The following is a 57,671-nucleotide window of genomic DNA, read 5'->3' as shown; positions in this document are numbered from 1 at the left end:
GCCGTGACCGGCACGGCCAGTTCCGTCATCTGCCCTTCCCCGCTGGCCCCGGTGCGGCCCCGGACATAGATGTTCGAATCAATCTGCGGGGCAAGCGTTTCGCGCAGGTAGGCGATCTGCCGGTCGGTCGCCTGTATGGCCGTATCATCGAACATGATCTGATAGCCCGCAGGCAGCGGGACGACACCCGGCCCGTTACGCTCGATGTGCATTTGTGGCCAGACATAGTCCGGCACAAAGGTATCGCGCGGTGGGCATTTTTTGGTCAGGCGGCCAGAGCACAGCAGTTCACGCACATGTTCCAGATCCGCAAGCTGGATGCGGGCATGGCCTTCGGCGCGGGCAATGTCCGACCGCGCTTCCCATGTCGGCGCGGCTTCAGGTGCGACATCCATCAGCCGCTTCATGTAGGCATGGGCGGATGCCATGACGTCCGCCCCCACCGAATCATCCACCGCCGCCGTCAGGGCCGACGGATTGTCCGGATGCGCATTCAGCACCGTCACGTCTTCATCCAGCGCGCGGCGCGGTTTGTCTTCCCTTGCATATACGCGCCCCAGCGCCAGATGCGCGGCGGCAGAGGAAGGATTGCCCATCACCAGTGGCAGCATCAGCTTTTCCGCCAGAGCCGTCCGGCCTTTCTGGTCCAGCCGGTCCGACTGCATGATGGTCAGGCCAATCTCGATCTGGTGGCGGACATCGCGCTGCTCTGCGGTGATGATATCGGGACTGTCCGTGGCGATGCGATCGAATTCCGTAAGATACGCCCGCGCATCCCGCAACGAACCGATACGCAATGATGTCCCGGCATAGGACAGTTTCTGGTTCGGCTCGGGATTGAACGTGATTGCGTTCTCGTGCTGCAGCACCCTGCGGGCCGAACGGGGATCGTCACGGTCCATAAAGGCGATGGCGACGATCATGCCCCGCATGCCGTCCGGGTCGGGCGTGTTCGCCAGCGCCATAAGCTGGTCCGTATAATCCGCCACACCGGGGTCAATGGCCCGCACTTCATGCGTCAGGCGCAGTTCACGCCCGGCCCGCACCATGTTGGGGGTCTGGCGCGCAGACGGCGGCAGACGGGCATAAAGTGCTGTTGCCGTGTCAATTTCGCCATGCGCGATCATATACAGGATCGCCACCTCGATATTCACCGCGGGCACCTGCGCCCCGCTGGTAAGCTGCCGGATAAGGGCGGCGGCCTGTTCCGTATCCTCATGGACATACAGCGCATTTGCCAGTTCCAGATGCACCCATGGATCGTCAGGCGTGTACTCCAGAACTTTCTTCAGCAGGGCGATGCGCTGATCCCCGTCAGTCGCGTGGTCTGCTTCGTAATGCAACTGCATGGCGCGCAGGGTGGGGATACGCGCGGGCTGCCTGCTTTCCACCATGCGCATCAGTTCATTCACCTGTTCGCCCTGCCCCTTCCCCTGCTGGAGCAGGACATAGGCAAGGTTATAGGCGGCATCGGCATTATGGGGCGCAAGACGCAGGATTTCCCGATACGCCTGCGCCGCGTCATCCAGCCGCCCCAGCTTGCGGTCCAGTGCCGCCTGCAGGAACAGCGCCATGTCGGCGGCATTCGCATGCCTGCGCAAGCGGTTGATGTCATCCTGCGCTGCGGCATACCGTCCGGCGTCGATGGCCGAGCGGGCATTGGCGATCAGCGGATCGGGCGCCGCGCCGACATAAACTTTCTGCAACGCCGTGCGCCAGTGGCTGTCCGGCGTGGCATCCGCCGCGATCGCCTGCATGAAATAGGCCTTGGCCTCGTCCGGGTGCTGCTGCGCCTGTGCCGCGATCCCCAGCCCGCCAAGGGAATCCGGATCGTTGGGGCTGAGCGTCAGGGCCTGCTGGAACTGGCTGGCAGCTTCGGCGTATTTCTTTTCTGACAGCAGCTTATACCCGGCCATCCGGGCAGTGGCGGCATCAATGCTGGCCTGTGTCAGTTGCGCCTTCTGCATGAGCTTGCGGATTTCCACATCATCGGGATGGCTGGCCAGCCATTCCTGATAGAGCGGGATGCTTGAACCCGTTACCGGCTCCCATGGCAGGGCTTCCCGCCAGGAAGCCAGTGCCCGATGGCGGATATGGGTGGAATCGGCATCGCGCGCCATCCGCTTCAGATCCGCCAACCCCTCCGCACGGCTTGCGATGCGGTAGGTCAGTATGCGGTCATATTCCAGACGTGCATCCATGTCTTCCGGATTACGGGCGACATAGTCACCCAGTTTCGTCCGCGCTTCCTGATAGCCCAGAATGGTGGCCCCGAGTACGCGGTAGTATTCCAGCGCCAGATCGGGCGGTGGATCACCATCCCTGAACAGGGCTTTGTACTTGAACATCGCCGGCATCATCTTGCCGGTTTCAGCCAGATGCCGTGCCTCCGCCAGTGCCCTGGGGTCGATCGCACTGTATTTGATCTGCGCGTTCAGCATATCGGCATAGGACGCGCCATCACGGCGCGCCACCAGTTGCTTCGCCGTTGCGTGGGCAGCAGCCATCTCGCCCGTGCCGATCTGGATGCGCCCCTGAAAATACAGGATACGACTGTCATCAGGGGCGATGCTCTGCGCTTCGCGCACGACCTCAATCGCCTTGTCGTACTGCTGCTGCCCGATCCAGTACTGGGCCTTGCGCAGGAGCAGACCCAATTCGGGATTATCAGGCGATGGAACCGTATTTCCGGCCACAACACCCTGCACCGCGACCGATTGGGAACTGAGCGCAGGACCATCATCCGCACGCGCCATGCCAAAAGGGATGCACAACGTGACACCACATAGCAGCGTCATATTGTACATGCCCTTTGGCATGGACGCGCGGATGCGTCGGGGCACCCCCGCGCCGCGTGGGTCAGGTGCCTTAATGCACACGTGACACGGACGATATGTAGAACAGAATCATCGCCAGCCCCCCACAGGCACCGACCAGCGCCAGCGCGCCGTAATTACGTGCAGTAGGTGTCAGGCGGCCTTCGTAATCAAGGAAAACACGCTCCACAAACACATAACTCAGCAGGCTTGCAATCAGGGCCGCCAGCAGCACGCCCCCCATCACCATGCCATGGACCTGGAACTGCAGCAGGTAATTGGCAACCACGATGGCGGGCCAGTGCCATAGGTACACCGAATAGGAAACAACCCCCAGCGGCGACAGGGGAACCAGCGCCACGCGGGCCACATCGTGCTGCGGGCACATGATGATGGCCATGACCGCCAGACAGGGCACGATAATCATATAGGACGGACAGGCGTACTGCAGCGTGTAGAAAAACATCACGCCCACAAGAAGGGCGATCGCCACGCCACACACGATATTGGACACGGCCCGCCCCGGTTGTGGACGCGGCAGTATCCAGATCATCGCACCAAGGGAGAACTCCCACAGGCGGTCGAGAATATTATAATAACCCTGCGTATCGCCGGTAAAATGGCTGTACAGGTCATATCCCAGCGACAGGACAAAAATACCGATCACCACCATATGCCGCAGCGGCGCCAGCCTGACCGCGAGCGCCACGGCAAGGATGACCAGATAGAACTGCATCTCCAGCGAGAGCGACCAGGTATGCAGGAAGGGGTAGGCAATGCTCTGCCCCTCGAAATACCCGACATGGCCCGATGCCCATATATTGGACAGATAGACCAGCGCATACGCCCCGTTGATGGCGATATCCGCACGGTCGCTTTGCAGTACCCACCACAGCATTCCGGCGGATATGGCGGCAATCATGCACAAAAGTGCGGGCAACAGGCGGTACAGCCGGCGGCAGATGAACCGCATGGGCTGGAACGGCTGCGTCACCAGTGCGGAATGTCCGATGAAATAACCGGAAATGACAATAAAGATGTCGACGCCAATAAAGCCGCCCTGCAGCCACCCGGCATGGAAAAGCATGACGGACAGCACGGCCAGCCCCCGCAGGCCGTCGATATCGCGCCGACGGCTTGTGGGAAAGAACTCGTTCTGAAGTATGCGTCGCCAGGTATTGTGGGCAGCATTGACCGCCTGACTCTGGATCATGATCCGCAATCCATGAAATACACCACCCTTCGGCCCGCGCCCCCTGTCGGGGCAGACACGGGGTTACTGCGCCGAAGCGGGTGATTCCGCCCTGATCTTCTCCAGCATGGGCAGCGTTGTCTGGATGATCGCGTTACCCCAGACCTGATAACTTGCGCCCGTGGCGTGAATACCATCGATGGTGTTGACCGAACCGGGTTTCATGAGCTGCGTGCCGTCAACATAGGCGCAGGGCGAAACCTCGCTTTTCAGCAGTTCCGCCATTTCGGCCGCGCGCTTGTCGGTCTTGCCGTAGCGCGGGCTGTACTGCCCCCATGTGGGACCAATCCAGATGCACGCGGTCTTGCCGATGGTATAGGTCAGGGTCTTGACCTGTTCATCCACCCAGTCCTTCGACACCGTGTTCTGGCCATAGGCTGCCATGGTGTCGCCCAGCACGACCATGATGACATCCGGATGCCATTTTTCCATCAGCGCGGAAATGGGCGGTGGGGAAGCGGGTTTCATGTTGGGGGCGCCGATCGGCGCATCGCCAATGCGCTCGGCCGCGCCACAGCCGTTATTGGGATTGGGCACGACCCAGTCCGCCGCCGTGGATGAGCACACCCCGTATGTCACGACTTTCGCGCCCTGCTTCGTATATTCATCAGGGAGAATGGAGAGCAGGGAATCCTTGAATGTTACATGGCTGTCGCCAATGATCAGAAGCGTGAGACCAGCCAGCAACGCATTCACAATCCATTACTCCACAAGTTTTTTACGAATGTTAAGCGCATAGCAGAAAAAAAAATATCGAACCAGAGCCACAGCCACCGTGCGCGCGATGGCGGCCGCATCGGCCTTTATCAGCCATCTGCGCTTCTATTATTATGATTTTAATCGTTTTTATTTCCATTTTCACGCTGGCGGACCGATACGAAAACCGGACAGAAAGTTAGACTGGCACATCTACGTGCCTGACAAATTCATGAAAAAAACAGGCCCGGCCCCAAAAATAGAGGCCGACAGTCCGGTATTCTTTCTGCCTGTCGCCCCGCGAATATCACAAAAATATATTTTTTAAAAAATTGTCATGAAAAATTATGGAATAAAGTCAGAAAATATCCATCAAACCCCCGGCGAAAACCAGATCGTTTCGATCTGTTGATCACCACATGCCATGATATGTTTTTACAAACCGTAAAGTGCCGCAACAGCAGTCCTGCTTTCCAGAACAGCATTCCGCCGGCACCTGCACGAACTGCATTATATTTACAAAAGCAGACAGAAATCCCGCACAGGACTTCAGATGCGCACAAGTGGGCGCATCCACATGCCACGCCGCTATTGCCCGCATAAGCAGGATGGGCAATATCATTTGCGATATGAAGAATTGGCGTCCCGTACGGGATTCGAACCCGTGTTGTCGCCGTGAGAGGGCGATGTCCTAGGCCTCTAGACGAACGGGACCAGGGCCGAGGCCGCTTCTATGTGATCCCGCATTCCAATGCAAGAGGCAAGAATGCTGCCGCCCCGCTTTTCCGGCTTTCAGCGCCCGATCAGCAGCCGCGCCACAATCCGCCTGCCCGCCGGGTCCCATATGATGATGCGTTCAGCACTTCCTCCACCCGACAGGGCGGCGGCGATCATGCCATCGGGGCGCGTGGTCAGCGATTCAACATGGGTGCCTGCCGGTTCATCCAGCATCAGCGCCTCATATCCCCCCTGCGCTGGCAGCGTCGGCACGGACGCCGAAACCGCCGGACGGGTAGCGGCAATGGACGGATGCATCATCCGGTGCACCAGCACGCCCACCAGCACGAGGGAGCCGACAAACAGCAGAACCCCCATACCGATCACCGCCGCCAGCAGCGCGCGCGATCCCTGTTTTTCCATTATGTGCTTTCCGTTCCCGTATGCCGTTTTTTCCGATAGACACATGCCATGACCGACACCGCCCCCCCTGCCCCCGTCATCGCCACCGCCGATGACGCAGGCCAGCGTACCGACCGCTTCATTGCCAGTGCGGTCACCACGCTGTCACGCTCACGCATCAAGTCCCTTATGGAAAGTGGCCACCTGTTACGCAATGGCAGCCCGCTTCGTGACCCGGCGGAACCCGTGCGCGCGGGCATGTGTTATGAAATTCATCTGCCCCCCGCAATCCCCGCAACACCGCAGGGGCAGGATATCGGTCTGGACGTACTCTATGAAGACCGCGACCTGATCGTACTCGACAAACCGGCGGGCATGGTCGTCCATCCCGCGCCGGGCAACGAGGACGGCACATTGGTCAACGCCCTGCTGGCCCATTGTGGCGAGGGGCTGACCGGAATCGGTGGCGAAAAAAGACCCGGCATCGTCCACCGTCTGGACAAGGATACGTCGGGCGTCATGGTCGCGGCCAAAACGGAAATGGCCCATCAGGCGCTTTCCCTCGCCTTTGCCGAACGCAGGATCGACCGTGCCTATCAGGCCATATGCTGGGGCATTCCCACGCCCGCCAGCGGATCGTTTGACGGTGCGATCGGGCGCGACCGCCGCGACCGCAAACGCATGGCGGTGATCGCCAATGGCGGCGGCAAGGCGGCCCTGACGCATTACCGGATTCTGGACACCTTCCATGGCGGGCTGTCCCATGTGGAATGCAGGCTCGCCACCGGGCGCACGCACCAGATCCGGGTCCATTTCGCCCATGCGGGTCACGCGCTGGTGGGCGATCCTGTCTACCTGCGCCGCATTCCCGCAGCCGCCCGCGGCCTGCCCCCCGATGCGAAGCATGCCGCGCTGGATTTTGCCCGTCAGGCGCTGCATGCCCGCAGGCTGGGATTCATCCATCCGCGCAGCGGCGAACAGATGCTGTTCGAGACCGCGCCCCCCGAAGACTTCCGCCAGCTTCTGGACAGCATCGCCTGACCTGCTGGCATATTTATTGACATAACGGGGAAAAATCCCTACATTCCATGATTGTTTGCCGGGGCCGACGCCCCCAGGCTAACTGGACGTCCTGTATGAAACTGCCCATGACGGGGGTTTGATATGGGGACGTGAGAAGTCCAGTCGTGCGTCTAGCAGAGTGATGATGCAACCCTTCCGGTCACAATTACGTTGAACCGGATTACCGCTGCCCATCCCTGCAACAGGAGTCCGTTACAATGGCCTCTTCTGCTCTCATTTCCGGTCCCGAAAACAACCTGTCCAAATACCTTCGGGACATCCGCAAATTCCCCATGCTCTCCCCCGAGGAGGAGCTTCGCCTGTCGCACCGGTGGAAAGACAAGGGCGACACCGAAGCCGCGCATAAACTCGTAACATCCCACCTGCGGCTGGTGGCCAAGATCGCCATGGGCTATCGCGGCTACGGCCTGCCGGTGGGCGAACTGATCAGCGAAGGCAATATCGGGATGATGCAGGCCGTGCGCCGCTTCGACCCTGATCGTGGCTTCCGTCTGGCCACCTACGCCATGTGGTGGATCAGGGCCGCAATACAGGAGTACATCCTGCATAGCTGGTCACTGGTCAAGATCGGCACAACCGCCGCCCAGAAAAAACTTTTCTTCAACCTGCGCCGCCTCAAGGGGCAGATGCAGGCGATTGACGATGGCGACCTGCCGCCCGAACAGGTCAACAAGATTGCCCAGTCCCTCGGCGTGCCCGAACAGGACGTGGTGAACATGAACCGCAGGCTTGCGGCCCCGGATCACAGCCTGAACGCCCCGTTGCGGCTGGATGGCGAGGGCGAATGGCAGGACTGGCTGGTTGATGACAATGACAACCAGGAAGAAACCCTTGCCCAGAGCGAGGAATTTTCCGGCAGGCAGGCCCTTCTGGCCAACGCCATGAAGTCGCTTAACGAGCGTGAACGCCACATCCTGACCGAGCGCAGGCTGAAGGAAGAACCCGCCACGCTGGAAGAACTGTCGCACGTCTACAACATCTCCCGCGAACGGGTGCGCCAGATCGAGGTCCGGGCCTTTGAAAAGGTGCAGAACGCCATGAAGGCGGAAGTCGCCACCCGCCGCGCGAAACACGAGGCACAGGCCGAGGCCTGACCCCGCGTTACTTCCCGATAAAAAAGCCCCGCAGCGCCAGAAGCGCGCGGGGCTTTTTTTTGTCTGTGCTGACCACAGGAGGGAAGAAGCTTCAGGGAATACCGCCTTTTTGAAAAAAGGCGGTACCCAGGAACTTCCATGACTTTCAGATCAGTCCTCGAACGGGTCACGCATCAGGATGGTGTCGTCACGTTCCGGACTGGTGGACAGCAGCGTTACCGGTGCTTCGACCAGTTCCTCGATCCGGCGGACATATTTGATGGCCTGCGCGGGCAGTTCAGCCCATGAGCGCGCGCCCTTCGTGCTGTCCTTCCACCCTTCCAGCGTTTCAAACACGGGACGGATACGCTGCTGCGCACCGGGGGCGGAGGGGAAATGCTTCGTCGTCACGCCATCAAGCTCGTAACCGACGCAGATCCTGATTTCGTCCAGCCCGTCCAGCACGTCCAGCTTGGTCAGGGCAAGGCCGTTCACGCCACCAACACGCACCGCACGACGCACCAGCACGGCATCAAACCAGCCGCAGCGACGCGGGCGCCCCGTCACGGTACCGAATTCATGCCCGCGTTCACCCAGCGTGCGGCCCATTTCATCATGCAGTTCGCTGGGGAACGGACCTTCGCCCACGCGGGTCGTATAGGCCTTGGCGATACCCAGAACGAAACCGATGCTGTTGGGGCCGACACCCGCGCCGGTACCGGCATTGGCGGCAACCGTGTTGGAACTGGTCACGAACGGATAGGTACCGTGATCCACATCCAGCATGACCGCCTGCGCGCCTTCGAACAGGATGCGCGCGCCACCGCGGCGGCTGTCATCCAGCAGGTCCCATACCGGGGCCATAAACGGCAGCACGCGCGGCGCCACGCCGTTCAGGAAGTCCAGCAGTTCCTGTTTGGTGAAGGTGTCCGCACCCAGCCCCTTGAGGAGGGTGTTGTGGTGCAGCAGCAGTTCATCCAGCTTCCAGTCCAGCGTTTCCGGCTCGGCCAGGTCACACAGGCGGATGGCGCGGCGGGCGACCTTGTCTTCATAGGCGGGGCCGATGCCACGGCCGGTCGTACCGATCTTGCGATCCCCACGCGCGGCTTCACGCGCACGATCCAGCGCGCCATGCACGGGCAGGATCAGCGGCGCGTTTTCAGCAATCTTCAGCGTCTCGGGCGTGACTTTCAGGCCCTGCGCGGTGACACGGTCGATTTCCTTCAGCAGGGCTTCAGGGTCGACAACCACGCCATTGCCGATCACACCCGTCTTGCCACGTACCAGGCCGGAAGGCAGAAGCGACAGCTTGTAGGTCTGATCGCCCACAACCAGCGTATGGCCCGCATTATGGCCGCCCTGGAAGCGTACGACCACGTCGGCCCGGCTGGCCAGCCAGTCAACGATCTTCCCCTTGCCCTCGTCACCCCACTGGGTGCCGATCACGGTGACGTTGGACATTTCATGCTCCTTGATATGCTGCCCGGCGGCGACTGCTGTGCCTGCCGGAAAAAACTCTGCTGTTCAGAAAATCAGGCGAAAAATCAGGCCCCGTCCACCGGCACGGCCTGCCCGTCCACCACCATCAGCGGACAGGACAGCATCACCGCTTCCGCCCGCGCGTCCCCATCGGGCGCCAGCGCGCCAACCGTGGCATAGCCCCCGGCGCGCAGTGCCGCCCCGGTTTCCGCCGGGGTGCCCCACGGCAGGAACACCCGCACGCGGCTGGGCAGCGCCGGGGCGGCACGCAGGATGATGTCCGGGCGCAGGGTCAGGCCACAGGCCGGTTCGTCATCATTGGACAGATAACGGCCACCACGGCCCAGCTCCTCGCGCTGTCCGGCTGCGTACACGCTTACGCAGACGCCGGTATGATACTGCCAGCCCCGGAATTCCACCGGGTCAACCGTCAGGCGGATACCCGGCACGCGGGCTTCGATCGCGGCGACAGTCGCGGCCAGCCTTTCGCTCAGCGCACGTACGGCAGGCGGCAAGTCGACCGCAGCCAGTTCCGCCAGCGCGCCATGCGCCGGACCCGCCGCATGCAGCAGGCGGATCAGCACCGGGGCCAGTTCACCGCCATGGCGGGCAACGGCGGCCGCGTCCTTGCGGTCCAGCGCGCGCATGAGCGTGCCGCGCACCTGTCCGTCAAACCCGCCCGTATCCAGCAGCGCCGTGGTCAGGGAAGGCATGGTCAGGTCGAATGACACGCCACGCACCTGCAACGTGGCCAGACATTCCGCGGCGATGGCGACGATTTCCGCATCCGCTTCAGGCCGGTCGGGACCGATCAGTTCGATACCGGCCTGCGAAATCTGGCGATCCCCCTCACCCCGGTTGCTGGCCATGAGGATACACGGCCCCGCATAGGCAAGACGCAGCGGGCGCGGCACGTCCGGCAGCCGTGTTGCGGCAATGCGGGCGATCTGCGGTGTCATGTCGGGACGCAGCGCCATCATGCGGCGTGTATCAGGGTCCATCAGCCGGAACGTCTGCTCCGCCACGGCAGAGCCCGCACCGGACAGCAGCGTTTCCTCGAATTCCAGCAGGGGCGGCGTCACGCGGTCATAACCGTGGGCCGCGAACACGCGCATCAGCGTCTCGACACCGGCGGCCTCGGCTTCGGCCTCGGGGGGGAGCCTGTCCACGAAACCGGCGGGCAGCAGCGCAGGATTGAACGGCGGATCATCAGTCATATCGGGGGCCTATCGTGCTGCACCCTGCCCGACCAGCGGCGGACAGGGTGGAGAGGACATGGAAGCGGATGGCTTCAGGCGTGCTGGGGGCAGACCTGTGCGTAGGCCCAGTCAAGCCACGGCAGCACGGCACGCAGGTCGGATGCCTCCACCGTCGCACCACCCCACAGCCGCAGGCCCGGCGGCGCATCACGGTAGCTGCCCACATCAAGCGCCACACCTTCCTGCCCCAGCAGGGAGACGATCTTCTTCGCCGCCGCCGTCTGGCCCGCATGGTCCAGCGCGGTAAACCACGGCGCCACGATACGCAGGCAGATGGCGGTGCTGGAACGGTGCGCGGGATTGGTCGCAAGGAACTGCGCCCAGTCGGACTGTTCTTCCCATTCGGCTATGGCGGCAAGGTTGGCTTCACTGCGCGCGATCAGCCCCTTCAGCCCGCCGACGCTTTCGGCCCATTTCAGGCCGTCAAGCGCGTCTTCCACACACAGCATGGACGGGGTGTTGATGGTGTCGCCACGGAAGATGCCGTCAATCAGCCCCTTGCTGTTGGTCAGGCGGAAGATCTTGGGCAGGGCACGCGGCGCGGGCGTTGAAACCAGTCGTTCAACCGCGCGTGGCGACAGGGCCAGCATGCCGTGCGCGGCCTCACCACCAAGCACTTTCTGCCACGACCACGTCACCACATCCAGCCTGTCCCATGGCAGGTCCATGGCGAAGGCGGCGGATGTGGCATCACAGATCACCAGCCCGTCGCGCTGCGCGGGAATGGCGGCGTCATAGGGCAGGCGCGCGCCCGATGTCGTGCCGTTCCAGGTCAGCACCACGTCGCGCGCCCAGTCGACCTGCGCCAGATCGGGGATTTCGCCGTAATCCGCTTTCAGCACGCGGGCATCGGCCAGCCTGAGCTGGGCAATGATGTCATTGGCCCATGTGGCGGAAAAGCTTTCGAACGCCAGCACATCCACCGGACGCGTGCCGAGGATGGACCACAGCACCATTTCCACCGCACCCGTATCCGATGCGGGCACGATGCCCAGAACCCAGTCATCCGGCATGCCCAGCAGCGCCTTCGAGCGCGTGATGACATCATTCAGGCGCGCGCGGCCTTCCGTCGAACGGTGCGAGCGCCCCACCAGCGCATCGGACAGGGCGGAAAGCGACCAGCCCGGGCGCTTGGCGCACGGCCCGGAAGAAAAGCACGGATTGGCAGGCCGTGCGGACGGCTTGGCAGTAAGGGGATCAGGCAAGGGAGACACGTCCTGTTCGCGACACGGGCAAAAGGGGGCGACACCGCGCGCCGGTGCGCCAGACTGGTACGAGAGAGGGGATTCGAACCCCTATGCCTTTCGGCGGTCGATTTTGAGTCGACTACGTCTACCGTTCCGTCACTCTCGCATACAGGCAACCCGCCCGGAGAGGACGGAATGCCACGGCAATCGGTCCAGGGACGTCTTGCGGACCCGCTATATCACACGGGCGGCGGCGGTTCCAGCCCAAGCATAAGCGCCACATTCTGCAACGCGGCACCCGAAGCCCCCTTGCCCAGATTGTCCAGACGCGCGGTCAGCACGGCCTGTCGCATCGTGTCGTCACCATGCACGCGCAGTTCCATCCGGTCGGTCCCGGCCAGTGTATCGGCCACCAGTTTGGCGCAGGGATCGTTCACGGTAATCCGGTCCGATCCCCTGTAATGGGCCGCAAGGGCTTCATGCAGGTCGGCAATGCGGACCTGACCGGGCAACCGGTCCAGATGCAGCGGCACCGACACGATCATGCCCTGCGGGAAATGCCCGACGGAGGGTACGAAAACCGGCGCATGCGCAAGCCCGGTATAGGCCATCATTTCAGGCACGTGCTTGTGCCCAAGCCCCAGCCCGTACAGTTCGAAGGCCGGTCCGCCGTCACGCTCATGCGCCTCGATCATGCTGCGGCCACCACCGCTGTACCCGCTGACGGCATTGACGCTTACCGGGTAGTCCGCAGGCACCAGCCCCGCTGCAATCAACGGGCGCAGCAGGGCGATCATGCCGGTGGGGTAACAGCCGGGGTTCGATACCCGCGCCGCAGCACGGATGGCGGCAGGCTGGCCTGCATCCATTTCGGGAAAACCGTAAACCCATGCCGGATCGGTCCGGAACGCCGTGCTGGCGTCCAGCACGCGGGGGGCATCAGCCCCCATTTCATCGGCCATCGCCACGGCTTCGCGTGCCGCCGCATCGGGCAGGCACAGGATGACGACATCGACCGACACCATCATGTCCCGCCGCGCCTGCGGGTCCTTGCGCCGTTCGGGATCAATGGAACGCAGCGTGACCGGCAGGTGCTTCAGGCGGTTACGGATACCCAGCCCGGTTGTCCCTGCCTCACCATCGATAAAGACCGCTGCCTGTGCGTCGCTGCTCATGTTCCATGCGTCCCGATAAAAACTTTCCGCCCACGCGGTGGCCGATCTATACAAAACCTGCGCAAGACCGCAACCAAAACAGGCAGGAAACCACCCCATGCACGATGCCCCGACCGCCCTGCAACGCCTGCTGGACATCATGGCCCGCCTGCGTGACCCGCAGACCGGCTGCCCGTGGGACAAGGCCCAGAACTTCGCCACCATAGCGCCCTACAGCATCGAAGAAGCCTATGAAGTGGCGGACACCATCGCGCGTGAGGACTGGGACAGCCTGCCCGATGAACTGGGCGACCTGCTGCTGCAGGTGGTCTATCACGCGCAGATGGCCGATGAGCAGGGCCTGTTCGATTTCGCCACCGTCGCCCGGATGATCGGCGACAAGATGGTGCGCCGCCATCCCCATGTATTTGGCGACACCCCGGCCAGTGCGGGCCAGTGGGAAAACGGCAAGGCGCAGGAACGTCTGGCCCGCAACCGCGGCGGCACGCTGGACGATGTGCCCGTGGGGCTGCCCGCCCTGCTGCGCGCGCGCAAACTGTCGGCCCGCGCGGCACGCACCGGTTTCGACTGGGACACGGTGGGCGAAGTCGCGGCCAAGGTGGACGAGGAACTGGACGAACTGAAGGTCGAACTGGAATCGGGCGATCGGGAAAAGATATTCGACGAACTGGGCGATGTGCTGTTTACGCTGGCCACGCTGGCCCGCAAGCTGGACATGGACCCCGAAGCCTGCCTGCGTCAGGCAAACGCCAAGTTCACCCGCCGCTTCACCGCCATGGAACACGACATCATGGCGCGTGGTCTCAGCCTTGGAGATGTGGACGTAAAGACCATGGAAGAAGGCTGGCAGGTGGTCAAACGCCGCGAACGCGCGGATATGATGCCCGAAAGCTGACCTGCCGCCCCCGGGCATCGCGCTGGTAAAACCGTTTACGCTGAAATCCCACGGGAGACAGCCGGACCGTCCCGGCAATCCAGCGGCGATGCGCCTGCAATCCGTGGAGGAGAAAGCCGAGACACACCCGGCGTATGTATCAGGTAGGGCCGAACAGCAGGGCGTGCAGGGCGTGCCAGCTTTCCCTGTCCGGCGCATAAAGCAGGCCGCCGCCATGATTGGTCACACGGTAAGGCGTGCCATCGAACCGGGCGGCATAGCCGCCTGCTTCCGCATGGATCAGCCAGCCCGCCAGATGGTCCCATGGCAGGGTGCGGTTGAACAGCAGGAAATGGCAGCGCCCGTCCACCAGCATCAGATATTCATGCGCCGCACAGCGGAAATCCCATGATCCCGCCACCTTTGGCAGGTTCCGCGTCACGGCCTCCCGCACGGGCGCGGGCAGGTAGCGCCAGGAGGCATTGCCCGACATCTGCTGTGGCGGCACGGGGGGCGCAACGTGCAGGCGACGTTCGCGGCCCCGCTGGTCATGCAGCCATGCGCCATGTCCCCGCGCGGCCAGTACCGCGATGTCACAGACCGGATCGACAATCGCCCCGCCGATCACCTCGCCACCGGACAGGGCGGAGACCATGATCCCGAACAGCGGCACGCCCGCCGCGTAATTCGCCGTGCCATCAATCGGGTCAATCACGAAGGCAAGATCCGCCGACGCCAATCCGTCCAGCAGGGCGGGATCGGCTGCCACCGCTTCCTCCCCCACCACCAGCGCACCGGGCCACGCGGCCTGCAGGGCGGCGGTCAGGTCCTGCTCGGTGGCCTCATCCGCTATGGTCACGATATCCAGCGCACTGGTCTTGGTGCGGATGTCGGCACGGTCAAGACAGCGGAAATGGGGCATGACATGACGGTTCGCCGCCGCCCGCATCATGCCCACCACAATGTGCATGTCCGCCAGTGTGATCCGTACCGTCATTGCCACCTCCGTTATGCGTGTCAGTTCGCGGCCACCCATCCATGCACCCGCAGCAGTGGATTTTCCACCCCGCCCCGGTCACACATCGGTCACACCCCGGTCATCGCACTCCGCTCATCGCACGCCGGAACCGGCTACGAAGGCTGCATGCACGTCACGACATCACCGAACTGCATTTCGAACCGCGCGCGATTGGCAGGGGATACACGGACGGTCATGTCAGTGCCGTCCTCCCCGTCCGTCCGGGCGATGACTTCCCCATGTTCGTGCAGCCATGCCATGGCGGCGCCCTGGGTCAGCGGCACGCGGTAGGCGACGACTTCCATCGCCCGCGTCATGCGCTCGTCAATCGCGGCCAGCAGGTCAGGCAGGCCATCGCCAGTGATGGCGGAAATGACCACATTGCCCGGTCGGGCGCCCACCGCATCACGCCCGCCCACCAGATCGGCCTTGTTCAGCACCTCGATCACGCGGGACTGCCAGTCCTGTTCGATCGTGCCGGTGCGGGCCATGCCTTCAAGCACCTCGATCACATCATTGCGCTGGGATACGCTGTCCGGATGGGCGACATCGCGCACATGCAGGATGATGTCCGCTTCCGCCACCTCTTCCAGCGTAGCGCGGAAGGCTGCAATCAGTTCGGTCGGCAGGTCGCTTATGAAGCCCACCGTATCGGACAGGATCACCCGCCGCCCCGATGGAAGCTGGATGCTGCGCATGGTGGGATCGAGCGTGGCGAAAAGCTGGTCCTGCGCATATACGCTGGCCCCGGTCAGCGCGTTGAACAGGGTGGACTTGCCCGCATTGGTGTAACCGACAAGGGCCACGATGGGGAACGGCACGCGCCTGCGGGCCTGCCGGTGCAGGCCGCGGGTGCGGCGGACCTGCTCAAGCTCGCGCTTGAGGCGCACGATCCGGTCCCCGATCATGCGGCGGTCGGCCTCGATCTGGGTTTCACCAGGACCGCCAAGGAAGCCGAAGCCACCGCGCTGGCGCTCAAGATGGGTCCATGTCCGCACAAGGCGGCTGCGCTGGTATTCCAGATGCGCCAGTTCGACCTGCAGCGTGCCTTCGCGCGTGGCGGCGCGTTCGCCAAAGATATCAAGGATCAGTGCAGTCCGGTCGATCACCTTGCACCCAAGCGCGCGCTCAAGGTTGCGCTGCTGCACGGGCGTCAGGCGGGAATCGATGATGACAACCTTGATGTTGTCCGCCTGGACCGTTTCCTTGAGCGATTCAACCTGTCCACCCCCCAGCAGGGTGGCGGGCCTGCGCGCACGCAGCAGCAGCACGGCCTGACAGACGATCACCAGCCCGATGGAGGCGGCCAGACCGACCGCTTCCTCCAGCCGCGCTTCGGCGGCGCGGGCATCATCATGCCGGTCGGGACGTTCCCACGGCAGGATGACGGCCGCGCGCGTGGCAGATGACGGCACCACCGCCGTCACGACAGGCTGCCATCCGTTACTGCGTGATCTTCCACCCCGCTGCTTTCGGCGGGCGGTTCGAACAGGCTGACCGGTGTCGCGGGCATGACCGTGCTGATCGCATGCTTGTAGACAAGCTGCGTATGCCCGTCGCGCCGCAGCAGGACGGAGAAATTGTCAAACCAGGTGATGATGCCCTGAAGCTTGACACCGTTTACGAGAAAAATGGTGACCGGCGTTTTCGACCGGCGGACGTGGTTGAGAAACACGTCCTGTACATTCTGGGAAGGTTCTTTTGCCACGGGCAGGGCCTTACTTGATTACTTGTTGGGCGGGTTTACACGGCACAGTCTCGTGTCATGCTACGGCGTTGCCACCGTCCGTATCACAGTTCGTTGTGTAGCAGTCATGGGTGCACGGGGCAAAAATTCATCCGGCGTTACGATCCTCGGATGTGACGCCAAGCTGCTTGAGCTTGCGGTGCAGCGCACTGCGTTCCATCCCGACAAATCCGGCGGTACGGCTGATATTTCCCCCAAAGCGCAGAAGCTGCGCCTGCAGGTACTGGGTCTCGAACAGGTCGCGCGCCTCCCTCAGGGGCAGGCTCATCACATCCTCGTCAGAATCGAACTTGAGCAGCGCGGGCGCCCCTTCCCCCACCGTGGACGGCAGCATGTCCGCCCGGATGGGATCGCCGCTGTTGCCCGGCATCATAATGAGCAGCCGCTCCATAAGGTTGCGCAGTTCGCGCACGTTCCCCGGCCATTCATAACTCTGCAGCGCGGCAATCGCATCGCCCGACAGTTCACGCATGGGCAGACCGGCATTTTCCGCCGCACGGTCAAGGAACATGCGCGCAAGTTCGGGTATGTCCTCGCGCCGTTCCCGCAGGCTGGGAATCCGCAGCGGCACGACGGCCAGACGGTAGTACAGATCCTCCCGGAAACGCCCCAGCGCGATTTCGGACTGCAGGTCCCGGTTCGTGGTGGCCAGCACGCGCACATCCACCTTGACCCGCCGCGCGCCGCCGAGGCGCTCGAACGTCTGGTCCTGAAGGGCGCGGACGATCTTGCCCTGCGTTTCCAGCGGCATGTCCGACACTTCATCCAGCAGCAGCGTGCCCCCATGGGCGCGTTCCAGCACGCCCGTACGGCGGCCCGTGCCGTTTTCCCCGCCTTCGATGCCGAACAGTTCCTCCTCGAACCGGCCGGGGGCGAGGGTGGCGCAGTTGAGCGCGATGAACGGCCCTTCCGCCCGGCGGGAACTGGCATGGATCATCCGCGCCGCGATTTCCTTGCCCGTGCCCGCCGCGCCGGAGATCAGGACGCGCGAACCCGTGGGGGCCACGCGGTCGATCTGGTTGCGTACGGCGACTATGGCCGCACTGCGCCCCTCCAGCACGGTGCCGGAGCCCGCGCGCAGGCGCAGTTCCGCATTTTCGCGCGCAAGACGGGAGGCCTCCAGCGCGCGGCGCACGACCACAAGCAGCCGGTCGGCCTGAAAGGGTTTTTCGATAAAGTCGTACGCCCCGTGCTGAAGGGCGGCAACCGCCGTCTCGATCGTGCCGTGGCCCGATATCATGATGACGGGAACGGACGGTTCTTCCTTGTGCAGGACATTGAGGATGCCAAGCCCGTCCAGCCGCGACCCCTGAAGCCAGACATCAAGCACCACAAGCGAGGGACGACGTTCCCGGAAGGCGGCAATGGCGGAATCGGAATCCCCGGCCAGCCGGGTCTCGTATCCTTCATCGGCCAGAATACCCTCGATAAGGAGCCGAATATCCGGCTCGTCATCAACGATCAGGATTTCATGCCCCATGGTCGTCCTTTATCGGCAAAATCAACGTCGACACAGCTCCCCTGCCCCCGGCGCGGTCCTCAAGCCCGATGCTACCGCCATGATCTTCAAGAATTTTCTTGACGATCGCAAGGCCAAGCCCCGTGCCCTTGGGCTTGTGCGTCACATATGGCTCGGTCAGTCGGGCGCGATCCTCAACCGGCAGCCCGATTCCGTCATCCGCGATTGCGAGCACGACATTCGGGCCTTCATGTTCCAATGTAATACGGATCGTGCCGATCACGCCATCCCCGCCCGATGCGGCGGCACCGGCGCGCATGGCGATGGCGTCCGCCGCGTTCTGCAACAGGTTCGTCAGCGCCTGCCCCACCAGCCTGCGGTCGCAGTTCACCAGCGGCCCGCGATCGGGCAGCGTCGCCTCGTAGATGATTTCGGGATGAGCGTTGCGTTGCAGGATCAGGGCCTCGCGCACGATGCGTGACAGGTCTTCCACCCGCATGACGGGCTGCGGCATCCGCGCGAACGCGGAAAATTCATCCACCATCCGCCCGATATCGCCCACATGGCGGATGATCGTATCCACGCACTGGGCAAAGGTATCGGGATCGGAGGCGATTTCACGCAGGAAGCGCCGCTTGAGCCGTTCGGCGGCAAGCTGGATGGGGGTGAGCGGGTTCTTGATCTCATGCGCGATGCGACGCGCGACATCCGCCCATGCCGCCTTGCGCTGCGCAACCTGCAGGGCTGTTATGTCATCAAAGGTGACCACATAACCGTCAGCAAAATCGCCGGTCACGGTGCTCTGCATTTCCGCGCCGATTCGCACCAGCAGCGTGCTGGCACGCCCACCGGCCAGCACGTTGACTTCCCCCGTCAGTTCCCGCGCGCCGTCATGGGCGATGCGGGCCAGCATGTCGGCCAGTTCGGGCACCACGTCGATCAGCGGGCGACCGACGCATGCCGCCATGTCACGGTGCAGCAGCACGCTTGCGGCCCGGTTGGGCAGTTCGATCACGCGATGCGAATCCAGCCCGATCACCCCGGCGGAAACGCCGGACAGCACTGCTTCGGTAAAGCGGCGGCGTTCATTGATCTGGTTGGTGGCGTTGACCAGTTCGGCCCGCTGGGTCGCAAGCTGGGTGGTCATGCGGTTGAAGGCGCGCGACAGGCTGGATACCTCGTCATCGCGGTCGCCTTCGGGCACATTGCTGTCCAGATTGCCCTTGCTGACCCGTTCGGATGCCAGAATGAGCAGACGCAGGGGGCGCACGATCTGGTTGGCGAGCATGAGCCCGATCAGGATGGCCGTGGCCAGGACCAGAACCGCCACCAGCGCGAAGATCAGCACGAAGGTGAACTGTATCTTCCCCCGGTTGCCGTTGAGGCGCTGGTAATCAGCCACCACCTGTTCGGTGCGGTGCATGTGTTCGAGAATGGCGGGATCGACCGGGCGGGCGATCATCAGCATGAGCGGCGGCGTATCGCCCAGCGTAACCACCGCGCGGACGGTTTTTTCATCCGCCGAATCAAGGATCGCGATTTCGTTGGTGCGCGCCATCAGCGTGGCGGCAGGCGGCGGCAGGTCCTTCAGGTTGGCCGCACGCCCCATCAGCCCGCCGGAAGCGACGACCGTGTTGGTAAACGGGTCATAGACCACGGCCACATCCAGTCCGCGCAGCGTGGCCTGCGAGTCCAGAACCTGCGACAGGGCATCGGAATCATGCAGCAGGTCGCCACCCGAACCCGCCAGCCCGTTCTGCGCACTGACAAGGTAATTCGCCAGCGAGAAGGCTTCCGTGCGGATATTGGCGTTATGTTCCTGCAGATAGCCGCGTGATGTCTCCAGCGCTTCGTTCAGCGCGGTATTCACCCGGTCGCTGAACCAGATCTGGATGCCGTAATGAAAGAATACGGCCGCGAACGTACCCACGACGATCGTGGGGGCCACCGCCACGATACCGAACAGCGTCACCAGCCGCACATGCAGCCGCGCGCCCGCCAGTCCGCTGCGGCGTTCAGCCAGCACACGCCCCACCTTTTCGGTCAGCGATGTCGCCAGCAGCAGCAGGACAAGGAAGTTCAGGACAAAGACCAGAGCCTGTATCTGCGGATGATGGGCCAGCGACCGGCCACCCGACAGCACCACGAACGTCGCCACCCCCAGCACCAGCGCCAGCAGGACCAGAACCAGCGCCACATTGCGGCGCACCAGCATGTCCAGCATGCGACGCGCCAGACGGTAGGCGGCACCGGGACGGGGCGTGGCGTCCATGGTCAGCTACCGCCACGCACGACGGGGATATCGAGGTCGCGTATCTTCTTGCGCAGCGTATTGCGGTTCAGCCCCAGCATGGCGGCGGCACGGATCTGGTTGCCGCGTGTGGCCGCCAGCGTCATGGTGATCAGCGGGCGTTCGACCTCGGCTATCACCTTGTCGTAGATATCGCTCATCGGGATGCCGTCCTGCCCCGATGACAGGAAGCGGCGCAGGTGACGCTCCACCGCTTCCGCCAGCGTTTCGGTCAGGCCGGTAGCCTCGCCTTCGCCCTGTGCCGCCATGTTGCCGGCTTCGACCAGTTCGGCATCGATGATGTCCGCGCCGATATTTTCCTGCGGGTGCAGGGCAATGATGCGGCGCATGAGATTTTCAAGCTCGCGCACGTTGCCTGGCCAGCGATAGGCCTGCAGCCGGGCCACCGCATCATCATCCAGCAGGCGCACGACCCCGCCCTCATCCGCGTTTTCATTAAGGAAATGACGGGCCAGAAGGGGAATGTCCTCCACCCGTTCCCGCAGGGGGGGCAGGCGCATGGGCACCACGTTCAGGCGGTAATACAGGTCCTCGCGGAAGGTTCCGGCACGGATCGCCTGCCGCAGGTCGCGGTGCGTCGCGGCAATGATGCGCACATTGGCGCGGATGGGCGCGGTGCCGCCTACGGTCGTGAACTCTCCGTCCTGCAGCACGCGCAGCAGGCGGGTCTGGGCTTCGGGCGGCATGTCCCCGATTTCGTCAAGGAACAGCGTGCCACCCGCCGCCTGTTCAAAGCGTCCGGCCACGCGGGTCGCGGCCCCGGTAAAGGCCCCGCGTTCATGCCCGAACAGTTCGCTTTCGATCAGGTTGCGCGGAATGGCCGCCATGTTGATGGCGACGAACGGCCCCGTGCGCCTGCGCCCGTATTCATGCAGTGCGCGCGCCACCAGTTCCTTGCCCGTGCCGCTCTCGCCACCGATCATTACGGTCAGGTCCGAAGTCGTGAGCCGGGCAATGATACGGTAGATGTCCTGCATCACGACCGAACGGCCGATAAGCGACATCTGTTCGTCCGGCGCGGGGGCGGCCAGCGGCTGGACCGGGGTTGCCGGTGTCGCCAGCGCACGCGCCACCACCGCCAGCACTTCCTTGAGGTCGAACGGCTTGGGCAGGTATTCGAACGCGCCGCGCTGCGTCGCCTTGACCGCCGTCATCAGGGTGGACTGCGCACTCATGACCACCACGCGCAGGTCGGGCCGGATACGGCGGATGCGCGGGATCAGGTCCAGCCCGTTTTCATCGGGCATGACCACATCGGTAATCACGAGGTCGCCCTCGCCTTCCTCGATCCACTGCCACAGGGTCGATGCCTGCGCGGTGGCGCGGACCTGATACCCCCCGCGTCCCAGCGCCTGGCTTAATACCGTACGGATGGAGCGGTCATCATCGGCAACAAGAATGGTCGGCAGCGACATTCGCTATAAATCTCTCAGGAACTGGAATGGGGGCATTACGGGGTCTCGCGGTCTTCCGTCACGACAGGCAGATGCAGCAGTACGTCCGTGCAGCCGGGCTGGCTTTCCACCTCGATCACGCCGCCGTGGTCTCCCACGATCTTGCCTGCAAGCGCCAGCCCCAGCCCGCTGCCCGTTGTTTTTGTTGTCAGGAACGGCTCGAACAGGTGCGGGCGGATATTGTCGGGAATGCCCGGCCCGTTGTCGCGCACCGAAACCAGCAGCGGTAGCTGCACGCGCTGCCCCCCGCCGGTGGAGACCCATATGCCAGGCCGGTAGCCGGTCGTAAGCGTAATCACGGGGGCGGGCGCGTCGGCGGGATGATCGTGCAGGGCTTCGGCTGCGTTCTTCACAAGGTTGAGCAGCACCTGCACCAACTGGTCGCGGTTGCCCCATACGGGGGGAAGGGAAGGATCGTATTCTTCCTGAAACCGGATATCGGCGGCAAAGCCCTGCTGGGCCAGCCTGCGCACATGTTCGAGTACGCGATGGATGTTGACCGGCCTGCGTTCGATTGGACGGTCGCTGAACATGTCCATCCGGTCCACAAGGTCACGGATACGGTTGACCTCGTCCTGGATCAGGACCGCAAGCTCCCGGTCGGACTCGCCCACCGATGTTTCAAGCAGTTGCGCGGCCCCCCTTATGCCCGAAAGGGGGTTCTTGACCTCATGCGCCAGAATGGCGGCCATGCCCGCCACGCTGCGCGCGGCGGAACGGAAGGTAAGCTGCCGGTCCAGCACGCGCACGGCTGAAAAATCATGGAAGGTCAGGACGACCGAACCCGGTTCCTCCGGCATGGGCGCACCCTGCACGGTGACACCGTCATGATGCAGGCGGGGGCTTTCCAGCGTAACCTCGTGCTCGACCACGGTATGGTCCTGCGCGCGCACCTGCTCCATGAGCATGAATACGGGATTGTCGGCAGGCAGCAGGTCGGTCAGCCGCGACTGCGCCAGATAGGAGCGCGACATGCCAAAAAACGGCTCCGCCGCGCTGTTGACGTAACCGATGCTGTTATCGGCCCGCACGACCATGACCGGCAAAGCCAGCGAATCAAGCACGATCCGGCCATTGCCCGTTACATTGGCGGGCGTACAGCCACCGGGGCCATCAGAAGGGGACGGGCTTTCCCTCATGCCGCCTGTGCGGCGGCCCTTTCCGCCTCCATGGTGGAGGGGCGTAGGCCGCGCACATTGCCCGCTTCGATCTGGCGGTCATAGAATTCATGGATCATGCCGATGGCGGCATCAACCGCATCCACACGGTTGATCGCGGCGCGGAAACCCGCCGAATCGGGCAGCCCCGCCGAATACCAGGACACATGCTTGCGCGCCAGACGCAGGCCGGGATGGGCGCCGAAATGGTCGATCATCATGCCGTAATGTTCCAGCACGATGGCCTTTTCCGCCGCAAGGTCAGGCTCGGGCACATCCTCGCCGTTCATGAGCGCGCGGGCGACCTGCGCCAGAAACCACGGGCGGCCATAACAGCCCCGGCCGATCATCACACCCTGCGCGCCGGAACGTTCAAGGGCCACGCGGGCGTCTTCCACCGTCAGGATATCGCCATTGACGATAACCGGCAGGTCCACCGCATCCACCACCTTGCGCACGAAACGCCAGTCAGCCGTGCCGTTATAGAACTGCTGACGGGTGCGGCCGTGTACCGTCACCATGCGGATGCCCGATTCCTGTGCAATCCGGGCCAGCGTGGGGGCGTTCAGGCTGTTATGATCCCATCCCATGCGCATCTTGAGCGTGACGGGAACGTTCACCGCGCGCACCACGCCTTCAAGCAGGCGACCGGCCTGCGCCTCGTCCCGCATGAGGGCTGAACCCGCAAGCTGCCCCACCGCCACCTTTTTCACCGGGCAGCCGAAATTGATGTCGATGATGTCCGCCCCGCGATCAACCGCGATCCGGGCCGCCTGACCCATCGCATCGGGGTCGCAACCGGCAAGCTGCACGGAATTGGGACCGTCATCCGCCACTTCCGCCATGCGCAGGGTATTCTGGTTTTCGCGGACCATGGCCCACGACGCGATCATTTCCGACACGACCAGCCCGGCCCCGAGCCTGCGCGCCAGCCTGCGGAACGGCAGGTCGGTCACCCCGGCCATGGGCGCCAGAATGACGGGCGCCTGCAGGACGACCCCACCCCCCAGATCAATAGGCGACAGCAGTTGAGACGACATGAACCCCGCTTCCCTGCCCCTGCACCCGGCCGTGTTCATGACGGCGCAATGGGTGTGGCAGCCACAATCCATCAATAATGCTTATGATTTAGGCAGAATACCCCCTCACGCCGCCCCACGCAATCGGCTTCGGTGCATTGAAGCAACATTTCCCCGCGATGGCGCAGGCCGCGCATCTGGCGGGAATCCGGCGGCAGGAAGCCAATCGGAATGCACCTTCCCTACGGGTCATGGATCAGCCGCAACGGACAGCCAGCCAGCCGCTGCGCAATGATGCCCATACCCGAGCGGACGCAGGCCAGCAGCATGACCATCCACAACCGCAGTCATTTATTCCCCCGCGATGCTTGACGCGCGGGCGACATGGCCGCATTGCTCCGCATCATGCGTGTTGCAGCCATTCTTCTTGCCGCAGGCCAGGGTAGCCGGTACAGCGCCCAGACCGCGGCCCCCGTCGCCAAGCAGTATGTCACGCTGGGCGGACGGCCCGTCATCCGCCATGCGGCGGATGCCCTTGCCCCTCATGTCGGGATGATCCAGCCCGTGGGCGATCCCGCCCTGCTGGGCGCAGCGCTTGAGGGATTCGCACCCGAAGGCTGCACGGTCCTGCCGGTCGTATCCGGCGGCGATACACGTCAGGCCAGCGTCAGCGCGGGACTTGAGGCGCTTGACCGCCTTCCCGAAGGCGAGCGCCCTGATCTGGTGCTGATCCATGACGGTGCCCGCCCCTACGTGCCCGACAGCGTGACGCAGGGCGTGATCGCGGCCCTGTCGCAGCATGCCGGGGCCATTCCAGCCGTGCCGGTAGCCGATACCATCAAACGCGCCAGGGACGGCATCATTACCGATACCGTGCCCCGCACCGACCTGTTCCGCGCCCAGACACCGCAGGGCTTCCGCTTCGGGCTGCTGCGCGACCTGCATCGCTCCGCCGAGGCTGCGGACGCGACCGACGATGCCGCCCTGCTGGAAAAGGCCGGGCACCCCGTCGCCATCGTTCCCGGTTCGGAAGACAATATCAAACTGACCTACAAGGAGGATCTGGTGCGCCTGGAACGCCTGATCGGCCCGACCCTGCTGCCGCGCACCGGGATCGGCTATGACGTACACGCCTTTGCCGAAAACCGTCCCCTGATCATGTGTGGCATCACCGTGCCCCATACGCGCGGCCTTGCCGGGCATTCCGATGCGGATGTGGGCATCCATGCCCTGTGCGATGCGATTTACGGTGCGCTGGCCGAAGGGGATATCGGCCGCCACTTCCCCCCCAGCCAGAACGAGTGGAAGGATGCGGACAGCGCGCGCTTCCTGATCCATGCGGGCGAACGCATCCGCCAGCGCGGCGGCATGCTGGTCAATGCCGATGTGACCCTGATCTGTGAACGCCCCAAGATCGGCCCGCATTCGGAAGCGATGCGCGCGCGTCTGGCCGAACTGCTGAAGGTTGATATCGACCGGATTTCGGTCAAGGCCACCACGTCCGAACGCCTTGGTTTTACCGGGCGAGAGGAAGGCATAGCCTGTCAGGCCAGCGCCACGGTTCTGGTGCCCTGATTTCCATATGAAAACGGCCCGGTTCAGACCGGGCCGTTTTTACTTCCGCGGGGTTCTTACCCCGTATGGCACAGGCGCAGGAAGCGTGCCGCGTCCTCCACCTCCGCCGTCAGCAGGCGCAGGGTCTCGACCTGTTTTTCATCGAGCCCCCATATCGCCATCTGGGTCAGTTCATCCACGCTGGCGATATCCGCGGCGCGCGCGGCTGACAGCGCGCCCGTCGCCACCGCATAGCCCAGCACAATGCTTTTCATGGCGGGCACCATGACGCCAAGGGCGGCCAGCGTCGCATTATCCAGCCTGTCCAGCAGTTCCTGCCACGCCGCCTGCACGCCCTGCGGCTGCACCAGCGGCATGATGCCCTGCGTGACCGCCATATCGATGCCATGCCGTGCGCGCAGCCATGCAAGCTGCGGGTCCCATTCCGCCTGCTGGCGGGTGCAGAGCTGGGCGGGATAATCCGCGCGGTAACACAGCAGTTCGCCATCCACATACTGCAATAACGCCGCCACCTGCGCCGCCGGATCGGGAGCCACGCGTTCGATCATGCTACCGGTTATGCGGGTCATGGGCAGGTCATCGGGGGTGAACATGCCCCCTTTCTCCCCGCCCGCCTGCGCCCATTCCGCCGCAATGGCTTCAGCCAGCGCGACGGAGGCAACACAGAGCACCGCCCCGCCGGGCAGACGGATGGGCCGGCCGTCAAGTTCAACCCCGAACAGGCCATCCGCAGTTGGGCGCACGGCCGCATCCGTCCAGAACCGTTTGCGACTGCCCGCTTTCTGCGCGCTGGGTACGCGTACGCCGTCTTTCATCATTTCAGGATACCCAGGCCTTTCAGCAGACCAGCGGCTTTCTTGAGATTGGGCGCACCCTTGGAATTACCCAGAATCGCCGCCGCCCCGCCTGACGTGGATGCATCCGCAGCCCTGGGGGCCGCCGTGGTGGGCTGGGGACCGGGCTGTCCTTCGCGTGCGGCCTTCAGCGTCGCGGGGCAGGGATCGGCAATGGCGGTATTCTTGCCCGATCCACCCAGCAGCAGACCGATGGCGTAGCGTCCGTCCGAACCCGCATCCATCTTCGGACGCGGCGCGGACAGGGTGCCGCCAACACGCAGCGGCAGGCTGGCACCCGTCCCGCCGATCAGCACCTGCGGCACGAGATGCAGGTCCAGATCCTGCGTGACCATCCCCACCGTGCCGTGGCCGGTGACAGTCAGTGCGTTGGTCTGCACGCCGATCGTATCGATATTGGCGCGTCCATCCGCCATATCCATATGCACGCCAAAACAGCGCAGCGCGATCGGACCGGACCCCAGCGCACCCCGCGCGGTATCACCCAGCATCGCGCCCAGCGCGCTGCCGCTGACCGTGCCATTGACCATCGACACGCCCATATGGCCCGTCATGCTGTTGCGCAGTTCGGTGCGGGTATTGCCCTGCGCACGCCCCGTTCCGACCACCTGCAACGCGCCCTGCACCATGTTGGACAGGCCCGCCCTGCTTTCCACCCATGTGGCAGGCAGCACCAGCGTACCGATCGTGCCGGATATGGTGGGCACGCTGCCTGATGCATCAACCGTAAGCTGGCCCGATATGCTGCGTCCCGTGCCCTGCGCCTGTATCGGGTCAATGGTCAGCCGCCCGTTGCGCAGAACCACATGCGTCAGGGCGTTGTGGTAGTCGTCGCCCTCAAATTCCATCTGGCCGACACTCAGCCGCAGGTCCACATCCTGCTTGCGCAGTTCGGCAAAGGGCAGCGTATCACCGGCAGCCGTTTCCTGCGCCGGGGCGGTTACGCCGGTCGCATCGGCCTTCGCGCCCTGCGCCATCAGGGCATCCGCATTCAGCCAGCTTGCATCCAGCGTGCCCGCCAGCAGCGGCACGCCGTCATGGCCGCCATGGACCGACAGGTCCAGCGCCCCCTGAAGGGAGACCTGCGTGCTCTTGACCGCGATATCGGATAGCTGGAAATGCGCGCCGTTGTCCTCGCTCACCAGATGGGTGGAGGCTTCAAGATGGTCGATCCCCGCCCCATGCGGCAATGCAAGATGCCCGGCGGAAGCCGTAACATTCACCACCGCGCGCGATCCGCCCAGCGTGCCCGCAATCCGCATCGAACCCGGATCGCCAGATACATCAAGCGAAAGCGGCAGCGGGTCCGACAGGTGGGACAGGACAGCGGCCTCGACCTGCTGGAGCGAACCCAGCGTGCCGGACAGTTTCAGCCCCTGCCCTTCCCACTGTCCCTGCGTGCGGATGGTGACGGTATCCTTTGGACCCGGCGCATCAATGGACAGGCCCTGCAGCGTCAGCCCTGTCACATACGGCCCCGCATCCACAGCCCGGGTATCCAGATGCAGGCTGTCGAGCAGCGGCGTGCTGCCTTCCTTGTCCGCCGCACTGCCGTCCACCACCTTCGCCCTGAGCGAGAGACGCCGCACATCAGGCAGATTCAGGCCGGGCACCACGGCCTCGATCGCCTTCAGGCTGGCGATGCTGCCATCAAGTGCCAGGTTGTAGCCCTTCATGTGATCCGGGTCGGCCACACTGCCCGACAGGGCCACCTGCCCCACCGGCTGCCCGCCCGAAGTGAAGGCGGCGTTCAACGCGACCGGCCAGCCGGAACGCGCGGTGGATGTCAGGTTGATCGGGCCGGTATAGCCCGTCAGCGTGAAGGCGCCGCCATCATTATGGCCCGCGATGTCGATCTGCGGTTTTTCACCACTGACACCGGACAGGTTGGCATGGTCCAGCACGACCTTGCCCTTGCTGCCCGTCATCTGGTCATCCCAGTCCAGATCGGCGTTGGCGACCCGGATACTGCCGATCTGCACCTTCCAGTCAGATGCGGCCTGCGTCGTTGCGGGCTGCGCGGTGGCGGTGGCCTGCGGACCAGCGGGGGACAGGCGCCAGTTGGCCTGCCCCTGTGCCGTGCGTTCCAGATGGACCACCGGATGGTCCAGCTTCACATCATCAAGCCGGATTTCATGATGCAGCAGCGCCATAAGCCCCACCGTGGCTTCCAGCCTGTCCGCCGTGACCATGTCCGCATAAGCACCACCGGCCATGTCGGACAGGCCGACATCACGCACGGACAGCGACAGGCTGGGCAAAAGATGCAGGTCCGGCACGCCCATGCGCACCTGCCGACCTGTCTGTTTCTCTATCGCGGCGATGGCTTTCGTCCGCAGAGCCTCGGGGTCCAGCATGGAGTGAACCATGAACCCGGCCCCACCGGCCACCACCACTACCGCTGCGGCGGAACCCAGCAATATCCGCCGTGCCTTTGCGTTCTGTGCCATATCGCTTCCTGTCCTGTACGTTCCCCGGCGCGTCAGATGCGCCGGCAGGGCGCCGCGGCAGGTGCGACAAACCCGATCTGCCTGAATGTTTCGCGCATGTGGGGGGAAAGCTCCGCCTCCACCACCAGCCTGCCACCTGCCGGATGCGGCAGTTCCAGCCGACGTGCATGCAGGTGTAGCCGATCGGCGAAGCCCGCGACATGCGCTATGTCACCGCCGTATTTCGGGTCGCCCAGTATGGGGTTGCCCAGCGCTTCGCAATGCACGCGCAACTGATGGGTGCGACCGGTCAGGGGCGAGAGCGCCAGCCACGACATCTTGCGCGCGGCCGCATCCAGCACTTCATATTCGCTCAGGGCATGGACGGCATCCGCGTCGCCGCGTTCGGCCACCACGCTGATCGCGCCCGCACCCGCGCCCAGCTTGGTCAGCGGCTGGTCGATGATGCCCGTCGCCGGGCTGGGCCGCCCGACAACCACGGCCCAGTAGACCTTATGCACGTCGCGCCCACGGAAAGCAGCCGCCAGCTTGGCGGCAACGCCGGGCGTGCGGGCGACCAGAAGCAGGCCGGACGTGTCACGGTCGATACGGTGAACCAGCCGCGGGCGCGGATCGTCGGGACTGTCACGCAGGCCGTCAAGCAGCGCGTCGATATGATGGGTGATGCCCGGCCCGCCCTGCACGGCAATGCCCGCGGGCTTGTTGAGCACGATCACATGCTCGTCGCGGTAGATCACCATCTTGTTGATCTCACGCACTTGCCGCTCATCCAGTGGCTTTACCGCCAGTGGCGGCGGACGGTTTGCGTTGGGTATGGGCGGCACGCGTACCGCCTGCCCCGGCACCAGACGGGTGGCGGCGGTGGCGCGCTTGCCATCCACGCGCACCTGCCCCGTGCGGCACAGCTTCTGCAACGCGCCCTGCGTCAGGTGTGGGTAATGCCGGCGGAACCAGCGGTCCAGACGGATATCGGCTTCGTCATCGCTGACGGTAAGGGAAACGACACTCATGACCGACGGCTTTCGCGCACTCTGTTCCAACTGTCCAGTCGTCGCGCCACTTCACGTTCATATCCACGGTCCGTCGGCTGGTACAATTTCGGGCGGCGCATGCCATCGGGGAAGTAATTCTGCCCCGATATGCCCCCTTCCGCATCATGGTCGTATTCATAGCCCTTGCCGTAGCCGATATCCTTCATGAGCGTGGTCGGCGCATTCAGGATATGCGCCGGTGGCATCAGGCTGCCCGTGGCGCGGGCGGCGCGGCGGGCCATGTTGTAGCCCTTGTAGACCGCGTTGGATTTCGGCGCGGTGGCCAGATGTACCACAAGCTGTGCGAGCGCCAGTTCCCCTTCGGGCGAGCCAAGGCGCTCGAACGTTTCCCACGCCGCCACCGCCAGCGGCAGGGCATGGGGGTCGGCCATGCCCACATCTTCCGCGGCGAAGCGGGTCAGGCGACGGGCGATATAGCGCGGGTCCTCGCCACCTTCCAGCATGCGGGCGAACCAGTACAGCGCCGCATCGGGGTCCGATCCCCGCATGGATTTATGCAGCGCGGAAATCAGGTTGTAATGCTCTTCACGGTCCTTGTCATACAGCGCGGCACGCCGCGCCAGCAGGTTTGACAGCGCCGCCGGGTCCAGCGGGACAGCCTGTGGCGGCAGGGCGAAAAGCTGTTCGACCATGTTCAGAAGGTAGCGCCCGTCCCCATCCGCCATGGCGCGCAAGGTGGCGCGCGCTTCGGGTGTCAGGGGCAGCGGCGTGCCGGTCGCGGCTTCCGCGCGGTGCAGGAGCTGTTTCATCGCCGCATCGTCCAGCCGGTGCAGCACCAGCACCTGACAGCGTGAAAGCAGCGCGCTGTTGAGCGCGAAGGACGGGTTTTCCGTCGTCGCACCCACCAGCACCACGGTGCCATCTTCCACCACCGGCAGGAACCCGTCCTGCTGCGCGCGGTTGAAGCGATGGATTTCATCCACGAACAGAAGGGTGCCGCCGCCCTGCGCACTAATGCGCCGGGCTTCCTCAAACGCGCGCTTGAGATCGGCCACACCGGAAAAGACGGCTGAAAGCTGGACAAAGCGCAGCCCCGCCGCATTGGCCAGCAGGCGGGCGATGGTGGTCTTGCCCACACCCGGCCCACCCCACAGGATCAGGCTGGCCAGCGATCCGCGCGCCAGCATCTGCCGCAGGCTGCCCTTTGGCCCCAGCAGGTGATCCTGCCCCACCACGTCATCCAGCGTGGCCGGGCGCAGCCTGTCGGCCAGTGGCTGGGTGCGCGCGGGCTGTGCCGTGGCAGCGGGCGGAAAGGCGACGGGATCGCGATCCCCATGGCCAGACGGCAGTCCGCCGAACAGATCCGCCGGGCCTTCATCCATACTGTCACGCCTGCCTGCCATATGCTCCTGCCTGTACCGTCCTGTCGCGGCCCCTGCGGGACCATCCGTTCAAATTGGGAAGTGCGGCATCATAATACCAGCCCCAACAGTACCGCGCACCGTATCAGAACTGGAAATAGATGAAGGGTTCGGGTGGCCTGCCCCCCATCAGGAACAGCAGCAGCACGAAGGCCACGCCCCCCGCCACCGCCAGCCAGGGTGCCGGACGCATGCGCTCAAGCACGGCTTCCTGCGATGATGGACCCACCAGCGCCACCAGCAGCGCCAGCCCCAGAACCACGGGATGCCGGACACTGGCCGCACCGATCCCCTGCGCCCCGCCGATCCCCGCCAGCATCCGGCCCGCCGTGGGCAGGTCGGCGGCACGGAACACCACCCATGTCAGCAGCACGAAAGCCAGCGTCAGCACCCGCCCACCCCATCGGGGCATGACCCGCCCCGTCCGCGTCCATACATGCGCCACCGCCAGCGCAGCACCATGCAGCAGCCCCCATAGCACAAAGGTCCAGCCCGCCCCGTGCCACAGACCGGCAAGGCCCATCGTGACCATCACATTGGCCACCTGACGCAGCGGCGCGCAGCGGTTGCCACCCAGCGGTATGTAGATGTAATCGCGCAGGAAACGCGACAGCGTCATATGCCACCGCCGCCAGAAATCGCGCACCGACACCGCCCGGTATGGCGCGTTGAAGTTGAAGGGCAGGCGTATCCCCATCATCAGCGCCATGCCGATGGCCATGTCGGAATAACCGGAAAAATCGAAATAGATCTGAAGCATGTAGGCAACGGCCGCGAGCCATGCCGCCGCCATATCCGGCGCATGTCCCATATGGGCTGCATCGAATACCGGCGTACACATGCTGCCCAGCGTATCGGCCAGCCCGACCTTCTTGCCCAGACCGACCAGCAGCAGCAGGCTGCCCCGGCCGATATTCTCCCACATCATGGCGCCACGCGGGCTGGCGTCGAACTGCCAGATCAGTTCGTTATGCCGCACGATCGGCCCCGCCACGAGCTGCGGGAAGAAGGTCACGAATTCCATGAAATCCGCCAGCCGGTAAACCCGCGCCTGCCCGCGCCCCAGATCCACCAGATAGGAGATTTTCTGGAACACAAAAAAAGAAAGTCCAAGCGGCAGCACCACCGGCCACGGCGTATGAATCCCCCCCGTAAGGGAGACCAGACAGCCCGCCAGCCAGTCAGCATATTTGAAACCGCCCAGCACCAGCAGGTTGCCCGCAATGCCCAGCCATAGCCATTCCCGCCTGCGCCGGCACCCCCACGCCATGGCCACCATCTGGTTGAACCCGACCATGCCCAGCAGGAAGGGTACGAACCGCCAGTCCCATAACCCGTAGAATACAAGCGACGCCGCAATCACCACGCCCTGCCGCGCGGCCCGGCTGCCCGATACGGCGTAATACAGTCCAAGCACCAGCGGCAAGAACACCACAAGGAAGGACTGCGAGGCAAACAGCATCAGCCGCTACGTTCCGCCACGGCCTGCCCCGCCGCATGGCCGCTGGACCATGCCCACTGGAAATTATAGCCGCCCAGCCACCCGGTCACGTCCACGGCTTCCCCCACCATGAACAGCCCCGGCACGTCCCGCGCTTCCATATCGCGCGAAGACAGGCCGTCGGTATCCACCCCGCCGCGCGTAACCTCCGCCTTGACGTAGCCTTCCGTGCCATGGGGGTTGAGCCGCCATGCGCCAAGCTGGTGCGCCACGGCGGTCAGGACGGCATCGGGCATGCCTGCAAGCTGTCCTTCAGGCAGGTAAGCCTGCGCGAAAACCTGCGCCAGCCGCTGCGGCAGCAGCATGGACAGCATGGCCAGCCCGCCAGCGCGCGGGCGGTCGCGCTTGATGTCCAGCACGCGGCGGCCCGCATCCACACCCGGCAGCAGGTCGATGTCCAGCGCCTGTCCCGGCTGCCAGTAGGATGACGCCTGCAATATGGCGGGACCGGACAGGCCACGATGGGTAAAGACCATGCCGTCGCGGAAAATGACCTCCCGCGCATGCCGCCCCGTCCCGCTGCGGCATGCGATGCCCACGTTGACGGACAGTCCGGCCAGCGGCTCCATCCATTCCCGGTCCTGCGCGCCAAAGGTCAGCGGCACCAGCGCGGGGGCCGGGGCCACGACACGCAGGCCGAAACGGCGCGCGAGGTCATGCGCCAGCCCCGTGGCCCCCAGCTTGGGAATGGACAGTCCCCCTGTCGCCACGATCAGGTTACGGGCGCGGAAAACCCCCTGATCCGTTTCAACCCGATATTCCCCGCCACCATCACGCGCCACGTCGATGATCCGGTGCGACAGGCGCATGTCCACCTGTGCCGCGGCACATTCACGCAGCAGCATGTCCACAATGTCACGCGCCGAACGGTCGCAGAATAGCTGGCCCGCCGCCTTTTCATGCCACGGGATGCGATGGCGCTGCACCAGGGCCAGGAAATCGGCGGCGGTGTACCGCGCCAGCGCCGACTTCGCAAAATGCGGATTGCCGGACAGGAACTGGCTGGCGCCCATATCCATATTGGTGAAATTGCACCGCCCGCCGCCCGAAATCAGGATCTTGCGGCCCGCATGCGGCGCATGGTCCACCACCAAGACCCGCCTGCCCGCCTGCCCCGCCGTGGCCGCCGCCATAAGGCCTGCGGCCCCTGCGCCCAGCACGATGGCGTCGCAGCCCGCGGTCTGTGCCTTCACGGCGCTAGAAGTCCAGATCCGCGTAATGGGCGGGCGGATTGATGCCGGTGATGCGGTCCTGTAGCAGGGAGCGGAAGCATGGGCGGCTCTTGATCCGGGCGTACCAGTCCTTTGCCGCCGGTGCCCGCGCCCAGTCCACGTCATCAAGGAAGTCGAGACAGGACAGATGCGCCGCCGCCGCGAAATCCGCCATCGACAGCATGTTCCCCGCCAGCCACTGCCGCGTTTCGGCCAGCCAGTCGATATAGGACAGATGGGTGCGGATATTGGCATATCCCGCCCGCAGCGCCGCGCCATCGGGATTGCCTCGTCCCGAAATGCGCTTCATCACCTTTTCATTAAGCAGGTTGCGCGATACCTCGCGGCCGAATTTCTCGTCAAACCACACCACCAGCCTGCGCACTTCCACCCGTTCGGCCAGCGTGCGGCCCAGAAGGGGGGTGTCGGGATAGGCTTCTTCCAGATATTCGCAGATCACCCACGAATCCGGAATGCACAGGCCGTTTTCTTCCTGTAGCATGGGGACCGTGCCGGCAGGGTTGCGGTCAAGGTATTCGGGACGCTGTTCCCAGATACGCTCGATCTTGAGTTCGAACGGCAGCCGCTTTTCCCCCAGCACGAGGCGAACCTTGCGGGAATACGGCGAAAGGGGAAGGTGGTACAGGATGCGCATGCTTCCGCTTTATTGCATCGGGCCGCCCTTCGCCAAGCCCCGAGTACGCATGAAAGAAAAAGCGCGCGCGCAGGGGCGGTGAAACAGCATCCACCCCTCGACAGTTGGCCCATGGCACGATAGCTGAAAACAGACACGCCCATTTACCATACAGGACAGGATCACGTTGCCAGACGAACTGCGTCCCCCACCGAAAATCCGCGCACGCGGGCGGTCGTTCCTTGCCCTGGTGCTTTCGCCCGAACCCGCGCTGGCGGACTGGCTGCTCGGGCTGGATGCGCAGATCGCGCGGTCCAGCACGTTCTTCGCGGGCAAGCCGGTCATACTGGACCTGTCCCTGCTGGATGCCGGAACCGAAGGGCTGGCCGGTCTCTATCCCGCGCTGCGTGAACGTGGCATCCGCATCATCGGCATAGAAGGCGGCGATCCGTCATGGCCCGCCTGCGCGCAGTGGGACTGGCCCGCCGGCTTCATGGGGGGACGGGCCTCCGGCGCCGTGGAAATCCCCGAGGATACGGCCACGGCCACCGCCCCCGAGGCGCCGCGCGGTTCATCCATGATCCTTGAACAGCCGATCCGCTCGGGACAGACGATCATGAACCCCGACGGGGACATCATCATCGTGGGGTCCGTCGCTTCCGGCGCGGAAGTGACGGCAGGGGGATCGATCCATGTTTACGGCCCGCTGCGCGGCCGGGCCATCGCGGGCATGAACGGGCAGCCGGACGCGCGCATCTTCGCCCATTCGATGCAGGCCGAACTGGCGGCTATTGACGGTTATTACATTACCGCCGAAGAAATAGATCCGCGCTACGTCCAGCAACCCGCGCAGATCATTCTCAGTAATGACACACTTGTTGTGCAGCCACTGGTCCCGCCGACATTCGCAGGCCGCAAAACCTGACGACATCGCACTGATTTCCCATTGCGCCATGCGCGCGCCAACCCATACAACCGTATCCATCAGGTCATGAACAAGAAAACACCCCCCAAGAGCGGACAAGGAACTACCCCAATGGCAAAAGTGCTGGTTGTCACATCCGGCAAGGGCGGCGTCGGAAAGACAACGTCAACCGCGGCACTGGGCGCAGCACTGGCACAGACCGGGCAGAATGTCGTTGTTGTCGATTTTGACGTCGGCCTGCGCAATCTCGACCTTGTCATGGGGGCCGAGCGCCGGGTCGTGTTCGACCTGATCAACGTGATCCAGGGTGACGCCAAGCTTTCGCAGGCGCTGATCCGCGACAAGCGGATCGAGACCCTGTCCATCCTGCCTGCGTCCCAGACACGCGACAAGGACGCCCTGACCGCCGAAGGCGTGGCCAAGGTGATGCAGGAACTGCGCGAAAAGTTCGACTGGGTGATCTGTGACAGCCCGGCGGGCATTGAACGTGGCGCCCAGCTTGCCATGTACCATGCCGATTACGCCGTTGTGGTGACCAATCCCGAAGTCTCCTCCGTGCGTGACAGTGACCGGATCATCGGCATGCTGGACAGCACGACAGAACGGGCGAAAGCTGGTGGCAAGATCGAGAAATACCTGCTGCTGACCCGTTACGACCCGGCGCGCGCCGCACGCGGCGAAATGCTGCGGATCGAGGACGTGCTGGAAATCCTGTCCATACCGCTGCTGGGCATCATTCCCGAAAGCGAGGAAGTGCTGCGGGCCTCCAACCTTGGTGCGCCGGTAACCATCAGCAGCCCCGACAGCCCGCCGGCCCGTGCCTATGCGGAAGCCGCGCGCAGGCTGGAAGGTGAAAAACTGGAAGTGACCGTGCCGACCGAACGCAAGGGGCTGTTCGCACGCCTGTTCAAAGGGAGAGGCTGATGAGCCTGTTCAGTTCCTTCTTCGGTCGCGGTAACAAGACTTCCGCCCCCGTAGCGCGTGACAGACTCCAGATCCTGCTGGCCCATGAACGCACGGGCGACGGTACGGAATCCGACCTGCTTTCCAAGCTGCATGCGGAAATCCTGCAGGTGATCAAGAAGCATATCCCCGTCGATCAGGACAAGGTGCAGGTCAAGCTGGACCGTGGCAACTCCGTCTCGATGCTGGAAATTGACATCGAAGTGCCGCAGCTCAAGTCATCGGACCGTCCGTAAAGGCAACGGCATATGGACAGGGCCGCATGCGGCCCTGTCCATGACAGAGACTGTTCAGGAAAGGCGGGGTTCGATCCAGCGGCGGGCATGTTCGAAATCCCGCGCGACCGCCGCCTGTGCCGCCGCCACGTCACGCTGGCGCAGGGCTGCGATCAGGTCTTCATGCGGATGGGGACGGCCTTCATGTTCCAGATGGATCATGGGGCGTGACAGCGCATAGATCGGGCCGATACGCATCCACAGGTTCCGCAGGATCGTGGCCGTAAGCGGCAGTTCGGCCAGAGTGGCCACCGTTGTATGGAAATCCGCATTGAAGGCGGCCATGCCCCCATCGTCACGCGCACGCGACGCATCCATGAACTGGCGCTGCAGGATGACCAGCGCCTCGATCCCGTGATCGGTCGCGCGCTGGGCTGCGGCGGCAGCCAGACGCATTTCCAGATCGGAACGCAGGTCATGGATTTCGGCAAAGCTGCGCTGGGTCATGGCGGGCACCACCGCCGTATTGCGGTCATTCAGTTCCAGCGCATGTTCGGATACCAGACGCAGCAGCGCTTCGCGTACCGGGGTGGGGCTAAGCCCCAGTTCGGCAGCCAGGGGACGCAGGACCAGACGTTCACCCGAACGATAGCGGCTGCGGATCAGCCCACGACGCACGTGGTCATAGGCTTCCTCGCTCAAGGCGCGGCGTGGAAGCTTTTCAGACTGGCCTGCGGTGAATGCTACCATGCCGTTGAATCATCCTTAATGCAAATAGGTCTTATTAATACGGATCAATAATGATCTATGCGTGAATGGCAACGCCTGAAAAAGCGAAAAACCATTTTTTGCTGCATTTGGCGGGATTCATGGCTGCTTTGTCATGGAAAGCCGCCCCGGCAGGGAACCCCCCGCCCCCCAGACCCGTTATCCCGGCACAGGTTCGTAACATGCCGCTTCCCATCACAAGACGGGGAGCAATAAGGAGACGACCATGGCCGACGTCGCAGAAAACACCTTCCTGACCGATGTGCAGACATTGCGCGCACGCGCGAAGCAGGCGATCGAAAAAGGTGCGCTGACCCCCGCCTACCAGGGCGACGTCAAGACCGCGATCGAACTGTTGCAGACGGTTGTCGCAACCGAACTTGTGTGTGTCCTGCGCTATACGATGCATTCCATTTCCGTCGCGGGCATCAACAGTGAAAGCGTCGCGGGCGAATTCGCAACCCATGCGAAAGAGGAACGCGCCCATATGATGTGGGCAGCGCAGCGCATAGACCAGCTTGGCGGTATACCCAACCTTGCGCCCGAAGGGCTGGCCACGCGTTCGGCAAGTGAATACGGTAAGGGCGGCAATCTGATCGAGATGGTGCGCCAGAACCTTGTGGCCGAACGCCTGGTGATCGAGCATTACCGTGAACTGATCCGCTACTTTGCCGACCATGACCCCACAACGCGCATCATGCTCGAAAAGATCCTTGCGGAAGAAGAAGAACACGCAACCGATATGCACGACCTGCTGGTTGCCCACGAAGGACATCCCTTCCTGTCCTGATTTCCTGCTTTTCAGCCACCGCGCACTGCGCCTGCCCTTTATGCAATCCTGTCCGCCCGCATGGGCGGGACGGGGGGCCTTGGCGCGTTCATCGTCCTGCGGTGGCCTTTTCCCATTTCAAACGGAGACCCCATAATGGCTGAGCCGAAAACCCGTGACCTGTTCATCGGTGGTGAATGGACCAGAGCTGAAACATCTGATCGTGACACCATCCGCAACCCCGCCACGGGCGAAATACTCGCCACGGTAGCCATCGCCAGCGAAAATGACGTCGGGCGCGCCCTGCGCACGGCACAGGAAGCCTTTCCCGCATGGAGCCGTCAGGTCGCGACGGACCGCGCCGATTACCTGTACCGCCTGATCGAACTGATAAAGCGCGATACCGAAAAGCTGGCGCGCATCATCACCAGTGAAAATGGCAAACCGCTGAAGGAAGCCCGGATCGAGGTCAACTTCGCCATCCAGCTCATCCGCTTCGCCGCCGAAAACGTGCGCAGGCTGGAAGGCAACATCATTCCCGGCAGCCGCCCAGGCGAGAAAATCCTGATCGACAAGATCCCCCACGGCGTAGTGGCTGGCATCTCGGCATGGAATTTCCCGCTGGCACTGACCGCACGCAAGCTGGGACCGGCCCTTGCCGCTGGCAACACTTTCGTCATCAAACCGCACGAACTCACCCCGCTTGCCACGCTGGCGCTGGCGGAACTGACGGTTGAGGCAGGCTTCCCCAAGGGCATATTCAATGTCGTGACCGGTGGCGGCGCGACCGTGGGCAATGCGCTGGTCACCAACCCCATCACCAAGCTCATTACCATGACCGGCAGCACGCCTGCTGGCCGCAAGATCATGGCGGCGGCGTCCGAAGGGCTGAAGGAAGTCCGGCTGGAACTGGGCGGCAAGGCCCCCTTCATCGTGATGGAGGATGCCGATCTGGATGCGGCGGTGGATGCGGCGGTGGCCGCGCGCTTCATGAACTGCGGTCAGGTCTGCACGGCCAATGAACGCACCTATGTGCATACGGCGGTGTATGACAAGTTCCTCGAGCGCCTGCGCACGCGGATCAAGGCGCTGCGGACTGGCGACCCGCTGGATGAAAAGACCGATATGGGACCGAAGATCAGCGCCGCCGAGATGGAAAAGGTCGATGGCATGGTCCAGAACGCCGTCAAACAGGGGGCGAAGCTGGAAGCCGGCGGCAAGCGCCTGACGGGCGGCGCGTATGACAAGGGCAATTTCTATGCCCCCACCCTGCTGACCGAAGTAACGGCAGAAATGGACATTGCACAGAACGAGGTGTTCGGCCCTGTCCTGTCGCTGATCCGGGTGCGTGACTTCGATGATGCGCTGACGCAGGCCAACAGGTCACGTTACGGCCTGTCCGCCTACCTGTTTACGCAGAGCCTGAAGAACATCATGCGCATGACGCGTGAACTCAACTTCGGTGAAGTCTACGTCAACCGCGAAGGCGGCGAAGCGGCGCAGGGCTTCCACCACGGCTATGGCGACAGCGGCATTGGTGGCGAGGACGGCCAGTACGGGCTTGAAGCCTATGTCACCACCAAAACCATCTATCTGAACGCCTGATCCATCACGGGTCACGTAATCAGGCCGCCCGGCGCAATCCGGGCGGCCTTTTTTACTGGCGCGCGGCCCGCGGGGTCAGATCTGACGCATCCACACGGTATCGACCGCGTGGCTGGGGCTTTTATGCATGACCACGCGGGCGCGTTCGCGCGTGGGCAGGATGTTCTGCCGCAGGTTGGGCAGGTTGATGCGGTGCCAGATATCGCGCGCCATGCGCTCGGCCTCCGGGCGGGAAAGATCGGCGCAGTGATGGAAATAGGATGTCGGCTTGCGGAACGCCGTCTGCTGCAGCAGCAGGAAACGCTGGACGTACCAGTCCTCGATCACATCGGTTTCCGCATCGAGATAAATCGAGAAATCGAAGAAGTCCGATGCCATGAACGGCTGTTCGGACACTGTCTGCAACACGTTCAGCCCTTCGAATATCAGGATGTCGGGCTGGTCGATCACCTGATACCGGTCTGGCACGATGTCGTAGGCCTCATGCGAATAGACCGGCACCTTCAGGTTCCGCTCCCCCGCTTTCAGCGCCGCAAGGAAGGAAATCATCTGCCGCAGGTCATAACTTTCGGGAAAGCCTTTGCGGTGCATGAGGTCGCGCTGTTTCAGCACCCGTGTGGAATGCAGGAAGCCATCGGTCGTGACCAGCGCGACATTGGGGTGATCGGGCCAGCGCGACAGCACGGCCTGCAGCAGTCGGGCAAAGGTGCTCTTGCCCACGCCCACGCTGCCCGCAATGCCGATCACGAAGGGCATCGTGACCAGTGGTGCGCCCATGAAGGCGCTCTTGACCATATGGTTCAGGCTGCGGGTGGCCATGACATGCAGGTTGAGCAGGCGCGAAAGCGGCAGGTAGATCTCGCTTATGTCTTCCAGCGAGACCGGCTCGTTACGCCCGCGCAGGGACGCGATATCCCCCTCCCCCAGCGACTGGGGCACATTCGCGCGCAACGCCGCCCATTCGGGGCGGGGAAAGATCATGTAAGGCTGCACCGCGCCATGGGAAGGCTGCGTGGAGATGACAGGACCCGCGTCCAGCACACAGTTCTCCATGCCCTTGTCCTTTCTGCTGTGGCGCCTGCCGGTGTGCGCAGGCCATCTGCGGCGTATCATCATCGTTCGCGCCAATCCAGACAGCGGTGGCCCAATTTAGCGTGTGCTTCCCCGGCCAGCCCGCCATTTCCGGCATCCTGACATAGACGTGACAATTGTGACACACCCCTTACCCCCACCCTGAATGATATGAAACAGACACGGCGGCAGCACGCGCCACTGGCCATTTTCGCGCTACCGAACCGTAAACCAGCGGCCCACGGAACCCCGTGGCGGACCGTACCGCATGATCCGGATACCGTAATGAACGACACGACCACACATCCGTTTTCCGCAATGACGCAATCCGTTCAGGCTCCCGGCTGGACCGACGAACGCGCGCGCGCCGTCCTGCGCCGCATTCTTGATGCCGCCATCCACAGCGCCATGCCCGATGTGGTGCTGGCCCGTTACCTGCCACCCCGGCCAGAAGGGAAATGCGTGGTAGTTGGCGCGGGCAAGGCGGCGGCATCCATGGCGGCGGCACTGGAGCAGGCATGGCCGGATGTGGACCTGACCGGCTGCGTGGTCACGCGCGACGGGCATACCACGTCCACGCGCCGCATCCGCGTGCTGGAAGCCGCCCACCCGGTGCCCGACAGCCGCAGCGAGGCGGCAGCCCGCGCCATGCTGGACGCCGTAAGCGGGCTGGGGCCGGATGATCTGGTCATCGCGCTGATTTCCGGCGGGGGATCGGCCCTGATGGAACTGCCACGGGCCGGGGTTACGCTGGATGACATTCGCGCGATCAACCGCGCCCTGCTGCATTCCGGGGCGAGCATAAACGACATGAACGTGGTCCGCCGCCACCTGTCCGTCATCAAGGGTGGGGGCCTTGCCGCAGCCGCCGCCCCCGCGCGGGTGGTGACACTGGCCATAAGCGACGTGCCGGGGGATGATCCGCTGACCATCGCAAGCGGCCCAACGGTCGCGGACCCCACCACACCGGATGACGCGCTGTCCATCCTCGCCCATTACGGTATTCCCATCCCTGAGGCGGTGCGGACGGTGCTGGCACAGGCAACCCCTGCACGCGCACCTGCGTCGGGATGCAGTTATACATTGATTTCAACGCCGCTCATGGCGCTTGAAGCCGCAGCGGAAACCGCGCGGGAATGCGGTCTTGCACCGCTGATACTGGGAGATGCGCTGGAAGGCGAAAGCCGCGATGCGGGAACATTCATGGCCGGGATTGCGCTCTGCGCCCGGTTGCATGGCCTGCCGGTGGCGGGCCCCGCCGTAATCCTGTCGGGCGGGGAGACCACGGTTACGATCAACCCGGCGGGGCCTGCGCCGGGACGGGGCGGCCGCAATACGGAATTCCTGCTGGCCATGGCCACTGCCCTGCAGGGACAGGCAGGAATATGGGCCATTGCAGCCGATAGTGACGGTATTGATGGCACCGAGGACGCGGCAGGCGCAACCATCGCACCCGATACCCTGCCCCGTGCCCGCAAGCTAGGCTGCGACCCGCGCGCCTACCTGCGCGCGCATGACAGCTACAGCCTTTTCCAGCAGACCGGGGATCTGGTCATGACCGGCCCGACGCTGACCAACGTCAATGATATCCGGATAGTACTGGTGACCTAGTTGGAGGATTTTCCCTGCCGCCCGTAGCTGACCTGCGTGTCCGGCACGACAAAATGCTTGCCGTCATCACTGTCGGCCGCATCGTCATCGCCCGCCTGATTGGCGTCATAGCCGGAGGAGATCATCTGCATCGCAGCCGAATCAGGCGGGGTATGATAGGCTTCGGTCTGGCTGTCATCATCATCGGGCACGCGGGCCAGACGTTTGGACAGGGGACGCAGCGCATCGCGCGCACTGGCGACATGATGCCCCCCACCAAGGGGTGGCGGTGATTCATCCACATCGGCCGGATCGTTATTGTCATCATGTCCCGCGCTACAGGACGCAAGACAGGCCAGCAATCCGATCATCGCAAGACGCGGTTTCATCCCGGCAGCCCTTATCCCCGCTTCATTTCCCCTCCCCCGGGCCGATACGCAGACCGGGGGGTGGAACGATAGCCCGCCATGACGGCACAGGCCAAGGGCGATCAGTCCCCGGCAGCTTCCTCACCGGGGTCGACCAGCATGGCTTCCGCCACGACACCGGCCTGTTCACGCACCCGGCGTTCAATATCCGCCGCCATTTCGGGGTGGTCACGCAGGAACTGCTTCGCGTTCTCGCGCCCCTGACCGATGCGCTGGCTATCGCAGGAGAACCACGCACCGGATTTTTCCACGATGCCGGCCTTGACCCCAAGGTCGATCAGTTCACCAACCTTGCTGATCCCTTCGCCATACATGATGTCGAATTCGACCTGACGGAAGGGCGGGGCCATCTTGTTCTTGACCACCTTGACGCGCGTCTGGTTGCCCGTGACCTCGTCCTTGTCCTTGATCGAGCCGATGCGGCGGATATCCATACGCACGGAAGCGTAGAATTTCAGCGCGTTGCCGCCCGTCGTCGTCTCTGGACTGCCGAACATCACACCGATCTTCAACCGGATCTGGTTCAGGAAGATCATCATGGTGTTGGAGCGGGAGACGGACCCCGTCAGCTTGCGCAGCGCCTGGCTCATAAGCCGGGCATGCAGGCCGACATGGCTGTCGCCCATGTCGCCCTCAAGTTCCGCACGCGGCACAAGGGCTGCCACACTGTCCACCACCAGCACGTCAACCGCGCCGGAACGGACCAGCGTATCCGCGATTTCCAGCGCCTGCTCACCCGCATCGGGCTGGCTGATCAGCAGGTTGTCCACGTCCACGCCCAGCTTGCGCGCATAGCCGGGATCGAGCGCGTGCTCGGCGTCGATGAAGGCGCAGGTGCCGCCCTTGCGCTGGGCCTCTGCAATGGCATGCAGCGCAAGCGTGGTCTTGCCCGAACTTTCCGGGCCATAAATCTCGACAATGCGGCCACGCGGCAGGCCGCCAATGCCCAGCGCGATATCCAGCCCGAGCGAGCCGGTGGAAATCACATCCACCTGTTCGCTGGGCCGTTCGCCCATGCGCATGATCGATCCCTTGCCGAACGCGCGCTCGATCTGGCTCAACGCCCCTTCCAGGGCCTTGCTTTTATCTATACCCGGAGCCTGTGCCATAGCCTGCCTACCCTGGTGCTTAATGAAGGTGATGAAACCGAGAACGGGCACCCTGCCCTGCAACGCCTGTACGGGACAGGCGATACATCATGCAGGTCAATATGGAACAAAACAGGACCATTTACAATGCCCCGTCATGACATCCCCCGATAAAACCCGGGGCGCGCGTCACCTGTAAGGACCTAGCGCGGCCCCATGGCCAGACCAGCCCCGCGCGGGTCGGTCGCGGCGGTGCAGGTCGCCGCATCCCCCGGCAGGCCCTGCGGACACGAAATGGCATTGACGCGGCCCTGCGTTGTGGCCGGACGCACCTCCGGCGTCTGACCCGCCATGATCTGGTGCATCTCGATCCCCACGGCGGCGGCGGCGTCATTCTGGCCCGACCCGGCGGCAACGGCACGGAAAGCACGGCCCTGACTGGCGATCGCAGCCGTTATCAGCGGCTGCGGCAGGCGCGCGGGGGACGCACCCAGCACGATGCCGGTATTGCCCGCCATGCGCCCGGTACCAAACAGGTTGTTCATGCTCAGGCTGCACGCAACCGCCATGCCTGCATGATCGACCACCGTGAACGAGGTGGATGCCGGAAGGGCTGGCAGCCCACCGCCCGAACCGCCACCGCCATTGACGAAAGCCTGCGCGCGGGCGGTCAGGTCATCGCCGGTGCCGCCCGCATGGTTGCCGTTCTGCGCGCGCCATGCGGCCACGCTGGCCTGTGCGCGCTGCATCGCATCGGACGTGGAAGTAGCACTGTAGGCCACCGCACTGCCCAGCCCGCCATCAGCAGGCGGGGGCAGGAAGGCGATCTGGGTTTCGCCACGGCTGACAACCAGTGGCAGCCGTTCGGAAGGAACCGACTGCCGCAGGTCGGATATCTGCAACCCGCCACCCGCGGCCTGACTGCCCGCGACAAAGGACTGGCCCAGCGCGCCATTATACAGATCGCCCACGCCCATGGCGCGAATCTGGTCCAGCGCACCGGACAGGTGCGTCTGCACCAGCGCATCACCTTCCGCCAGCGCCTTGCCATCCGAACGGCTGAACACCGCCCGCACACCCGGATCAGCCAGCAGCGGCACCTGCACCGCGGCAAGGTCACTGGCAAGCTGGCGGCTGACATTGATCCCGTTCGATGCCAGCGTAATCGCGTTGGGCAGCAGTTCGGAAAACGCAGCCGAACCATATTGCAGGTGCATGAGGTAAAGCCCGCGCGCCAGCATCGGCACGGCGGCGGGACGATCCGCAAGCGGCATGTTGGGCGCAGCCACCGTGCCCGCGACAGGCATGAACATGAAGGCGCGGCCGCCGTTCTGATCGCCCGGCCGGTAGGCCAGACACGCCCCGCCCGACCCCAGCGACGCACGCGAAGGCAGGGTGACAGCCAGCGCCATGCCCATGGCCGTTGCCGCATCCGCCGCATTGCCACCGCGCTGGAGGATGTCACGCCCGACCAGCGTTGCTTCCGGCTCATCAGCGGAAACCGTTCCGATCAGCGCCCCCGGCGACGGGCCAAACATATGGGAGACCAGCTTGACCGGCGAGTAGCGCTGAAGGGAACAGCCCGTGACGGAAATGGCCAGAACAGCCGACAATGCCGCACGCATGGATCGACGGGCAAAAGGTGTTATCGAATGCTCAGGCACGCACGCTTCTCCATGGGGCAGGTCGGCTTTATCGGTGAACCACGCGCACGCGACCGCGTGATCGTGGCAGGTATTCACGACTTAGCGGCCTTACGGGCCATCGGCAACAGCGATGCCCCCCTTGCGTCCGCATGGCCATTCCTTTCCTGTGCCCGATCCTCTACAGACACCCTATCCCGACATGACAACGGAGCAAACCCGTGACTTCCATTTCCCCACGCCTGCCCCGTCCACGCCTGCTGCACGCCGTGCTGGCCGCCGGGGCAATGGCCATGGCCATGCCTGCCGATGCGCCGCGCGCCGTGGCGGCTGACACCACCAGCTTCACCCCGGCCCAGCGGCAGGAAATTGTCGGAATCATGCGCGATGCGCTGAAGAACGACCCCACCATCCTGTCGGACGCCATCGCCGCCCTGCGCAGCAGCGCCAACGCCGCACAGCAGAATGCTGCCCGCAGCGCGCTGGAAAGCCATCGCAGCGACCTGCTTACCCCCAATGCCAGCGACGCCATACTGGGCACGGCCACGGCCCGTACCACCGTTGTCGAATTCTACGATCCGCGCTGCCCTTACTGCCGCAAGGTCCTGCCCGATCTCGATCGCCTCACACATGAGGACCACGACCTGCGCATTATCGAAAAGGTCATTCCCGTGCTGGGACAGGGCAGCCTGATTACGTCACAGGCGCTGGTGGCAGCCTTCATCCAGGGCGGGCAGGATGCCTATTTCCGCATGCAGCGCGCGATCATGAGCGATTCCACAGCCCCCACGGTCGAGCGCATGCGCACGCTGGCCACGCAGTCCGGCCTGAACGCCACAACGCTGGCCACCGACATGAACGGTCCCAAGGTGACGGCCATATTGCAGGCGAACATGGATCTGGCGCGGGCCATCGGTCTGGATGGTACGCCGACCTTTGTTTTCAACGCCCGCCAGATCATTCCCGGCGCTGTTGATTATGACGACCTGAAAAAAGCGATCGCGCAGAACCGTTAAGCCGGACACTGCCGATACGAACCCCGGTCACTGCGCTTCACCCTGTCAGGTGAAGCGCAGCGCCGTTCAGGCCATGGCCGGTACGGGCTGTTCCGTCAGGTCATTAAGCCGCAGCAGATGGCTCAGGGCGGTAACCATCTCGTCCATCATCGCATCCGTGTGGAACGGCCCCGGCGTCAGGCGCAGGCGTTCGGTCCCGCGCGGCACGGTGGGATAATTGATGGGTGTTGCGTAGATATTGTAATCGCTCAGCAGCCGGTCGCTCAGTTCGCGGCAACGCTGCGCGTCGCATACGGGGATCGGCACGATATGGCTGGGCGTCATGGTAAAGGGAATGCCCGCCTTGCGCAGCTTGTCGCGGAAGGTGTTCACGCGCTCGAACATGCGTTCACGCCGCCAGCCATCCTTGCGCACCTGCTTCACGCTGGCCAGCGCCGCCGCCACCACGGCAGGCGGCAGGGATGTGGTGAAGATGAAGCCCGAAGCCGAAAGCCGCAGGTATTCCACGATATTGCTGGTCGCGGTGATGTAGCCGCCATGCACGCCAAAACCCTTGGCCAGCGTGCCTTCGATAATATCGACCTGATCGGCCACGCCATCACGCTGCGACACGCCACCGCCCTGTTCGCCATACAGGCCCACGGCATGCACTTCGTCCAGATAGGTCATGGCCCCGTATTTACGGGCCAGCGCGCATGTCCCGGCGATGTCGGAGATGTCGCCATCCATGGAATACACGCTCTCGAACGCGATCAGCTTGGGCGCGTCCTTCGGGGCCGCCGCCAGCTTGGCCTCAAGGTCTGCCAGATCGTTATGTTCGAAAATGACGGTGCTGGACCCGCGCGCGCCCTTGATGCCCGCGATCATGGAGGCATGGTTCAGCCGGTCCGAAAAACATATCCAGCCGGGCATGCTGCTCAGGATGGTCTGGAGCGTGGCCTGATTGGAGACGTAACCGGACACGAACAGAAGCCCGGCTTCCTTGCCATGCAGGTCGGCCAGTTCAGCTTCGATCGCGGTATGCAGCGGACTGGTGCCCGCGATGTTGCGCGTGCCACCGGCACCGGCGCCATGTTCATGGATGGCCTGGATGGCGGCTTCGACCACCACCGGCTCGACCCCCATGCCCAGATAATCGTTGGAAGACCAGACCACCACTTCCCGGTCCCGCGCGCAGGCCGGGGTTGACGGGGTGGCTACGGTTTCCGGCTGGTCATACAGGGGATAGCGTTCGGCCTGACGCGCCAGTGGCGTGAACTGCCGGTATCGACCCTGTGCGCGGATGTCCTCCAGCGCCGTCCGGCAGAACCGGAAGAACGGATGCCCATCCACATGATTACTGGACACTGCTGTTTTTCTCCATGTACACCCCGGATACGCCTGCGGGGCCTTCATTCATTTCGGTCGCCATCCGGATGGCCATACCCGGTGGTTCCATTCCCTTGCGCAGGGCGCGCTATCGGCGGCGGTTAACCGGCGTCAGGGCTGCCTTTATGGCATGACGGAAGCAGGAATTGCAAAACCGCATTGGACTACTGCACGTAAATGCAGATCTGGGTTGCGCCTGTGGGGGAGACACTGCGCGCGTCCAGTTCCGTCTGCGCGCTGCCAGCACCCGCATCCATGACCGCCTGCAGCACGGGCTGTCCGTCAGCGACTGTCCCCTGCCGCATGTCCGGCGGAGCGCCCGCGGCATTGGCGGGCACATCGACCACGACCGTAAACAGGGCATTGGGCTTGCGTGACAGCGCATCCATCACCGCAGCCCTGACAATGGGCTTCCACTGCGTATCGGGCGTGCCCGCCGTGATCGTGACCAGCGCCGGGCTGTCTGGACCGGGTACGGGTGGCGGTGGCGTCTGGGGCAGTCTGGGCGGGTCCCCGGCATGACGGTCGAACGTTTTCTGGCTGACCAGCGTGCATCCGCCCATCACCGGCACGCACAGGACGGCGAGCAGGATGGCACGGCAGGCAGGGCGGCGGAACGGACGGGTCATGGCCCCTTACCGATACAGTATCCCCCCCGCCGGGCATAGTGGAACAACGCGGCAATGTTGCCGCCGCGCGCGCGCAACGGTAGTCATTGCAGGCGCGCCCCCACCGCCCATGCCGCACATATGGACGACGCCAAATGCCAAAAGACCACGCCACCGCATCCCTGCCCACTGATCTGGCTGCTGCCACCGGCATGCCCGACCGGCTGGCGACGGCCATCCGCCATGCGGTCACCATTCATGAAACCGACCCCCGCTACGCCCCGCAGGCGCGGGTCATGGCCGGTTTCTGCGCCGTGTTATGGAGTCGCTTCCTGCGTTTCGATCCCGCCAGCCCCGAATGGCCGGACCGGGACCGCTTCATCGTTTCATCCCCGCCTTACCGCGTGCTGCCCGGCATCATGGCCGAACTGTCGGGACAGGCGCCCCGCCCGACCGCCCCGAACGCACGGGCCAGTGAACGGCAGGCCTGCGGCCCCAACGGGCAGGGGCTGGGTGCTGCCATCGGCATGGCGCTGGCCGAACAGAAGCTGGCGGCACGTTTTGGCCGGTCGGTCGTCAACCATCGGGTATGGGCCGTTGGCTGCTGGACGGAACTGTCCACCGGCGTAGCGCTGGAAAGTGCCGCACTGGCGGGGCAGCTTGGTCTTGACCGGGTAACGCTGGTAGTCGGGCTGTGGGAAAGCGAACGTCCGCAGGTGGAGGCCATCCTGCCGCGCTACAGCGCATCGGGGTGGTCGGTGCGCAAGGTGGATGCCTGCAACGCCGAACAGATCGCAGCCGCCATCGCATCATCGCAGCGTACCCATAAACCCTGCCTGATCGCATGCGTCGCCACACCTGAACCCGCGTCCTCCCCCGCCGTCATTGATGATCCGGGCCTGTGGGCAGGGGCGGCGCGACGGGGAGCGAGCGCACGGCGGTCATGGCTGCGCAGGCTGCTCAAGGACCGGCAGAAAACCGAATTCGAACGCATGGCGCACAACCAGCGCCCCGCCTTCTGGCAGCAGGACTGGCAGCGTTCATGGCGTGACGGAAGCGGAACAGGCCGCCCCGCACCACCCGTTGCCGCCCGGCGCGGGCTCGAGACACTGCATGAACTGCTGCCCGAACTGACCTGCCTGCGTTCACGGCAGGGCATCATGGCCGATCTGTCCGTCCGCCGCGCCGGGGCCGAAGCGGACCAGTCATGCGGCACGCAGGTCAATGGCATGGCGGCACTGCTCAATGGCATCGCCATGCATGGCGGGCTGCTGGCCTGCGGGGCTTCGACCATCATCGCCGTGGACCGCATGCGCCCCGCCCTGCGCTACGCCGCAATGACGGACCAGCAGGTCATCTACCTGCTGACCGACGACGACCTGCACCGGGGCGAAAGCGCGGGCGGCTGGCAGCCCGTGGAACAGCTTGCCAGCCTGCGCGCCATGCCCAACATGATGGTCTTCCGCCCCGCCGATCACCGGGAGACCATGGAATGCATGGAACTGGCCTTACGCCGCACGAACGGGCCGAGCCTGCTGACACTGGAATCCGCCATTTCATGCTCCGCACATGAACGTGAACAGTATGGACTGACCAATCTGTGCGCCCGTGGGGGTTATGTTGTGGCCGAAGCCGAACATGCCCGTCAGGTCACGCTGGTCGCCACCGGGCATGAGGTGATCCTGGCGCTGAAGGCGCGCAGACTGCTGAAGGAGGCGGGGATGGAGGCAGCCGTGGTGTCGCTTCCGTGCTGGGAACTGTTCGCCGCCCAAAAAATGACGTATCGTAATGCGGTGCTGGGGACAGCACCCCGGATCGGGATAGAGGCCGCTTCGGGTTTTGGATGGGAACGATGGCTTGGCCCCGACGGGCTGTTCGTCGGTATTGACGGGTTCGGGGCCACCCCAGCCCCCGACCGGCCGGACAGCGCGGCGGACATCACGCCCGAACGGATCTGCCGCGACGCCATGCGGCTGGTGCGCCGCCTGTCCGAAGCCACGATGCAGACCGCGGGAGGAAACGGCGCGGCCCCGCCCGGAATGGCATCGGTCGATGCCTGTGTGTGAAATGTCTGACCTTTACGGAGAAAATAAGAAAATGGCTGTCAAAGTCGCAATAAACGGTTTCGGTCGCATCGGTCGCCTCGTGCTGCGCGGCATTATTGAAAGCGGCCGCACCGATGTGGTGCCTGTCGCCATCAATGACCTGGGCAGCGTGGCAGACAACGCACACCTGCTGTCCTATGACAGCGTGCACGGCCGCTTCCCCGCCGATGTGAAGGTGGAGGGCGACAAGATCCTCATCACCGCCAATGGCCGCACCTATGCCCCGATCACCGTCTCGGCCGAGGCCGACCCCATCCGGGTTCCCTTCCAGGGGGTGGACGTGGCGCTGGAATGCACCGGCCGCTTCACCGACAAGGAAAAGGCCGCGCAGCTCATTACCGCCGGCGCGCGCAAGGTGATCGTCTCCGCCCCTGCTTCGGGCGTGGATGCGACCATCGTTTATGGCGTGAACCAGGATGTCCTGACACCGGACATGACGGTTATCTCCAACGCATCATGCACCACCAACTGCCTTGCCCCCGTGGCGAAGGTGCTGGACGATACGTTCGGCATCGAATGCGGCTACATGGTCACCATTCATTCCTACACCGGCGACCAGCGCACGGTTGATACCCTGCACAAGGACCTGCGCCGCGCACGCGGGGCGGCGCTGAACATGATCCCGACCTCCACCGGCGCCGCGCGCGCGGTGGGTCTGGTCCTGCCGCACCTGAAGGGCAAGCTTGATGGCACCGCCATCCGCGTTCCCACGCCCAACGTCTCGCTCGTCTCGCTCGACTTCGTGCCGACAAAGGCGCCGGCCTCGGTCGAGGAAGTGAACGAAGCCCTGCGCAAGGCGTCCGAGTCCGGGCCGCTGAAGGGCATCCTGGCCTATAACACCGCGCCGCTGGTCAGCACGGATTTCAACCACTCCCCCGCCTCGTCCACCTTTGACGCGACCCAGACGGCCGTGATCGATGGCGGCAGGCTTGTGCGCATCTGCAGCTGGTATGACAACGAGTGGGGCTTCTCCAACCGCATGGCCGATACGGCTGCCGTATTCGGAGCATTGTAATGGCCACCATCGCCTTCAAGACGCTCGATCACCTTGATGCCGCCGGCAAGAAGGTGCTCCTGCGCGCTGACCTGAATGTTCCCGTGCGGGACAGGCAGATCACCGACGCCACGCGCATCCTGCGCCTGCTGCCCACCATACAGGAACTGGCGCAGAAGGGTGCGAAGGTGATTGTCGTCAGTCACTTCGACCGCCCCAGGGGCCAGCGCGTTCCCGCCCTGTCGCTCGGTCCGATTGCCGATGCGCTGGGCGATGCGCTGGGCCGTCCGGTCACGTTCGTCGATGACTGCATCGGCCCTGCCGCGCAAAAGGCGGTGGACAGCATGCAGAACGGCGATGTGGTGGTTCTGGAAAACACCCGCTTCTATCCGGGTGAGGAACAGAACGACCCCGAACTGGCCAAGGCCTTCGCCGCACTGGCGGACTGTTACGTCAACGATGCGTTTTCCGCGGCACACCGCGCCCATGCCTCGACCGAAGGGGTGGCCCGGCTTCTGCCCTCCTTCGCCGGACGGCTTATGGAGACGGAACTCAACGCGCTGAACATCGCGCTGGAAAACCCCGAGCGCCCCGTTGGCGCAATCGTGGGTGGTTCCAAGATCTCCACCAAGCTAGACCTGATCGGCAACCTGCTTGAAAAGGTGGACATGCTGATTATCGGTGGTGCAATGGCCAATACGTTCCTGGCCGCGCAGGGCGTTGATGTGGGGCGTTCGCTGCAGGAAGCGGACATGCACGACACCGCGCGCGCGATCATGGCCAAGGCCCATGACAGGGGATGCGAGATCGTCCTGCCGGTCGATGCGGTGACCGCAACCGACTTTCAGGCCGATGTTCCCACCCGGATCGTGCCGGTCAGCGCCATCCCTACCGATGCGATGATGCTGGACGTGGGACCGGAGACGGTGAAGCTGATCTGCACGAAAATCGCGACGCTGAAGACGCTGGTCTGGAACGGCCCGCTGGGCGCGTTCGAGATCACGCCCTTCGATGCCGCGACCAATGCGGTTGCGCGCGAAGTGGCCAGACTGACCGATGCGGGCGTTCTGAAAAGCGTGGCCGGTGGTGGCGATACGGTCTCCGCCCTGCGTCATGCGGGGGTGGAGGGGCATATCTCCTACATCTCCAGCGCAGGCGGGGCCTTCCTTGAATGGCTGGAAGGCAAGACGCTGCCCGGTATCATGGCGCTGGAAAACATTTTCGAGCGTGCGCTGCCGATCTGATCTCGCGCCAGCGTTTCAATAAAAAAGGGACCATCGCAAGGTGGTCCCTTTTCTGTTTTCAGCTTCTGGAAAAGCCCAGCCGGAGACCGAAGCCGATAAACACGCAGCCTGTGAGACGGTCCATGAACCGGGCCGCCGCCTCCCGCCGCAGCAGGCGGGCAAGCGAATGCCCCATGAAGGCCACGGAAATGAGCCACGTAAAACTCAGCACCGACTGCAACCCCGACAGCATGAAAAGATAGGGACCGACCTGCACATTGCCCGGCACGAACTGTGGCAGGAAGGAGATATAGAATACGCCGATCTTCGGGTTGAGAAGGTTCTGGAACAGCCCCTTCAGAAAATATCCCCGATGGGGGACGGCGTCCTGTTCCCCTGCGGGCGCGAGCACTTCACCGCGCGGGCGCAGAAGCATTTTCACCCCCGCCCATAACAGGTAAACCGCACCGACAACGCGGATTACGTCAAAGGCGAAACGTGATGCCTGCAACAGCGCGCCCAGCCCCGTGGCGGCGGCCAGTCCCCATGCCAGACAGCCACAGGTAATGCCCAGCGCGGCTTCAATCGCCCGCTCCCGTCCTGCCCCCGTTGCCGTGCGCAGGACAAGCGCCGTGTCCAGACCCGGCGTTATGACCAGAATGACGGCCGCCAGCGCGAATGATAGAAGGGACTGCGATATGGTCACTGCTTTTTCCTGTCAGCGGGCACGGACCGCGCACCGGGTTAAATAAAGCAAAATCCCCTGCCTTCCTGCGCGCCTGAAGGCTTTGCACCCGCCCCTGCGGCGACAGGATGCGGACGGAAGGGTCAGCCCGGCTGCGCGCCGTGATCTTCAGGCGTGGGGGACGCCGTATTTTCAGCCCCCTCCGCCAGAGCATCCTCACGCTCGATCACCTTGATGGAGTCACCGACCAGCCCGTGGGCGAAAGCCTCCGCCGAGAAGGGACGCAGGTCCTCCACCTGTTCTCCCACCCCGACCAGATGGACCGGCAGGCCGAATGCATCAGCCAGCGCCACCACAATGCCGCCACGGGCCGAACCATCAAGCTTGGTCACGACCAGCCCGGTCACATTGACCAGTTCCTTGAACACCCGCACCTGCTCCACCGCGTTCTGACCGGTGGTGGCATCCAGCACCAGCAGCACGGAATGGGGCGCCGTTTCGTCAAACTTGCGCATGACGCGGATGATCTTGGCCAGTTCCTCCATCAGCGCGCTTTTATTGTGCAGGCGCCCGGCGGTATCGACCAGAAGCAGATCGGCCTTTTCTGCCGTGGCGCGCTTGAGGGCCTCGAACGCCAGTCCCGCCGCATCGGCATTGGGCTTGCCCGCAATGACGGGCGCACCCGTGCGTTCACCCCATACCTGCAACTGCTCGACCGCGGCGGCGCGGAAGGTATCGCCCGCGACCATCATCACCTTCTTGCCCTGCTCGCCATAGAAGCGGGCCATCTTGCCGATGGTGGTGGTCTTGCCCGTGCCGTTCACGCCCACCACCAGCACAACATGCGGCTTGCGTTCGGGATCGGGTTCAAACGGGATGGCTACGGGTTGCAGGATCTGGGCGATCTCATCGGCCAGCGCCTCGCGCACTTCCTCATCCGTCACTTCCTTGCCGAATTTGGAGCGGCGGAAGGACTCAATCACCTTTTCCGCGACGCTGGGACCAAGATCGGCGGAAATCAGCAGGTCCTCAAGTTCCTCCAGCGCCTGATCGTCAAGCTTGCGCCGGGTGAAGACGGAGGCGATGCCACCGCTGAGTTTCTGTGTGGAGCGCGACAGCCCCGCCTTGAGACGTGAAAAGAAGCCAAGAGCCATATCAGAGAATTTCCGCAACCAGTCCGTTATCGTCAACCGCCACCGGGCGCACCGTCTCGATCCGCCCGGCTGCGGATACCGCGCCGTCCGCCAGCCTTACCGGGGCAAATTCCTCGGAATGTCCAGCCGTGTCCGTTTCCATCAGAACGCGCAGCGTGCGCCCGATCAGGCGGGTATGAAAATCATGGGCGGCCTGCGCCCCCGCATCACGCAGGCGGGCCGCGCGCGCCTTGCGTTCGCTTACCGCTATGGCGGGCATGCGGGCCGCCGGCGTGCCCGGTCGCTCACTATAGGGGAAGACATGCAGGTAAGGCAGCGCGTTATCGCGCACAAAATCGAGTGTCTGGCCAAACAGGTCCTCATCCTCGGTCGGGAAACCGGCGATGATGTCCGCCCCGATGCCGATATCGGGCCGCAACTGCCGCGCGCGCGCCACGACTGCGGCCACATCCGCCGTAAGATGGCGGCGCTTCATGCGCTTGAGGATGATGTCACACCCCGCCTGCAGCGAAAGGTGCAGATAGGGCATGAAACGCGGCTCGTTTTCCAGAAGCTTCCAGATATCCTCGTCAATCTCGACCGGATCAACCGATGACAGCCGCAGCCGTTCCAGTTCGGGCACCAGCGCCAGCAGCCTGCGGCACAACTGCCCCAGCATCGGCCGCCCCGGCAGATCCCCACCCCAGGATGTGATGTCCACACCCGTCAGCACCACTTCCCGATAACCGGCCTGTACCAGCGTGCGCACCTGTTCCACCACCACACCAACGGGAACGGAGCGTGACGGCCCGCGACCGAAGGGAATGATGCAGAAGGTGCAGCGGTGGTCACAGCCCTGCTGCACTTCCACAAACGCGCGGGTGCGGCCCGCGAATTCGGTCACGAGATGGGGGGCCGTTTCGCGTGCGGCCATGATGTCGGACACGGCATTGCCCTGCCCCAGCGCCAGTTCGCTCCAGCTTGCGGCATCCAGCTTTTCGCGGTTGCCCAGCACGCGCGTCACGCCGGGCAGTGCGGCCCAGCGGTCCGGGTCGATCTGGGCGGCACAGCCGGTGACCACGATGCGCGCATCGGGCCGCTCGCGGTGGGCGCGGCGCACGGCCTGCCGGGCCTGACGCTCGGCCTCGCCCGTGACCGCGCAGGTGTTGACGATCACCACATTATCCAGCCCGGCGGCGTGCGCGCGCATCACCTCGCTCTCATAGGTATTGAGGCGGCAGCCGAAGGTCAGGATGTCCGGCTTCTTCATCGGGGATAATCTTCCGGGCTGAACGTGCCTTGGAAACTGGTCGTGGCGGGGCCTGTCATCAGCACATGGCCGTCGCTTTCACGCCATGTGATGCACAGTTCCCCGCCATCCATCGTAACGGTGCAGGTACGCTCCACCAGACCGCGCCGCACGGCGTTGACCACGGCGGCGCACGCGCCCGAACCGCAGGCCAGCGTCAGTCCGCTGCCACGTTCCCATACCCGCAGGCGCATCGCATCGCGTGACGTGACATGGGCGAAACCGATATTGGCGCGTTCGGGAAACAGGGCATGATGTTCCAGTCCCGGCCCGGCCACGGACGGGTCCACGCTGTCCGGGGCGGGCAGGAAGAACGTCGCATGCGGATTACCCATGGAAACCGCAGCAGGGTCCCCTGCGATGGGCAGGTGCAGCGTATCGCGTTCTTCCGCCAGCGGCACATCAGTCCAGCCCATCGCGGGCGCACCCATATCCACCGTAACCAGACCGGGACGCACGACCGTTGCATGCAGTACGCCCGCACGGGTCTGCAGGCCGACATGCTCCTGTCCCGTCTCGCGCGCCAGCAGGTCGGCCACGCAACGCGACGCATTGCCGCACGCCCCGGATTCCGATCCATCGGCGTTGAAGAAGCGCACGAACACATCCGCCCCTTCCGCGCAGGCGGGGCGCAATGTCACGAACTGGTCGCACCCTATGCCCTGATGGCGATCGCACAGGGCGGCAATCCGGGCGGGTGTCAGGTCATGGCGGTGGACGCGTTCATCCACCACCACGAAATCATTACCCAGCCCGTGCATCTTGAGAAAACCGGTCATCATCCGTCCTGTATAGCGCCCACCCGCCCCCGTTGGCGAGCGGGATGGCACCACGGGCGCGCGCTTGCAAGCCCGATCAGAGAAAACGCCCCGGCGCGCCGCGCTGCAACACTTCGATCCGGTAGCCATCGGGATCGGTAATGAAGAAGAACCGCCCCACAAACCGCGCGCCGCACGACATGTCCTTTACCGCAAGCGGTGACAGGCCAGCCGCCGCCAGCCGGGCATGTTCCGCATCCACATCCGCCACCGACACGGCCAGATGGCCATAACCGTCGCCAAGGTCGTACGGCGTGGTCCGGTCATGGTTTACGGTCAGTTCCAGCTCGAATGTCTGTTCGGCATTGGACAGGTAGATAAGGGTAAAGCTGTCGAAAACAAGCCGGTCGGCTACCTTCAGGCCAAAGGCCGTGTCATAGAAACGCACGCTCGCGGCTTCATCACGCACGCGGATCATGGAATGGATCATACGGGCCATTATGCTTTTCTCCTGTTCCATGCGGCGCGGGGCATGATACGCCCGGCCACCGCATAGGGCATTGTTGCTTCCATACTGTCTGGCATATTCAT

The 57,671-nt window shown here is 64.0% G+C and carries 50 protein-coding genes and 2 tRNA genes (2 of these 52 running past the window's edge); 15 read left to right on the top strand and 37 right to left on the bottom strand.

From position 1 onward, the window contains the following. From ACBR42_RS00745 to ACBR42_RS00725, 5 genes are all read right to left on the bottom strand, one after another. Positions 1-2,798: the 5' portion of a cellulose synthase subunit BcsC-related outer membrane protein gene (locus ACBR42_RS00745; protein ID WP_371207054.1), read on the bottom strand. The gene continues 1,024 nt to the left of window position 1, outside the view; the window shows 2,798 of its 3,822 coding nt (coding positions 1-2,798); it begins with the start codon at positions 2,796-2,798; its stop codon lies beyond the left edge, outside the window. 70 nt (positions 2,799-2,868) lie between these two features. Next, on the bottom strand, positions 2,869-4,029 hold the full coding sequence (locus ACBR42_RS00740) for an acyltransferase family protein (RefSeq protein WP_371207053.1): 1,161 nt from the start codon (positions 4,027-4,029) through the stop codon (positions 2,869-2,871). Positions 4,030-4,092: 63 nt separating this feature from the next. After that, positions 4,093-4,764: an SGNH/GDSL hydrolase family protein gene (locus tag ACBR42_RS00735; RefSeq protein ID WP_110546905.1), complete on the bottom strand. Its 672-nt coding sequence runs from the start codon at positions 4,762-4,764 to the stop codon at positions 4,093-4,095. Positions 4,765-5,402: 638 nt separating this feature from the next. Then, positions 5,403-5,478: transfer RNA gene (locus ACBR42_RS00730), tRNA-Glu, on the bottom strand. 78 nt (positions 5,479-5,556) lie between these two features. Continuing rightward, positions 5,557-5,904, bottom strand: coding sequence for a hypothetical protein (locus ACBR42_RS00725; RefSeq protein WP_110546906.1), 348 nt, complete (start codon positions 5,902-5,904; stop codon positions 5,557-5,559). A gap of 48 nt (positions 5,905-5,952) precedes the next feature. On the opposite strand from ACBR42_RS00725, the gene ACBR42_RS00720 reads away from it, so the two are divergent. Next, positions 5,953-6,924: an RluA family pseudouridine synthase gene (locus ACBR42_RS00720; RefSeq protein WP_132305623.1), complete on the top strand. Its 972-nt coding sequence runs from the start codon at positions 5,953-5,955 to the stop codon at positions 6,922-6,924. 239 nt (positions 6,925-7,163) lie between these two features. Then, the gene (rpoH, locus tag ACBR42_RS00715; RefSeq protein WP_102324658.1) at positions 7,164-8,060 is read left to right on the top strand and encodes an RNA polymerase sigma factor RpoH; all 897 of its coding nucleotides are present in this window, start codon (positions 7,164-7,166) and stop codon (positions 8,058-8,060) included. A 150-nt stretch (positions 8,061-8,210) separates the two neighbouring features. Here the strand turns inward: rpoH and ACBR42_RS00710 are convergent, their stop codons facing one another. The 5 genes from ACBR42_RS00710 to argC form a co-directional block, all read right to left on the bottom strand. Further along, positions 8,211-9,500, bottom strand: coding sequence for an adenylosuccinate synthase (locus tag ACBR42_RS00710; protein ID WP_102324659.1), 1,290 nt, complete (start codon positions 9,498-9,500; stop codon positions 8,211-8,213). Between the two features lie 83 nt (positions 9,501-9,583). After that, the gene (locus tag ACBR42_RS00705; protein WP_118962476.1) at positions 9,584-10,735 is read right to left on the bottom strand and encodes an ATP phosphoribosyltransferase regulatory subunit; all 1,152 of its coding nucleotides are present in this window, start codon (positions 10,733-10,735) and stop codon (positions 9,584-9,586) included. Between the two features lie 74 nt (positions 10,736-10,809). Next, positions 10,810-11,982 carry a phosphoserine transaminase gene (locus ACBR42_RS00700; protein WP_371207052.1) on the bottom strand — a complete coding sequence of 391 codons (1,173 nt, stop codon included), beginning with the start codon at positions 11,980-11,982 and terminating at the stop codon, positions 10,810-10,812. A 64-nt stretch (positions 11,983-12,046) separates the two neighbouring features. Continuing rightward, a tRNA-Leu gene (locus ACBR42_RS00695) sits at positions 12,047-12,130 on the bottom strand. A 73-nt stretch (positions 12,131-12,203) separates the two neighbouring features. Beyond that, positions 12,204-13,139 carry an N-acetyl-gamma-glutamyl-phosphate reductase gene (gene argC, locus ACBR42_RS00690; RefSeq protein WP_371207050.1) on the bottom strand — a complete coding sequence of 312 codons (936 nt, stop codon included), beginning with the start codon at positions 13,137-13,139 and terminating at the stop codon, positions 12,204-12,206. A 97-nt stretch (positions 13,140-13,236) separates the two neighbouring features. Here argC and mazG point away from each other — a divergent pair, with 97 nt between their 5' ends. Further along, positions 13,237-14,034 (top strand): nucleoside triphosphate pyrophosphohydrolase, encoded by a 798-nt coding sequence (gene mazG / locus ACBR42_RS00685; RefSeq protein WP_371207049.1) that lies wholly within the window; start codon positions 13,237-13,239, stop codon positions 14,032-14,034. A gap of 139 nt (positions 14,035-14,173) precedes the next feature. Here mazG and ACBR42_RS00680 read toward each other — a convergent pair whose 3' ends face one another. The 8 genes from ACBR42_RS00680 to dusB all read right to left on the bottom strand — a co-directional run bounded on the left by ACBR42_RS00680 (position 14,174) and on the right by dusB (position 24,199). Then, positions 14,174-15,010: an inositol monophosphatase family protein gene (locus tag ACBR42_RS00680; RefSeq protein WP_102324842.1), complete on the bottom strand. Its 837-nt coding sequence runs from the start codon at positions 15,008-15,010 to the stop codon at positions 14,174-14,176. A 134-nt stretch (positions 15,011-15,144) separates the two neighbouring features. Beyond that, positions 15,145-16,458, bottom strand: coding sequence for a GTPase HflX (gene hflX, locus ACBR42_RS00675; RefSeq protein ID WP_102324664.1), 1,314 nt, complete (start codon positions 16,456-16,458; stop codon positions 15,145-15,147). Further along, the gene (gene hfq / locus ACBR42_RS00670; RefSeq protein ID WP_371207047.1) at positions 16,455-16,739 is read right to left on the bottom strand and encodes an RNA chaperone Hfq; all 285 of its coding nucleotides are present in this window, start codon (positions 16,737-16,739) and stop codon (positions 16,455-16,457) included. Before hfq ends, hflX begins: the two co-directional genes overlap by 4 nt. Before the next feature lie 127 nt (positions 16,740-16,866). Further along, positions 16,867-18,258, bottom strand: a complete 1,392-nt coding sequence (locus ACBR42_RS00665; protein WP_102324666.1) for a sigma-54 dependent transcriptional regulator — start codon at positions 18,256-18,258, stop codon at positions 16,867-16,869. Continuing rightward, positions 18,248-20,461, bottom strand: a complete 2,214-nt coding sequence (locus tag ACBR42_RS00660; protein WP_243705374.1) for a PAS domain-containing sensor histidine kinase — start codon at positions 20,459-20,461, stop codon at positions 18,248-18,250. The genes ACBR42_RS00665 and ACBR42_RS00660 overlap by 11 nt, the downstream gene beginning before the upstream one ends. A gap of 50 nt (positions 20,462-20,511) precedes the next feature. Continuing rightward, complete coding sequence (gene ntrC / locus ACBR42_RS00655) at positions 20,512-21,963, bottom strand: nitrogen regulation protein NR(I) (RefSeq protein WP_110546911.1); 1,452 nt, start codon at positions 21,961-21,963, stop codon at positions 20,512-20,514. 35 nt (positions 21,964-21,998) lie between these two features. Then, positions 21,999-23,141, bottom strand: coding sequence for a nitrogen regulation protein NR(II) (locus ACBR42_RS00650; RefSeq protein ID WP_102324669.1), 1,143 nt, complete (start codon positions 23,139-23,141; stop codon positions 21,999-22,001). Beyond that, positions 23,138-24,199 (bottom strand): tRNA dihydrouridine synthase DusB, encoded by a 1,062-nt coding sequence (gene dusB / locus ACBR42_RS00645; RefSeq protein ID WP_371207046.1) that lies wholly within the window; start codon positions 24,197-24,199, stop codon positions 23,138-23,140. Before dusB ends, ACBR42_RS00650 begins: the two co-directional genes overlap by 4 nt. Positions 24,200-24,583: 384 nt before the next feature. On the opposite strand from dusB, the gene ispF reads away from it, so the two are divergent. After that, complete coding sequence (gene ispF / locus ACBR42_RS00640; RefSeq protein WP_110546980.1) at positions 24,584-25,753, top strand: 2-C-methyl-D-erythritol 2,4-cyclodiphosphate synthase; 1,170 nt, start codon at positions 24,584-24,586, stop codon at positions 25,751-25,753. A gap of 56 nt (positions 25,754-25,809) precedes the next feature. Here ispF and ACBR42_RS00635 read toward each other — a convergent pair whose 3' ends face one another. The 7 genes from ACBR42_RS00635 to ACBR42_RS00605 all read right to left on the bottom strand — a co-directional run bounded on the left by ACBR42_RS00635 (position 25,810) and on the right by ACBR42_RS00605 (position 34,837). Beyond that, positions 25,810-26,571 (bottom strand): ATP12 family chaperone protein, encoded by a 762-nt coding sequence (locus ACBR42_RS00635; RefSeq protein WP_371207045.1) that lies wholly within the window; start codon positions 26,569-26,571, stop codon positions 25,810-25,812. Further along, positions 26,568-29,057: an AsmA family protein gene (locus tag ACBR42_RS00630; RefSeq protein ID WP_371207044.1), complete on the bottom strand. Its 2,490-nt coding sequence runs from the start codon at positions 29,055-29,057 to the stop codon at positions 26,568-26,570. Before ACBR42_RS00630 ends, ACBR42_RS00635 begins: the two co-directional genes overlap by 4 nt. Positions 29,058-29,089: 32 nt before the next feature. Further along, on the bottom strand, positions 29,090-30,067 hold the full coding sequence (locus ACBR42_RS00625; protein ID WP_110546917.1) for an RluA family pseudouridine synthase: 978 nt from the start codon (positions 30,065-30,067) through the stop codon (positions 29,090-29,092). After that, positions 30,064-31,452 (bottom strand): replication-associated recombination protein A, encoded by a 1,389-nt coding sequence (locus ACBR42_RS00620; RefSeq protein WP_371207043.1) that lies wholly within the window; start codon positions 31,450-31,452, stop codon positions 30,064-30,066. Before ACBR42_RS00620 ends, ACBR42_RS00625 begins: the two co-directional genes overlap by 4 nt. 103 nt (positions 31,453-31,555) lie before the next feature. Beyond that, entirely contained in the window at positions 31,556-32,932 is a 1,377-nt protein-coding gene (locus ACBR42_RS00615) for an MBOAT family protein (protein WP_371207042.1), read from the bottom strand. Continuing rightward, positions 32,932-34,164: an NAD(P)/FAD-dependent oxidoreductase gene (locus ACBR42_RS00610; protein WP_371207041.1), complete on the bottom strand. Its 1,233-nt coding sequence runs from the start codon at positions 34,162-34,164 to the stop codon at positions 32,932-32,934. The genes ACBR42_RS00615 and ACBR42_RS00610 overlap by 1 nt, the downstream gene beginning before the upstream one ends. A 4-nt stretch (positions 34,165-34,168) precedes the next feature. Further along, positions 34,169-34,837, bottom strand: coding sequence for a glutathione S-transferase family protein (locus ACBR42_RS00605; RefSeq protein ID WP_102324678.1), 669 nt, complete (start codon positions 34,835-34,837; stop codon positions 34,169-34,171). Positions 34,838-35,003: 166 nt separating this feature from the next. On the opposite strand from ACBR42_RS00605, the gene minC reads away from it, so the two are divergent. The 3 genes from minC to minE all read left to right on the top strand — a co-directional run bounded on the left by minC (position 35,004) and on the right by minE (position 36,940). Next, positions 35,004-35,741 carry a septum site-determining protein MinC gene (minC, locus tag ACBR42_RS00600; RefSeq protein ID WP_102324679.1) on the top strand — a complete coding sequence of 246 codons (738 nt, stop codon included), beginning with the start codon at positions 35,004-35,006 and terminating at the stop codon, positions 35,739-35,741. 111 nt (positions 35,742-35,852) lie between these two features. Beyond that, positions 35,853-36,665, top strand: a complete 813-nt coding sequence (gene minD, locus ACBR42_RS00595; RefSeq protein WP_102324680.1) for a septum site-determining protein MinD — start codon at positions 35,853-35,855, stop codon at positions 36,663-36,665. Then, on the top strand, positions 36,665-36,940 hold the full coding sequence (minE, locus tag ACBR42_RS00590; RefSeq protein WP_110546920.1) for a cell division topological specificity factor MinE: 276 nt from the start codon (positions 36,665-36,667) through the stop codon (positions 36,938-36,940). Before minD ends, minE begins: the two co-directional genes overlap by 1 nt. 54 nt (positions 36,941-36,994) lie before the next feature. Here the strand turns inward: minE and ACBR42_RS00585 are convergent, their stop codons facing one another. Then, positions 36,995-37,669, bottom strand: coding sequence for a GntR family transcriptional regulator (locus tag ACBR42_RS00585; RefSeq protein WP_102324682.1), 675 nt, complete (start codon positions 37,667-37,669; stop codon positions 36,995-36,997). Positions 37,670-37,913: 244 nt separating this feature from the next. Between ACBR42_RS00585 and ACBR42_RS00580 the strand changes: the two genes are divergently transcribed. Beyond that, complete coding sequence (locus tag ACBR42_RS00580) at positions 37,914-38,477, top strand: bacterioferritin (RefSeq protein ID WP_102324683.1); 564 nt, start codon at positions 37,914-37,916, stop codon at positions 38,475-38,477. 135 nt (positions 38,478-38,612) lie between these two features. Further along, positions 38,613-40,061: an aldehyde dehydrogenase gene (aldA, locus tag ACBR42_RS00575; protein ID WP_110546922.1), complete on the top strand. Its 1,449-nt coding sequence runs from the start codon at positions 38,613-38,615 to the stop codon at positions 40,059-40,061. Between the two features lie 75 nt (positions 40,062-40,136). On the opposite strand, the gene coaA is transcribed toward aldA, so the two are convergent. Further along, positions 40,137-41,114, bottom strand: a complete 978-nt coding sequence (gene coaA / locus ACBR42_RS00570; RefSeq protein WP_102324685.1) for a type I pantothenate kinase — start codon at positions 41,112-41,114, stop codon at positions 40,137-40,139. Positions 41,115-41,417: 303 nt separating this feature from the next. Here coaA and ACBR42_RS00565 point away from each other — a divergent pair, with 303 nt between their 5' ends. Next, positions 41,418-42,743, top strand: a complete 1,326-nt coding sequence (locus ACBR42_RS00565) for a glycerate kinase (protein ID WP_371207040.1) — start codon at positions 41,418-41,420, stop codon at positions 42,741-42,743. On the opposite strand, the gene ACBR42_RS00560 is transcribed toward ACBR42_RS00565, so the two are convergent. The 3 genes from ACBR42_RS00560 to ACBR42_RS00550 form a co-directional block, all read right to left on the bottom strand. Then, positions 42,740-43,111: a hypothetical protein gene (locus ACBR42_RS00560; protein WP_243705218.1), complete on the bottom strand. Its 372-nt coding sequence runs from the start codon at positions 43,109-43,111 to the stop codon at positions 42,740-42,742. The genes ACBR42_RS00565 and ACBR42_RS00560 overlap by 4 nt on opposite strands. Positions 43,112-43,212: 101 nt before the next feature. Beyond that, the gene (recA, locus tag ACBR42_RS00555; RefSeq protein WP_110546981.1) at positions 43,213-44,259 is read right to left on the bottom strand and encodes a recombinase RecA; all 1,047 of its coding nucleotides are present in this window, start codon (positions 44,257-44,259) and stop codon (positions 43,213-43,215) included. A 182-nt stretch (positions 44,260-44,441) separates the two neighbouring features. Continuing rightward, entirely contained in the window at positions 44,442-45,863 is a 1,422-nt protein-coding gene (locus ACBR42_RS00550; RefSeq protein WP_110546924.1) for a gamma-glutamyltransferase, read from the bottom strand. Between the two features lie 239 nt (positions 45,864-46,102). Here ACBR42_RS00550 and ACBR42_RS00545 point away from each other — a divergent pair, with 239 nt between their 5' ends. After that, positions 46,103-46,897, top strand: a complete 795-nt coding sequence (locus ACBR42_RS00545; protein WP_371207039.1) for a DsbA family protein — start codon at positions 46,103-46,105, stop codon at positions 46,895-46,897. A 66-nt stretch (positions 46,898-46,963) separates the two neighbouring features. Here the strand turns inward: ACBR42_RS00545 and hemA are convergent, their stop codons facing one another. Then, positions 46,964-48,229, bottom strand: a complete 1,266-nt coding sequence (hemA, locus tag ACBR42_RS00540) for a 5-aminolevulinate synthase (RefSeq protein ID WP_102324846.1) — start codon at positions 48,227-48,229, stop codon at positions 46,964-46,966. Positions 48,230-48,429: 200 nt separating this feature from the next. Next, positions 48,430-48,894 carry a hypothetical protein gene (locus ACBR42_RS00535; RefSeq protein ID WP_102324689.1) on the bottom strand — a complete coding sequence of 155 codons (465 nt, stop codon included), beginning with the start codon at positions 48,892-48,894 and terminating at the stop codon, positions 48,430-48,432. Between the two features lie 134 nt (positions 48,895-49,028). Between ACBR42_RS00535 and ACBR42_RS00530 the strand changes: the two genes are divergently transcribed. Genes ACBR42_RS00530 through ACBR42_RS00520 form a run of 3 tightly spaced genes read left to right on the top strand, consistent with a single transcriptional unit; the run spans position 49,029 to position 53,216 of the window. Further along, entirely contained in the window at positions 49,029-50,939 is a 1,911-nt protein-coding gene (locus tag ACBR42_RS00530; protein ID WP_371207038.1) for a transketolase-like TK C-terminal-containing protein, read from the top strand. Between the two features lie 31 nt (positions 50,940-50,970). Further along, the gene (gene gap / locus ACBR42_RS00525; RefSeq protein WP_102324691.1) at positions 50,971-51,993 is read left to right on the top strand and encodes a type I glyceraldehyde-3-phosphate dehydrogenase; all 1,023 of its coding nucleotides are present in this window, start codon (positions 50,971-50,973) and stop codon (positions 51,991-51,993) included. Next, positions 51,993-53,216 (top strand): phosphoglycerate kinase, encoded by a 1,224-nt coding sequence (locus ACBR42_RS00520; RefSeq protein ID WP_371207037.1) that lies wholly within the window; start codon positions 51,993-51,995, stop codon positions 53,214-53,216. Before gap ends, ACBR42_RS00520 begins: the two co-directional genes overlap by 1 nt. Before the next feature lie 58 nt (positions 53,217-53,274). On the opposite strand, the gene ACBR42_RS00515 is transcribed toward ACBR42_RS00520, so the two are convergent. The 5 genes from ACBR42_RS00515 to ACBR42_RS00495 all read right to left on the bottom strand — a co-directional run bounded on the left by ACBR42_RS00515 (position 53,275) and on the right by ACBR42_RS00495 (position 57,579). Then, entirely contained in the window at positions 53,275-53,901 is a 627-nt protein-coding gene (locus tag ACBR42_RS00515) for a LysE family translocator (RefSeq protein WP_118962489.1), read from the bottom strand. A gap of 122 nt (positions 53,902-54,023) precedes the next feature. Then, the gene (gene ftsY, locus ACBR42_RS00510; RefSeq protein ID WP_371207033.1) at positions 54,024-55,034 is read right to left on the bottom strand and encodes a signal recognition particle-docking protein FtsY; all 1,011 of its coding nucleotides are present in this window, start codon (positions 55,032-55,034) and stop codon (positions 54,024-54,026) included. A 1-nt stretch (position 55,035) separates the two neighbouring features. Then, entirely contained in the window at positions 55,036-56,283 is a 1,248-nt protein-coding gene (gene mtaB / locus ACBR42_RS00505) for a tRNA (N(6)-L-threonylcarbamoyladenosine(37)-C(2))-methylthiotransferase MtaB (RefSeq protein WP_110546930.1), read from the bottom strand. Then, the gene (dapF, locus tag ACBR42_RS00500; RefSeq protein WP_371207032.1) at positions 56,280-57,104 is read right to left on the bottom strand and encodes a diaminopimelate epimerase; all 825 of its coding nucleotides are present in this window, start codon (positions 57,102-57,104) and stop codon (positions 56,280-56,282) included. Before dapF ends, mtaB begins: the two co-directional genes overlap by 4 nt. 73 nt (positions 57,105-57,177) lie before the next feature. Further along, positions 57,178-57,579: a VOC family protein gene (locus tag ACBR42_RS00495; RefSeq protein WP_102324847.1), complete on the bottom strand. Its 402-nt coding sequence runs from the start codon at positions 57,577-57,579 to the stop codon at positions 57,178-57,180. A 90-nt stretch (positions 57,580-57,669) separates the two neighbouring features. Here ACBR42_RS00495 and ACBR42_RS00490 point away from each other — a divergent pair, with 90 nt between their 5' ends. Next, positions 57,670-57,671, top strand: a 2-nt sliver of a protein-coding gene (locus ACBR42_RS00490; RefSeq protein WP_132305585.1) for a class I SAM-dependent methyltransferase. It continues 643 nt past the right edge of the window; just 2 of its 645 coding nucleotides fall inside the window; only part of the start codon is in view: it crosses the right edge, with 2 bases visible at positions 57,670-57,671; the stop codon falls past the right edge of the window.

It is taken from the genome of Komagataeibacter sp. SM21 (genome assembly GCF_041402665.1).
Lineage (GTDB): Bacteria > Pseudomonadota > Alphaproteobacteria > Acetobacterales > Acetobacteraceae > Komagataeibacter > Komagataeibacter saccharivorans.
Note: the sequence above shows the minus strand (reverse complement) of the source record. Positions and strands in the feature narration are given on the sequence as shown.

What these genes read in the sequence shown, in the direction of transcription:
- ftsY (WP_371207033.1), bottom strand. Translation starts at nt 55,034, where the DNA reads ATGGCTCTTGGCTTCTTTTCACGTCTCAAGGCGGGGCTGTCGCGCTCC.
- coaA (WP_102324685.1), bottom strand. Translation starts at nt 41,114, where the DNA reads ATGGAGAACTGTGTGCTGGACGCGGGTCCTGTCATCTCCACGCAGCCT.
- ACBR42_RS00530 (WP_371207038.1), top strand. Translation starts at nt 49,029, where the DNA reads ATGCCAAAAGACCACGCCACCGCATCCCTGCCCACTGATCTGGCTGCT.
- ACBR42_RS00650 (WP_102324669.1), bottom strand. Translation starts at nt 23,141, where the DNA reads ATGAGGGAAAGCCCGTCCCCTTCTGATGGCCCCGGTGGCTGTACGCCC.
- dusB (WP_371207046.1), bottom strand. Translation starts at nt 24,199, where the DNA reads ATGTCGTCTCAACTGCTGTCGCCTATTGATCTGGGGGGTGGGGTCGTC.
- ACBR42_RS00605 (WP_102324678.1), bottom strand. Translation starts at nt 34,837, where the DNA reads ATGCGCATCCTGTACCACCTTCCCCTTTCGCCGTATTCCCGCAAGGTT.
- ACBR42_RS00660 (WP_243705374.1), bottom strand. Translation starts at nt 20,461, where the DNA reads ATGCTGGACATGCTGGTGCGCCGCAATGTGGCGCTGGTTCTGGTCCTG.
- ACBR42_RS00620 (WP_371207043.1), bottom strand. Translation starts at nt 31,452, where the DNA reads ATGGCAGGCAGGCGTGACAGTATGGATGAAGGCCCGGCGGATCTGTTC.
- ACBR42_RS00705 (WP_118962476.1), bottom strand. Translation starts at nt 10,735, where the DNA reads ATGACTGATGATCCGCCGTTCAATCCTGCGCTGCTGCCCGCCGGTTTC.
- ntrC (WP_110546911.1), bottom strand. Translation starts at nt 21,963, where the DNA reads ATGTCGCTGCCGACCATTCTTGTTGCCGATGATGACCGCTCCATCCGT.
- ACBR42_RS00630 (WP_371207044.1), bottom strand. Translation starts at nt 29,057, where the DNA reads ATGGCACAGAACGCAAAGGCACGGCGGATATTGCTGGGTTCCGCCGCA.
- minD (WP_102324680.1), top strand. Translation starts at nt 35,853, where the DNA reads ATGGCAAAAGTGCTGGTTGTCACATCCGGCAAGGGCGGCGTCGGAAAG.
- argC (WP_371207050.1), bottom strand. Translation starts at nt 13,139, where the DNA reads ATGAGCAGCGACGCACAGGCAGCGGTCTTTATCGATGGTGAGGCAGGG.
- ACBR42_RS00550 (WP_110546924.1), bottom strand. Translation starts at nt 45,863, where the DNA reads ATGCGTGCGGCATTGTCGGCTGTTCTGGCCATTTCCGTCACGGGCTGT.
- ACBR42_RS00665 (WP_102324666.1), bottom strand. Translation starts at nt 18,258, where the DNA reads ATGGGGCATGAAATCCTGATCGTTGATGACGAGCCGGATATTCGGCTC.
- ACBR42_RS00560 (WP_243705218.1), bottom strand. Translation starts at nt 43,111, where the DNA reads ATGAAACCGCGTCTTGCGATGATCGGATTGCTGGCCTGTCTTGCGTCC.
- ACBR42_RS00615 (WP_371207042.1), bottom strand. Translation starts at nt 32,932, where the DNA reads ATGCTGTTTGCCTCGCAGTCCTTCCTTGTGGTGTTCTTGCCGCTGGTG.
- ispF (WP_110546980.1), top strand. Translation starts at nt 24,584, where the DNA reads ATGCGTGTTGCAGCCATTCTTCTTGCCGCAGGCCAGGGTAGCCGGTAC.
- ACBR42_RS00520 (WP_371207037.1), top strand. Translation starts at nt 51,993, where the DNA reads ATGGCCACCATCGCCTTCAAGACGCTCGATCACCTTGATGCCGCCGGC.
- mtaB (WP_110546930.1), bottom strand. Translation starts at nt 56,283, where the DNA reads ATGAAGAAGCCGGACATCCTGACCTTCGGCTGCCGCCTCAATACCTAT.
- gap (WP_102324691.1), top strand. Translation starts at nt 50,971, where the DNA reads ATGGCTGTCAAAGTCGCAATAAACGGTTTCGGTCGCATCGGTCGCCTC.
- ACBR42_RS00495 (WP_102324847.1), bottom strand. Translation starts at nt 57,579, where the DNA reads ATGGCCCGTATGATCCATTCCATGATCCGCGTGCGTGATGAAGCCGCG.
- ACBR42_RS00635 (WP_371207045.1), bottom strand. Translation starts at nt 26,571, where the DNA reads ATGATGAAAGACGGCGTACGCGTACCCAGCGCGCAGAAAGCGGGCAGT.
- ACBR42_RS00710 (WP_102324659.1), bottom strand. Translation starts at nt 9,500, where the DNA reads ATGTCCAACGTCACCGTGATCGGCACCCAGTGGGGTGACGAGGGCAAG.
- ACBR42_RS00725 (WP_110546906.1), bottom strand. Translation starts at nt 5,904, where the DNA reads ATGGAAAAACAGGGATCGCGCGCGCTGCTGGCGGCGGTGATCGGTATG.
- ACBR42_RS00535 (WP_102324689.1), bottom strand. Translation starts at nt 48,894, where the DNA reads ATGACCCGTCCGTTCCGCCGCCCTGCCTGCCGTGCCATCCTGCTCGCC.
- rpoH (WP_102324658.1), top strand. Translation starts at nt 7,164, where the DNA reads ATGGCCTCTTCTGCTCTCATTTCCGGTCCCGAAAACAACCTGTCCAAA.
- ACBR42_RS00680 (WP_102324842.1), bottom strand. Translation starts at nt 15,010, where the DNA reads ATGACGGTACGGATCACACTGGCGGACATGCACATTGTGGTGGGCATG.
- mazG (WP_371207049.1), top strand. Translation starts at nt 13,237, where the DNA reads ATGCACGATGCCCCGACCGCCCTGCAACGCCTGCTGGACATCATGGCC.
- minE (WP_110546920.1), top strand. Translation starts at nt 36,665, where the DNA reads ATGAGCCTGTTCAGTTCCTTCTTCGGTCGCGGTAACAAGACTTCCGCC.
- aldA (WP_110546922.1), top strand. Translation starts at nt 38,613, where the DNA reads ATGGCTGAGCCGAAAACCCGTGACCTGTTCATCGGTGGTGAATGGACC.
- ACBR42_RS00565 (WP_371207040.1), top strand. Translation starts at nt 41,418, where the DNA reads ATGAACGACACGACCACACATCCGTTTTCCGCAATGACGCAATCCGTT.
- dapF (WP_371207032.1), bottom strand. Translation starts at nt 57,104, where the DNA reads ATGATGACCGGTTTTCTCAAGATGCACGGGCTGGGTAATGATTTCGTG.
- ACBR42_RS00740 (WP_371207053.1), bottom strand. Translation starts at nt 4,029, where the DNA reads ATGATCCAGAGTCAGGCGGTCAATGCTGCCCACAATACCTGGCGACGC.
- ACBR42_RS00585 (WP_102324682.1), bottom strand. Translation starts at nt 37,669, where the DNA reads ATGGTAGCATTCACCGCAGGCCAGTCTGAAAAGCTTCCACGCCGCGCC.
- ACBR42_RS00720 (WP_132305623.1), top strand. Translation starts at nt 5,953, where the DNA reads ATGACCGACACCGCCCCCCCTGCCCCCGTCATCGCCACCGCCGATGAC.
- recA (WP_110546981.1), bottom strand. Translation starts at nt 44,259, where the DNA reads ATGGCACAGGCTCCGGGTATAGATAAAAGCAAGGCCCTGGAAGGGGCG.
- ACBR42_RS00625 (WP_110546917.1), bottom strand. Translation starts at nt 30,067, where the DNA reads ATGAGTGTCGTTTCCCTTACCGTCAGCGATGACGAAGCCGATATCCGT.
- ACBR42_RS00580 (WP_102324683.1), top strand. Translation starts at nt 37,914, where the DNA reads ATGGCCGACGTCGCAGAAAACACCTTCCTGACCGATGTGCAGACATTG.